General features: G+C 63.4%; 57 protein-coding genes. 35 read left to right on the top strand and 22 right to left on the bottom strand.

Translation table 11 applies throughout. The features are described from left to right. Positions 1-3 precede the first annotated feature (3 nt). Positions 4-204, bottom strand: coding sequence for a Flp family type IVb pilin (locus LB568_RS27335; protein WP_224731759.1), 201 nt, complete (start codon positions 202-204; stop codon positions 4-6). 15 nt (positions 205-219) lie between these two features. Further along, positions 220-447: a Flp family type IVb pilin gene (locus LB568_RS27330; protein WP_224731758.1), complete on the bottom strand. Its 228-nt coding sequence runs from the start codon at positions 445-447 to the stop codon at positions 220-222. Between the two features lie 424 nt (positions 448-871). Between LB568_RS27330 and LB568_RS33725 the strand changes: the two genes are divergently transcribed. The 8 genes from LB568_RS33725 (at position 872) to LB568_RS27290 (ending at position 8,787) form a co-directional block, all read left to right on the top strand. Then, positions 872-2,146 (top strand): phosphatase PAP2 family protein, encoded by a 1,275-nt coding sequence (locus tag LB568_RS33725; protein ID WP_224731757.1) that lies wholly within the window; start codon positions 872-874, stop codon positions 2,144-2,146. A gap of 179 nt (positions 2,147-2,325) precedes the next feature. Beyond that, positions 2,326-3,711, top strand: coding sequence for a CpaF family protein (locus tag LB568_RS27320; RefSeq protein ID WP_224731756.1), 1,386 nt, complete (start codon positions 2,326-2,328; stop codon positions 3,709-3,711). Then, complete coding sequence (locus LB568_RS27315) at positions 3,711-4,682, top strand: type II secretion system F family protein (protein ID WP_224731755.1); 972 nt, start codon at positions 3,711-3,713, stop codon at positions 4,680-4,682. Before LB568_RS27320 ends, LB568_RS27315 begins: the two co-directional genes overlap by 1 nt. Positions 4,683-4,700: 18 nt before the next feature. Further along, positions 4,701-5,651 carry a type II secretion system F family protein gene (locus LB568_RS27310; protein WP_224731754.1) on the top strand — a complete coding sequence of 317 codons (951 nt, stop codon included), beginning with the start codon at positions 4,701-4,703 and terminating at the stop codon, positions 5,649-5,651. 65 nt (positions 5,652-5,716) lie between these two features. After that, the gene (locus LB568_RS27305) at positions 5,717-6,265 is read left to right on the top strand and encodes a tetratricopeptide repeat protein (protein ID WP_023767807.1); all 549 of its coding nucleotides are present in this window, start codon (positions 5,717-5,719) and stop codon (positions 6,263-6,265) included. A 9-nt stretch (positions 6,266-6,274) separates the two neighbouring features. Then, positions 6,275-6,814 (top strand): prepilin peptidase, encoded by a 540-nt coding sequence (locus LB568_RS27300; protein ID WP_224731753.1) that lies wholly within the window; start codon positions 6,275-6,277, stop codon positions 6,812-6,814. 293 nt (positions 6,815-7,107) lie between these two features. Continuing rightward, positions 7,108-7,776 carry a methyltransferase family protein gene (locus tag LB568_RS27295; RefSeq protein WP_224731752.1) on the top strand — a complete coding sequence of 223 codons (669 nt, stop codon included), beginning with the start codon at positions 7,108-7,110 and terminating at the stop codon, positions 7,774-7,776. 15 nt (positions 7,777-7,791) lie between these two features. Then, positions 7,792-8,787, top strand: a complete 996-nt coding sequence (locus LB568_RS27290; RefSeq protein ID WP_224731751.1) for an acyltransferase family protein — start codon at positions 7,792-7,794, stop codon at positions 8,785-8,787. 635 nt (positions 8,788-9,422) lie between these two features. On the opposite strand, the gene LB568_RS27285 is transcribed toward LB568_RS27290, so the two are convergent. The 4 genes from LB568_RS27285 to LB568_RS27270 form a co-directional block, all read right to left on the bottom strand. After that, positions 9,423-9,623, bottom strand: a complete 201-nt coding sequence (locus LB568_RS27285; protein ID WP_224688865.1) for a KTSC domain-containing protein — start codon at positions 9,621-9,623, stop codon at positions 9,423-9,425. Positions 9,624-9,722: 99 nt separating this feature from the next. After that, complete coding sequence (locus LB568_RS27280; protein WP_224731750.1) at positions 9,723-10,835, bottom strand: mannonate dehydratase; 1,113 nt, start codon at positions 10,833-10,835, stop codon at positions 9,723-9,725. A gap of 3 nt (positions 10,836-10,838) precedes the next feature. Continuing rightward, the gene (locus LB568_RS27275) at positions 10,839-11,624 is read right to left on the bottom strand and encodes an SDR family NAD(P)-dependent oxidoreductase (RefSeq protein WP_224731749.1); all 786 of its coding nucleotides are present in this window, start codon (positions 11,622-11,624) and stop codon (positions 10,839-10,841) included. After that, positions 11,617-12,381, bottom strand: a complete 765-nt coding sequence (locus LB568_RS27270; protein ID WP_224731748.1) for a FadR/GntR family transcriptional regulator — start codon at positions 12,379-12,381, stop codon at positions 11,617-11,619. The genes LB568_RS27275 and LB568_RS27270 overlap by 8 nt, the downstream gene beginning before the upstream one ends. Before the next feature lie 166 nt (positions 12,382-12,547). Here LB568_RS27270 and uxuA point away from each other — a divergent pair, with 166 nt between their 5' ends. The 13 genes from uxuA to LB568_RS27205 all read left to right on the top strand — a co-directional run bounded on the left by uxuA (position 12,548) and on the right by LB568_RS27205 (position 27,101). Then, on the top strand, positions 12,548-13,732 hold the full coding sequence (gene uxuA / locus LB568_RS27265; protein ID WP_140780397.1) for a mannonate dehydratase: 1,185 nt from the start codon (positions 12,548-12,550) through the stop codon (positions 13,730-13,732). Between the two features lie 122 nt (positions 13,733-13,854). Beyond that, the gene (locus LB568_RS27260; RefSeq protein WP_140780398.1) at positions 13,855-15,003 is read left to right on the top strand and encodes an ABC transporter substrate-binding protein; all 1,149 of its coding nucleotides are present in this window, start codon (positions 13,855-13,857) and stop codon (positions 15,001-15,003) included. Next, positions 15,003-15,851, top strand: coding sequence for an IclR family transcriptional regulator (locus tag LB568_RS27255; RefSeq protein ID WP_140780399.1), 849 nt, complete (start codon positions 15,003-15,005; stop codon positions 15,849-15,851). The genes LB568_RS27260 and LB568_RS27255 overlap by 1 nt, the downstream gene beginning before the upstream one ends. Before the next feature lie 28 nt (positions 15,852-15,879). Further along, entirely contained in the window at positions 15,880-16,911 is a 1,032-nt protein-coding gene (locus LB568_RS27250) for a sugar ABC transporter substrate-binding protein (RefSeq protein WP_013893838.1), read from the top strand. A gap of 169 nt (positions 16,912-17,080) precedes the next feature. Then, entirely contained in the window at positions 17,081-18,064 is a 984-nt protein-coding gene (locus LB568_RS27245; RefSeq protein WP_031258215.1) for an ABC transporter permease, read from the top strand. Next, positions 18,054-19,586, top strand: coding sequence for a sugar ABC transporter ATP-binding protein (locus LB568_RS27240; RefSeq protein ID WP_224731747.1), 1,533 nt, complete (start codon positions 18,054-18,056; stop codon positions 19,584-19,586). The genes LB568_RS27245 and LB568_RS27240 overlap by 11 nt, the downstream gene beginning before the upstream one ends. A 54-nt stretch (positions 19,587-19,640) precedes the next feature. Further along, positions 19,641-20,636, top strand: a complete 996-nt coding sequence (locus tag LB568_RS27235; protein ID WP_140780401.1) for an ABC transporter permease — start codon at positions 19,641-19,643, stop codon at positions 20,634-20,636. Position 20,637: 1 nt separating this feature from the next. Continuing rightward, the gene (locus tag LB568_RS27230) at positions 20,638-21,423 is read left to right on the top strand and encodes an SDR family NAD(P)-dependent oxidoreductase (RefSeq protein ID WP_140780402.1); all 786 of its coding nucleotides are present in this window, start codon (positions 20,638-20,640) and stop codon (positions 21,421-21,423) included. 22 nt (positions 21,424-21,445) lie between these two features. Continuing rightward, positions 21,446-22,651: a CaiB/BaiF CoA transferase family protein gene (locus LB568_RS27225; RefSeq protein ID WP_140780403.1), complete on the top strand. Its 1,206-nt coding sequence runs from the start codon at positions 21,446-21,448 to the stop codon at positions 22,649-22,651. Positions 22,652-22,653: 2 nt separating this feature from the next. After that, positions 22,654-23,442 carry an enoyl-CoA hydratase/isomerase family protein gene (locus LB568_RS27220; RefSeq protein ID WP_140780404.1) on the top strand — a complete coding sequence of 263 codons (789 nt, stop codon included), beginning with the start codon at positions 22,654-22,656 and terminating at the stop codon, positions 23,440-23,442. Beyond that, complete coding sequence (locus tag LB568_RS27215) at positions 23,439-24,455, top strand: hypothetical protein (protein ID WP_013893845.1); 1,017 nt, start codon at positions 23,439-23,441, stop codon at positions 24,453-24,455. Before LB568_RS27220 ends, LB568_RS27215 begins: the two co-directional genes overlap by 4 nt. Further along, complete coding sequence (locus tag LB568_RS27210; RefSeq protein ID WP_224731746.1) at positions 24,452-26,239, top strand: CoA-transferase; 1,788 nt, start codon at positions 24,452-24,454, stop codon at positions 26,237-26,239. The genes LB568_RS27215 and LB568_RS27210 overlap by 4 nt, the downstream gene beginning before the upstream one ends. A 7-nt stretch (positions 26,240-26,246) precedes the next feature. Next, the gene (locus LB568_RS27205) at positions 26,247-27,101 is read left to right on the top strand and encodes an SMP-30/gluconolactonase/LRE family protein (protein ID WP_224731745.1); all 855 of its coding nucleotides are present in this window, start codon (positions 26,247-26,249) and stop codon (positions 27,099-27,101) included. 121 nt (positions 27,102-27,222) lie between these two features. Here the strand turns inward: LB568_RS27205 and LB568_RS27200 are convergent, their stop codons facing one another. From LB568_RS27200 to LB568_RS27180, 5 genes are read right to left on the bottom strand one after another with little or no spacing between them, the layout of a single operon-like run. Then, positions 27,223-28,539 (bottom strand): aspartate aminotransferase family protein, encoded by a 1,317-nt coding sequence (locus LB568_RS27200; protein ID WP_224731744.1) that lies wholly within the window; start codon positions 28,537-28,539, stop codon positions 27,223-27,225. Continuing rightward, complete coding sequence (locus LB568_RS27195; protein ID WP_140574574.1) at positions 28,536-29,318, bottom strand: N-formylglutamate amidohydrolase; 783 nt, start codon at positions 29,316-29,318, stop codon at positions 28,536-28,538. The genes LB568_RS27200 and LB568_RS27195 overlap by 4 nt, the downstream gene beginning before the upstream one ends. Continuing rightward, positions 29,318-30,640, bottom strand: a complete 1,323-nt coding sequence (locus LB568_RS27190) for a glutamine synthetase (RefSeq protein WP_140574576.1) — start codon at positions 30,638-30,640, stop codon at positions 29,318-29,320. The genes LB568_RS27195 and LB568_RS27190 overlap by 1 nt, the downstream gene beginning before the upstream one ends. After that, entirely contained in the window at positions 30,637-31,284 is a 648-nt protein-coding gene (locus tag LB568_RS27185; RefSeq protein ID WP_013893851.1) for a cysteine hydrolase family protein, read from the bottom strand. The genes LB568_RS27190 and LB568_RS27185 overlap by 4 nt, the downstream gene beginning before the upstream one ends. Then, positions 31,281-32,216, bottom strand: coding sequence for a MurR/RpiR family transcriptional regulator (locus LB568_RS27180; protein ID WP_013893852.1), 936 nt, complete (start codon positions 32,214-32,216; stop codon positions 31,281-31,283). The genes LB568_RS27185 and LB568_RS27180 overlap by 4 nt, the downstream gene beginning before the upstream one ends. A 145-nt stretch (positions 32,217-32,361) precedes the next feature. Between LB568_RS27180 and LB568_RS27175 the strand changes: the two genes are divergently transcribed. From LB568_RS27175 to LB568_RS27145, 7 genes are all read left to right on the top strand, one after another. Next, complete coding sequence (locus LB568_RS27175; protein ID WP_224731743.1) at positions 32,362-33,528, top strand: NAD(P)/FAD-dependent oxidoreductase; 1,167 nt, start codon at positions 32,362-32,364, stop codon at positions 33,526-33,528. Next, positions 33,528-35,390 (top strand): branched-chain amino acid ABC transporter ATP-binding protein/permease, encoded by a 1,863-nt coding sequence (locus LB568_RS27170; RefSeq protein ID WP_224731742.1) that lies wholly within the window; start codon positions 33,528-33,530, stop codon positions 35,388-35,390. Before LB568_RS27175 ends, LB568_RS27170 begins: the two co-directional genes overlap by 1 nt. Positions 35,391-35,438: 48 nt before the next feature. Further along, positions 35,439-36,605 (top strand): ABC transporter substrate-binding protein, encoded by a 1,167-nt coding sequence (locus LB568_RS27165; protein ID WP_224731741.1) that lies wholly within the window; start codon positions 35,439-35,441, stop codon positions 36,603-36,605. A 4-nt stretch (positions 36,606-36,609) separates the two neighbouring features. Next, the gene (locus LB568_RS27160) at positions 36,610-37,314 is read left to right on the top strand and encodes an ABC transporter ATP-binding protein (RefSeq protein WP_140574584.1); all 705 of its coding nucleotides are present in this window, start codon (positions 36,610-36,612) and stop codon (positions 37,312-37,314) included. A gap of 5 nt (positions 37,315-37,319) precedes the next feature. Beyond that, positions 37,320-38,201 (top strand): branched-chain amino acid ABC transporter permease, encoded by an 882-nt coding sequence (locus LB568_RS27155; RefSeq protein ID WP_013893857.1) that lies wholly within the window; start codon positions 37,320-37,322, stop codon positions 38,199-38,201. Between the two features lie 4 nt (positions 38,202-38,205). Next, a complete protein-coding gene (locus tag LB568_RS27150; protein ID WP_224731740.1) occupies positions 38,206-38,835 on the top strand; it encodes an FMN-binding negative transcriptional regulator in 630 nt (209 codons plus the stop codon). Between the two features lie 289 nt (positions 38,836-39,124). Then, on the top strand, positions 39,125-40,144 hold the full coding sequence (locus tag LB568_RS27145; protein ID WP_224731739.1) for an isopenicillin N synthase family dioxygenase: 1,020 nt from the start codon (positions 39,125-39,127) through the stop codon (positions 40,142-40,144). A gap of 3 nt (positions 40,145-40,147) precedes the next feature. On the opposite strand, the gene LB568_RS27140 is transcribed toward LB568_RS27145, so the two are convergent. Continuing rightward, complete coding sequence (locus LB568_RS27140) at positions 40,148-40,363, bottom strand: hypothetical protein (RefSeq protein ID WP_224731738.1); 216 nt, start codon at positions 40,361-40,363, stop codon at positions 40,148-40,150. A 68-nt stretch (positions 40,364-40,431) separates the two neighbouring features. Here LB568_RS27140 and LB568_RS27135 point away from each other — a divergent pair, with 68 nt between their 5' ends. From LB568_RS27135 to LB568_RS27125, 3 genes are all read left to right on the top strand, one after another. Next, on the top strand, positions 40,432-41,121 hold the full coding sequence (locus LB568_RS27135) for an SDR family NAD(P)-dependent oxidoreductase (protein ID WP_224731737.1): 690 nt from the start codon (positions 40,432-40,434) through the stop codon (positions 41,119-41,121). Positions 41,122-41,248: 127 nt separating this feature from the next. Beyond that, positions 41,249-41,569, top strand: a complete 321-nt coding sequence (locus LB568_RS27130) for a hypothetical protein (RefSeq protein WP_224731736.1) — start codon at positions 41,249-41,251, stop codon at positions 41,567-41,569. Beyond that, positions 41,566-41,817, top strand: coding sequence for a DUF768 domain-containing protein (locus LB568_RS27125; RefSeq protein WP_013893861.1), 252 nt, complete (start codon positions 41,566-41,568; stop codon positions 41,815-41,817). Before LB568_RS27130 ends, LB568_RS27125 begins: the two co-directional genes overlap by 4 nt. 54 nt (positions 41,818-41,871) lie before the next feature. Here the strand turns inward: LB568_RS27125 and LB568_RS27120 are convergent, their stop codons facing one another. The 3 genes from LB568_RS27120 to LB568_RS27110 all read right to left on the bottom strand — a co-directional run bounded on the left by LB568_RS27120 (position 41,872) and on the right by LB568_RS27110 (position 45,682). After that, entirely contained in the window at positions 41,872-42,990 is a 1,119-nt protein-coding gene (locus tag LB568_RS27120) for a P1 family peptidase (protein ID WP_224731735.1), read from the bottom strand. 4 nt (positions 42,991-42,994) lie between these two features. Further along, a complete protein-coding gene (xseA, locus tag LB568_RS27115; RefSeq protein WP_224731734.1) occupies positions 42,995-44,641 on the bottom strand; it encodes an exodeoxyribonuclease VII large subunit in 1,647 nt (548 codons plus the stop codon). Positions 44,642-44,725: 84 nt separating this feature from the next. Beyond that, positions 44,726-45,682, bottom strand: coding sequence for a LysR substrate-binding domain-containing protein (locus tag LB568_RS27110; protein ID WP_224731733.1), 957 nt, complete (start codon positions 45,680-45,682; stop codon positions 44,726-44,728). Positions 45,683-45,859: 177 nt separating this feature from the next. On the opposite strand from LB568_RS27110, the gene LB568_RS27105 reads away from it, so the two are divergent. Next, a complete protein-coding gene (locus LB568_RS27105) occupies positions 45,860-46,150 on the top strand; it encodes a DUF1127 domain-containing protein (RefSeq protein WP_224731732.1) in 291 nt (96 codons plus the stop codon). Between the two features lie 156 nt (positions 46,151-46,306). Here LB568_RS27105 and LB568_RS27100 read toward each other — a convergent pair whose 3' ends face one another. From LB568_RS27100 to LB568_RS27085, 4 genes are all read right to left on the bottom strand, one after another. Next, positions 46,307-47,350 carry a DUF937 domain-containing protein gene (locus LB568_RS27100; protein WP_224731731.1) on the bottom strand — a complete coding sequence of 348 codons (1,044 nt, stop codon included), beginning with the start codon at positions 47,348-47,350 and terminating at the stop codon, positions 46,307-46,309. A gap of 90 nt (positions 47,351-47,440) precedes the next feature. Beyond that, entirely contained in the window at positions 47,441-48,814 is a 1,374-nt protein-coding gene (locus LB568_RS27095) for a glutamate--cysteine ligase (protein ID WP_224731730.1), read from the bottom strand. A 249-nt stretch (positions 48,815-49,063) separates the two neighbouring features. Then, a complete protein-coding gene (locus tag LB568_RS27090) occupies positions 49,064-49,798 on the bottom strand; it encodes a 16S rRNA (uracil(1498)-N(3))-methyltransferase (RefSeq protein WP_140780474.1) in 735 nt (244 codons plus the stop codon). 31 nt (positions 49,799-49,829) lie between these two features. After that, positions 49,830-50,492, bottom strand: coding sequence for a hypothetical protein (locus LB568_RS27085; protein ID WP_224731729.1), 663 nt, complete (start codon positions 50,490-50,492; stop codon positions 49,830-49,832). An 88-nt stretch (positions 50,493-50,580) separates the two neighbouring features. Between LB568_RS27085 and LB568_RS27080 the strand changes: the two genes are divergently transcribed. Both LB568_RS27080 and LB568_RS33595 read left to right on the top strand, forming a co-directional pair. Beyond that, positions 50,581-51,279 (top strand): type 1 glutamine amidotransferase, encoded by a 699-nt coding sequence (locus LB568_RS27080; RefSeq protein ID WP_224731728.1) that lies wholly within the window; start codon positions 50,581-50,583, stop codon positions 51,277-51,279. Between the two features lie 295 nt (positions 51,280-51,574). Further along, positions 51,575-51,706 (top strand): hypothetical protein, encoded by a 132-nt coding sequence (locus LB568_RS33595; RefSeq protein ID WP_013893872.1) that lies wholly within the window; start codon positions 51,575-51,577, stop codon positions 51,704-51,706. A 35-nt stretch (positions 51,707-51,741) separates the two neighbouring features. Here the strand turns inward: LB568_RS33595 and LB568_RS27075 are convergent, their stop codons facing one another. From LB568_RS27075 to LB568_RS27065, 3 genes are read right to left on the bottom strand one after another with little or no spacing between them, the layout of a single operon-like run. After that, positions 51,742-52,509, bottom strand: coding sequence for a metallophosphoesterase family protein (locus LB568_RS27075; RefSeq protein WP_224731727.1), 768 nt, complete (start codon positions 52,507-52,509; stop codon positions 51,742-51,744). Positions 52,510-52,546: 37 nt separating this feature from the next. After that, complete coding sequence (locus LB568_RS27070; RefSeq protein WP_013893874.1) at positions 52,547-53,683, bottom strand: alpha-hydroxy acid oxidase; 1,137 nt, start codon at positions 53,681-53,683, stop codon at positions 52,547-52,549. A gap of 25 nt (positions 53,684-53,708) precedes the next feature. Then, on the bottom strand, positions 53,709-54,512 hold the full coding sequence (locus LB568_RS27065; protein ID WP_023767447.1) for a FadR/GntR family transcriptional regulator: 804 nt from the start codon (positions 54,510-54,512) through the stop codon (positions 53,709-53,711). Between the two features lie 223 nt (positions 54,513-54,735). On the opposite strand from LB568_RS27065, the gene LB568_RS27060 reads away from it, so the two are divergent. Then, complete coding sequence (locus LB568_RS27060) at positions 54,736-56,058, top strand: DUF3422 family protein (RefSeq protein WP_224731726.1); 1,323 nt, start codon at positions 54,736-54,738, stop codon at positions 56,056-56,058. The last annotated feature ends 94 nt before the right edge of the window (positions 56,059-56,152 follow it).

The following is a 56,152-nucleotide window of genomic DNA, read 5'->3' as shown; positions in this document are numbered from 1 at the left end:
TTTCTAGCAAGTACTCCCGGGAGCACCATTAGTGCCAAGCTTGACGCAAAGACCGGTGAACTGGCTGCCGACCCATCCGCCGATGGCAATAATCGCAACAATCGATGCCGCTGCGATGATGCCGATCAGGATCGAGTATTCCACCATGGCAGCGCCGGTCTCATCGTCGTGGAACTGCCTGGCTATGTCGATAAGCCGCTTCATGGCGATCTTTCCTGATCAACCAGTCGTGCTGCAACTGCCAGTGGTAGTGCCATCAGAGCTGAGACCCTTCGAGTTCAGCTTCGTGCACAGGCCGCTGAACTGGCTGCCGACCCATCCGCCGATAGCGATGACCGCAACGATCGATGCCGCGGCAATGATGCCGATCAGGATAGAGTATTCGACCATAGCAGCGCCGTTTTCATCGTCGCGGAACTGCCGGGTCATCGTCATGAGCTTCTTCATGTCAATTTCTCCCTTTGGAGGTTTGAACCCGACGAGACAGAGCCAAGGATGTACCCCATACCCAGCATCCCCCGTCATCTCGATCCTAGGTCCCGAGAAATTGCCGAGTCAAACGGGATTAACGGTTCCTTAACTTTCCAATACATGAACTGGCGAGTTTAAAACGGCCTTAAATTTTACCAAGAGCTTGATTCGGCTAATTTTTCAAGCGCTCTTAACCATTCGTTCACAATTATGTCCACCAGCTAATTGAGGGGCAGCTATTTTAGCAATATGGCATATTCCTTTATATCTAAGGGGTTATGCCAATTGCAGGAACGGATTCCTGGGGCGCGGCACGTAGGGTACCCAGGCGCACTAAAGCGTAATGTGCGCTACCCGTGTTTGACGGCGTGCAGACCTGAAATAAAAACGATATTTTTCGGTGCCGCTTCTTAACTATGTTGAAAGTATTGGTCCTTTCCCAGCCCGAGGGCGCTTGTCCCACACGTGGTTAACCGTTACTTTAGGTCTTGCGAATTTAGAGGAAGATAACGTGATGGGGCCGCCGATGCCTGGACGGGCGGAAAGCGAAGGACGGGCATTCTCGTACTCGTCGCTTCCGTCGGGCGACCCGACCGATCCGGTGGCGGCCACATCATCTATCCGCAGGCCGTTCGGATGGACCCGATGGGACACGGCAGAATTTGGAAACGGTCGGCTTGTTGCCTTTATTTCAGCCTTGTTGGCCGGAGCTGTGGTGACAAATCTGATCTGGTTGCCGTTCTCGACCGTATATCTCAATAGATCTATCTGGTTCGATGTGGCGATGGCGATGCCCATGGCCTTGCTGTGGGTGCTCCTTGGAACGATGCGCCTTCAACTTCGCAAAACGCCTTTTGGCTATCGCGACATGTTAAGTGAGTTCGCTGGCAGGATACAGGCGCTGGCTATGGCGTTGACTGTTATAACCCTGTTTTGCCTAGTGCTTCTGCTCGTTACCTATTTGGCGGCCGCGACAAGCCGTCCACTGCTGGACAGCTATCTGGCTGCGGGCGACGCAAGCTTGGGCTTCGACTGGGTCGCCTATGTAACGCTGCTCAACGACTACCCATCGATCGATCATGTGCTTTCGATGGCCTACAACAGTTTGAGCGTACAGTTATTGCTGCTGCCGGCCATCCTCGCGTTGACCGCCCGATCGGACCGGCTGGAGGAATTTGTAGCGCATTACGGAGTGGCCGGCTGTTTGATGTGCCTGGTCACGATGGCAGTGCCGGCGGCAGGGGCCTTTGAGTTTTACCATCCGTCGCCGGATATTTTGAGTTCCTTTGATCCCGGCGCCTCAACGCGGCACCTTGGGCAGCTTCATGCTCTGCGGACACTGAAACCATTCCTGCTGGAACATCCCGAAGGTCTTGTCTCGTTCCCTTCCTTCCACTCCACCCTGGCTGTGATCTTCGCCTATTCGATGCGTGGCATCCGCTATATCTCGCTTCCCGTGTACGTTCTCAACGCGATGCTGGTCCTCGCGACATTTCCCGAGGGCGGACACTATCTCGTCGACGTGCTGGCCGGATTGGCAGTCGCGGCCGTTGCAATTCAATTTGTCCGCTGGATTGCCAAAGGCTGGCCGTCCCTGCAGCCAAATTCGGACGTCGCTCAACGCTCGCCCGGCCGACAACTGGATCGCGGCACGCAAGGAACACGGGCGCACTAAGCTTAGTGTGCGCCAGCCGTGTTTGGCGTCGCGGAGACCTGAAATAAATAAGATATTTTCGGGCGCCGCTTCTTAACTATGTTGAAAGTATTGGCCCCGCGTGGGGCGCCGTGGCGCTTGTGCGCCGCTTGGTTAACGTTTAGTTTCCGCTAATATGCGTCGGAGGGGTATAAGGGATTATGCTGGGGCGATTCATCAAGGGTGGCGAGTCTCGCATCGAGCCAAGGGCTGACTCGATCGCGGTTCTTCCCGTTGCGCCGGCGCCGGTGCCTGCCGCCGACCTCGGATCGGATGGCGACAATTTCCTGACGCTCAAGGTCGAGCTTCATCGCCATTTGATCGATCGGTTCAATCTGACTGCGCTTGAAAGTGCCTCCAAGGATGAGATCCTGAATGAAATCCTTCCGATCGTTCGCGAATTCGTTCGAAGCAGAAACGTGCCGCTGAACGCGCGCGAACTCGACCAAATTACCAGCGAAACCGCCGACGAGATGCTCGGGCTCGGGCCGATCGAACCGCTGCTCAAGGACGACACGATCACCGACATAATGATCAACACCCACAAGCGCGTTTTTATCGAACGGCGCGGCATCGTCGAAGAGACGGCCATCCGGTTTCGCGACGAGGCGCATCTGCTGCGGGTCATCAACAAGATCGTCTCGAACATCGGCAGGCGCGTCGATGAGTCCTCGCCGATGGTCGATGCCCGGCTGGATGACGGCTCACGCGTCAATATCGCGGTACGACCGATTTCAGTCGACGGCCCGCTGGTCTCGATCCGCAAATTCTCGAAAAATCCCTATTCGCTCGAGCGTTTGATGGCATTCAATTCGATCCGGCCGCCGATGATCGAACTGCTGCGCATCGCCGTCCAGGCACGCAAGTCGATCCTGGTTTCCGGCGGCACCGGCAGCGGCAAGACGACGTTGCTCAATGCGCTGTCGAGCTACATCCCCTCGAGGGAACGCCTGATCACCATCGAGGATGCGGCGGAGCTGCAATTGCAGCAGCCGCATGTCGGTCGGCTCGAGACACGCCCGCCCAACGTCGAGGGCAAGGGCGAGGTTCGCCAGCGAGAGCTGCTCAAGAACGCACTGCGCATGCGGCCCGACCGCATCATCGTCGGCGAGGTGCGCGGCGAGGAAGCCTTCGACATGCTGCAGGCCATGAACACCGGCCACGAGGGGTCGATGACCACCATCCACGCCAACACGCCCCGCGACGCGATCTCGCGGCTGGAGCAGATGGTCGGCATGGCCGGCATGCCGATGACCCACGAGTCCATTCGGGCGCAGATCGCTTCGGCCATCGACATCATCGTGCAGACCCAACGCCTGTCGGACGGCGGCAGGCGCGTGACGTCCATATCCGAACTGACCGGCATGGAAGGCAATATCGTACAGCTCCAGGAGATCTATAGCTTCGTGCGGCGCGAGGTGACCTCGGACGGCAAGGTAATCGGAGAGTTCCGCGCCACCGGCGTTCGTCCGCGTTTTGCGCCGGAGGCAGCGACGCTCGGGCATCATTTTGCCAAGGATGCCTTCAACCCGCAGGTTGCCCTCTGATGCCGACCGGCCAGGCATTGCTGTACTTTATCTATATGCTGGCGGCGGCTTCGGTCATTCTCGCCGGGGAAGCCCTGTATCTTTCCTTTGCCGGGCGCCGATCCCGGATTGGGGTGATCAACCACCGGCTGAGGCGGCTGGCGGACGAAGCGCCAGCGGAACAGACCCTGCAGGGATTGCTGCGCGAACGTGGACTGACGGAATCAGGCGACTTTCTATTCGGCATGATCTGGCTGAACAGGCTTTACACCCAGTCCGGCATCACCGGAAACCCAATGGTTTTCGCCGCGACGTATCTCAGCGCTGGATTGGCGATCGCATTGCTGATGTCGGTCCTGTTGCATTTCTCCACCTTGGCGTCGCTCATTGCTTTTCTGGTGATCGGAGTTGGGCTGCCGCTTCTCGTTCTCCGCCGCGCCCGCAACAAGCGCATTCTGAAATTTGCAAAACAGCTCCCGGATGCGCTCGACATGATCGTCCGTTCGCTGCGCGCCGGACATCCGGCTTCGGTCGCGGTCGCACTCGTAGCGCGCGAAATGCCTGATCCGCTCGGTACCGAATTCGGCATTGTTTCCGACGAAATCACGTTTGGTCTCAGCATCGAGCAAGCAGTGCGGAAGCTGTCGCAACGCGTTGGCTTCGAAGGCCTCCACCTGCTGTCGATCTCGCTGTCGATCCAGGCCAAGACCGGCGGCAATCTTACCGGGATCCTGTCCAATCTTTCCGTGGTGCTGCGCGAAAGGCAGAAACTCAGGATGAAGATCAGGGCACTTTCGGGAGAGGGCCGCGTGTCCGCGTGGATCATCTCGCTGTTCCCCGTTGTCATGTTCCTGATCCTTCTGCTGCTTGCCCCGTCCTACTACGGCTCCGTCTGGGGCAATCCGCTGATCTTGCCGGTGTTCACGATTTTCGGGCTGTGGGCGCTATTGGGTGACTTCATCATGTACCGCATGGTCAATTTCGATTTCTGACGGGGGCGAAGCATAAACTTGTTTTCGATCATCCAGGATCTGAGCTTTTTGATCTCCGCTGCCGTCTTCGTGGCGGCGGTTGCGCTGTTTCTGTTCGGCGCGCTTGTGTTTCTCCCGGCGCTGCAGACGCGGACGCTGGTCGCGCAAAGCCTGAAGACGGAAGGTATTGCCGATCGCCGCTCGCTCGCTGGACAGGAACTGCTCGCGAAGATATCCGCGCAGCGGCCGGTCGACGCCTATTTCCGGTCGATGGAGAAGGAACGGGACGAACCAAATGCGCTCGAGGCGAAGCTGTTTCGAGCCGGCTTCTATCAGACCAGCGCTCCGCTCATTTACACCTTGTCACGGCTTGCTGCCGCCTGTGCTGGTTTTCTGGCTGCCTATGCGCTCTTGTCGCGAGTTCTCCCGCCTCAAATGCCCGGCTTCATAGGCTTTGCCGGTTCTGCTCTTTTCGGGCTCGCATGCATCGTGGTGCCCAGCATTCTGCTCGATCGCTTCGAGAGTGCGCAGAAGGAAGTCTATCGCCGCGCCTTTCCCGATTTCATGGACATGATGATCACCTGCGCGGACGCGGGCATGAGCCTGGAGGCGGCGGTGGAGCGTGTCAGCAGCGAGCTGGCTGGCACCCATAAATGGCTCGGCATCCAGCTTTCGATCATGAATCTGCAATTGCGTGCCGGAAAGCCGTTGCGCGAGGCGCTGCGCGATCTCGCCGACCGAATCGGCCTTGACGAGGCGCGGGCGCTGGCCGTGCTGTTTCGGCAGTCGGAAGAGCTCGGCACCAGCCTGACCGACGCTTTGCGGGTCTACAGTGAAGAGATGCGCAGCCAGAGAATTCTTCATGCCGAAGAACGCGCCAACTCGTTGCCCGTCAAAATGATGATTCCATTGGGGCTGTGCATCTTCCCGGTGGTGATGATGGTGATCATGTTGCCGGTGATCATCCGCATGAAGGGCATTTTCTTCTGAAACGGTATATGCTTAGATTCTAAAACAGAGTCGCAGGACTCTCGGGGGACAAAATGACAGGGCCAATGCGCCTCTCAGTCGCAGCCGCAGCCAGTCTGTTGATGATGGCGCTTGTCGGCTGCCAGACGAACGGCGCGGACACCACGGGTGGTGTCGTCCGCACCAACGAGCCGTCGAAAGGCGACGTAACGTCGTTCGGCGATGCCTTCGATGGGTTGAAGACGGTCAGCGACGTCGAATATTATGCGTCGGACCAGGCCGTAGCGGAAGCCAAGAACCAGTTTCGCGCCGAGAATTACGGCAATGCCGGCGCCCTGTTCTTCAAGGCGACGCAGCTGGCCCCCAATGACGGCGGCGCCTGGATGGGGCTGGCCGCCTGTACCGACCGGATCCACCGTTTCGATCTTTCCGACAGGGCCTATGGCCGAGCCTTCAAGCTAATGGGTGCGTCGCCCGAATATTATAACAATGTCGGCTATTCCTATCTGCTGCGCGGCAAGCTGCAGGACGCACGCGCAAATTTCCTCAAGGCCTATGAACTGGCGCCCAACGACCCTACAGTAGCCAACAATCTGAAGCTTCTGTCGTCCAGCGTGCAGAATATAGAACGGTAGGCAATCCCAATGCTGCTCGCCGTCGCGCTTCTGTTCAAAGCCTTCGCCATTCTGCTCCTTGCAAAGATCGCCTGGACGGATTTCAGCGTGCAGAAGATCACCAACCGCGACGTATTGCTGTTGCTCTGCTTGGGACTTGCCGCGCTGCAACTGCATTCGCTGCAGACCGGCTCATGGCTGGAGATGGGCATCAGTGCGATTGGCGGCTCCATCCTGTTCGTCGCACTCTTTCCATTCTGGCTGTTACGCAAGATTGGAGCCGGTGATGTGAAGCTGATGAGCGTCACCCCCTTTCTCATCGGCGGAAGCAACCTTGCCGTCTTTTCCATGCTGCTGATGGTCTTTGCGATCGCCACGGCCGCACTGGTCAAGAATCCCTTTTTGCTGCCGGCAGGATTATTTCGCCATTATGTCGAGCACATGGATCGCAAAGGCGTCGTACCCTTTGGCGTGCCTATATCGGCAGCTGCCATATGCGCGATGGTTACGCAGATATATTCGGCGCTGGTGGTCGCCACCAGTTCGGGAATTCTGGATCAGCTTAACTGACGATAGTCCGCTCCGCCATGCGAAGCGCGGGCCATCCAGCCGCATTCAGCGGCAACGCCAACCAAAACGCAAACATCGCGCTGTGAGGGCTGAGTGCAATCGTCGCAATGGCTGAAATCAGAATTGAGATCGGCGCCAGGACGCGAAGCAGGGTAAGAACGTTGGGCATTTGGCTAGGGTAGGTCCGATAGATTAATCAAAAGTTTAAAGGGCACACCGTTAACTATTTGCGAACCATATTCTTGCGGGAGCGCAGAAGAGATGCTTAGGTGATTACTTAGGTAGGGGGTGAGATGTTGAACGAAGATTTTCTTGGCCGCATTGCTATTATCTTTGCCATGATGGTCTTGGCGACGTCCAGCGCGACACCCCTGTTCCTCTATTTCCGTCAGGACACCTCGGAAATTTCGCTCGCAATCGTCACTCAAGTGGCGTCAACCGTGTTTCTGTTGCTGCAGCTCGTGATGACCATCGCCCGCCTTCCGCCGAAGGGAACCGCGCAGGGGATTGAACCGCGGATTACCGCGGTAGCTGGAACCTTCATGATCCTGCTCGCATTGAACCTGGCCCCGGCATTGCAAAATGAGGCGGCGCAAGTGACGGCGCTGTGCCTGGTTTTCATCGGTACGGCCAGTTCGATTTTTTGTCTCTATTGGCTGGGCCGTTCCTTCTCTCTCATGGCGACGGCTCGTCGCCTGGTCACCACTGGCCCGTACTCGATTGTGCGGCATCCGCTTTACATCTGCGAGGCGGTATTCGTTCTCGGGATGGTGCTTTCGCATTTTTCAATGCTGATGGTGGCACTGAGCGCATTTCAATTTCTTTTGCAGTATAGGCGCGCGAGAAATGAGGAGGCTATCCTTCGGCAAACCTTCCCGGAATACGGCGACTACGCTCGGCGTGTCCCCATGCTCTTGCCGCGGTTCCTTGGTGGGGCCATACCAAACCCTGGCGGCCAATAGTCAGGGCCCGCCCGGTTGATCTGGTCCTTGCAAGTACTTCGCTTCGTCGCCGCGCTGATGGTCGTCTATGTCCACGCAGCCCAGACTGCCGTTACGGCCACCGGATCCAATGGCCTGTTGCCTCACGATTTTCAGGTTGCCGGCTTTGCGGGCGTAGACATCTTCTTTGTCATATCGGGAGTGATCATTGCCAGGACGGCACCTGGTCTGACCTGGCGATCTTTCGCCTGGAGACGGTTCCGGCGCATTGTTCCGCTCTACCTGCTGATCAGCATCCCCTATGCGATCGTCGCCTACAGAACCGGCTTCGGCTGGCGGGACGCGTTGGCGACGCTCTTGCTATGGCCGGCTACCGATCAAATGACCGCGCCAGCACTGCCTGCGGCCTGGACGCTGTGCTTCGAAATGCTTTTCTACGCCGCCGCGACCATCGTCCTCATAGACCGGCGACTGCTGGTCGGACTCGTCGGTATTTTCGGCCTCGCAATGATGTTTCGCTCGGCGGGTCCGGTCCCGCAGTTTCTTGGCAACCCGCTGATCATCGAGTTCGGTTTCGGCGTCGGTCTCGCCTACATGCCCAGGTGGAAACCGGCGGTTTGGTGCCTGCCGATCGGCGCCGCGGCGATGATAGCCGCCGGCTTCATCGGGATAGCGCCGGGAGGGGGGACGATGGAGTTTCTCGCCGGCGATAACGGCTTCCAGCGCGTGCTTGTCTACGGTCTCCCGGCGGCGATGATCGTCTTCGGCACGATGCAGATCGACGCGAAACCGAGCGTGTGGACTGCTCTCGGCGATGCCTCCTATATGCTCTATCTAATCCACACTCTGCCGATAACGCTGCTTCTGATGGTGTGGACCGCTTTTCCGATTCCTCCGGACCTTGTCATCGTGATCGGCACAGCCACATCAGTTCTTTTCGCTTGGCGGATGTACATCAGGTTCGAGCTGCCGCTGCGCAAATTCCTGCGCCGGCATGATCCCGAGCTGGAAACTGGCTTCCGTCCCGCGTAAGGGGTCGATGGCTGTTGCCTTTAGGCAATCCCAGGCTCCCAGCAGCATTCCTCGACAAAATCAGCTGTGTTTATTCGCGAATGGCCCTGTATCTTTATATTCGCAAGTGCTAATAAATGATGGTTCGCGGTACCGACGACCCCCCAGTACCCCCAAACACCGCGATCGTCGAGCGTCGGCGAACCAAGCCCTCCAACCCCGGTTTGCCGACGCTCATTCGGGCTTCGACGGCAAGAATGTTTGCCATTCCACGGCAATCGATCGCGTCCGCGGTCGCGCTGTCGGCAAAACCCTGAGATGCCTGTCGCGAGACGCGATGAAATGCGATCCGAGGGCCTTCAGGCTCCCGTCAGATGTACCCGCGCCAGGAGTTGCCGTGGTGATCAAGGTTGGAAGAAAACTCCTGGTGTTGGGTCTGTTGCTGGCGATAAGCGGCTGCCAAAGCGGTCACCGCTATCGGTCAGGTCCGAAGCCCCACGTCAGCCACGCCGGCCGCACATGCAGCCCGAGCGGCTTCGGGCAGATGGCGCATTGCTTCTAGAAGCAATTCCAGGAAAAGTGTGAAGCGGTTTTCCGTCCGGAATTGCGTCAAAACAAAGAGTTGGAACCTTGCCAGGAAAAGCGCGTAGCGCCTGTCATGCCACGCGGCGGTAGCTGTAGCGATCCCGGATGAATTCGTTGAAGAAGCGGCCTTTCGAGGAAGCCTTCCTGAAAGCGGCATAGGTCGCCGGGGCAACGTCCAGATAGTCATACCGATTGCCGCTCGGCACGAACCAGACGGAGAGGGTCCTGGTGGCGGGATCGTATTGTGTGTTCCGGATCGCGGTCGATGGCATATCGGCACCTGACTGCCCAGCCGGATTAACCCGCCAGGCCTGGTCCGGTTCCGTGCCGCGCCGTGGCCCCCACGGCGCTCATGCCGTCGCCAATGGTCATCAGGCTTGCATCCGGATGCTGGTGGATTGGGTGCGCGAAGGCCCGAGTGCGGCGGCATTCTGGACCAGCGCGCGCATGTAGCCCAACGCAAATGCCTTTCCGGCGTGCCATGGCGCGTCGCAGGACATTTCCGGCGTATGGTCGGGGATCATCACGCCGTCATAGTTTTCATCGCGCAGGATGCGCACGATCTCGGCCATGTCGATGTCGCCATCGTCGACGAAGGTCTCGTGATATCTGGGCACCTTGCCGCGCACGTTGCGGAAGTGGATGTAGCCGATGTGTTTGGTCCGGGCGAAGCGCCGGACATGTTCGTAGATCTCGTCCGAGCCCGGCATTTCCTGCAGCGAGCCGAGGCAGAGTTCCAGCCCATTGGATGGCGAGTCGACGATGCCCATCAGCCGGTCGTATTTCTGTGGCCGGTTGACCAGCCGCGCGGCACCACGCAGCGCCTCCGCCGGCGGATCGTCGGGGTGCGCCGCCAGCAACACGCCGGCCTCCTCGGCCACAGGAACGAGTTCCTGCAGGAAGCCGCCGAGCCGCTGCCAGAGTTCCTCGCTGCTGACCGACACCGGTTCGGCATTCGGCCGGCCGGCGCGGTAGCGCATGTTCCAGACGACACCGTCGGGCAGCGGCAGGTCGGGGTCGATGGCGGCGAGATCGAGACCCACCGACATCGCCTCGCCGCGCGCGAACGGCCCGCGCGACCAGCCCCAGACACCGGCGATCGAGAAATTGTAGCCAATGCAGGGAATGCCGGCACGCCCGGCATCGCGGACAAGCCGCTTCAAGCCTTCGATCTGCCTGGCCCTGTCGGGACCGCCGAGCAGCACGTCGGACCAGAAGCGCGGCGAGAAATTCTCGATCGCGGCGATTTCCAGACCATTGTCGCGCACGGTCTTCACCAGGCCGGCGAAATCCTCGTAGTTCCAAAGTTCGTCGGTGGAGCAGTCGCCCCAGCCTTCCTTCTCGCTGCCGGCGGACAGCGAAGGATCGCGGCCGCGAAAATAGTTGGTGAGGTGGGCGACGATATGAGTGGCGCCCGCCTGACGGGCGAAGCGGAAATTCTCCGGTGTAAGCGACTCCCGGTAAAGGCCAAGACCGATCTTCATGGTCTATTTCACGCCGATGCCGGCGGTCAGGCCGCCGTCTATTTTGTAGTCGGCGCCGGTGCAGAAGCCGGCTTTCGCCGAACACAGGAAGGCGATGAGTTCCGCCACCTCCTCCGGTTCGCCGACACGGCCAAGCGGATGCGCCGCCCCGAAGCGCCTGTAGGCCTCTTCGACATCGGCGTCGCTGCCGCCTTCGCCACGCGCGGCCTTCTCCAGGATCGGCGTGCGGATCGAGCCCGGGCTGACGGAATTGACCCGGATGCCGGATGCCGCGTAATCGAGCGCCAGCGAGCGCGTCAGCGTATGGATGGTGCCCTTGGTCGTGGCATAGGCGGCCACGTTCTGCTGGCAGGCGAAGCCCTGCACCGAAGCGACGTTGACGATGGCGCCGCCGCCGCGCTTGACCATCTCCGGAATGCCGAAATGCGCGGTCAGGTAGATCGATCCGACATTGACGGTCATTGCTCTGTTCCACGTTTCCCAGTCGGTCGTCGTCGCGGTTCCATAAGGGTGGACCGCCGCGGAATTGACGATGATGTCGATGCCGCCGAACCGCTCGACGCCGGCCGCGACCGCGTCACGAACCTGGTCGGAAACCGAGACATCCACTGTCTGCACCAGCGCCTTGGCTCCGGCCTTGACGAGGCCTTCCTGCATGGCGGCATTGGCCGCCCGGTCGATGCCGCAGGCTATGACGGCGGCACCGCCCTGCGCCAGCCGCCTTGCGGTGGCGAGTGCTATTCCGGTCGTGCCGGTGATCAGCGCGACCTTGTTCTTAAAATCAGACATGGTGCAAATCCTTGAAAGAAATCGGGGTCCGTACGTTTTCGAGGTCGTCGGGAACGAAGCGCAAGCCGAAATCGAGATGCCGGCTCATCAGGTAGCTATAGGCGATACGGTCCCGCGCGCGCAGCGCCGCGATGATCTCGCCATGGGCGCGGCGTGTTTCGCTGAGGATCGGCCGGATGGATTTGCCGACCGTCATGATGTGCAGGATGACCGGCGACAGGAACTGATAGGTCTGCACCAGCATGCGGTTGCCGGCGAGCTTCACCAGCGCGAGGTGGAAATCGAAATCGCGCTGCGCGGCCTCCTGCACATCCTTGCTGGTCTCGATCAGGCCGTTGACCTCGTCAAGGGCGTCGATTTCGGTGGCGCTGGCATTGAGGATGACGTGGTCGCCGATGCTCACTTCGATGATGCGGCGAAACCCCTGGATGTCGTGAAAGGAGGTCTTCGAAATGTCCATCTGGGCGGCGAAGAAATTCTGGATCGCGACATTCTGGCGGTCGGCCAGCACGGCGCCGACACGCGGCTTGGGATCGATCAGGCCATAGGTCCGGATCGTGCGCAGCGCCTCGCGTATCGTGTTGCGGCTGGCGCCGAACAGTTCGCAAAGTTCCCGCTCGGTGGGCAGCACGTCGCCGACGGACATCGAGCGATTGCGGATGAGGTCGAGGATCTGCCGTACGGTCTGGTCGACGGCCGAACTGCTGACCCCGGCGTCGTCTGTCGCTCGAGTCAGGTCGGAATCATCTTGTTCCACGCGAATACCTCTTGCCATTTGTTGGACCAAGGCTACGGCGAACACGATGGGAAATCAACTGGAAGCGGGATGAAATGGCCAGAGGTAGCTCTTGGGAGTCATAGTCTGGCTTGTTGACAGCCTTGTGGTCCAACAATATGGTTGCCGAAAATGTCGAGGAGGCTTCATGGAACAGTGTTGGCGCTGGTATGGTCCGGATGATCCGGTGACGCTTGAGCATGTCAAGCAGGCTGGAGCGACCGGCGTGGTTTCGGCGCTTCATCACATCTATGACGGCAGGGCCTGGTCTGAGCCCGAAGTGCTCGAGCGCAAGCGGATCATCGAGGCTGCCGGCCTGACATGGTCGGTCGTCGAAAGCATCCCGGTCCACAATTCCTTCAAGATCGGCGCGCCAGAACGTGAGCGCTATGCCGGCTACTATCGCGACTCGATCCGATCGCTTGCCAAGGCCGGCATCGCGACGATCTGCTACAATTTCATGCCCGTGGTCGACTGGACCCGCACGGACCTGGCCTATCGGCTGCCGACGACGGGCTATGCCCTGCGTTTCGATGCGATCGATTTCGCAGCCTATGACCTGTTCGTGCTGAAGCGCAGGAATGCCGAGGCAAGCTATACGCCGGCTCGCATCGCGGAGGCCGAGACGCGGCTGAAGGAATTGACGCCTGAGAAGATCGACCAGGTCGAGCGCAACCTCATCGCCGGCCTGCCGGCGACCGAGCGCAGTTACAACCGCGACAGCTTTCGCGAGGCGCTGGCGGAATATGATGCGATCGGCCCGAAGGAACTGCGCGAAAACCTTGCCTGGTTCCTGCGCGAGATCATTCCGGTGGCTGAAGAGGAAGGGGTGCGCATGTGCATCCATCCCGACGATCCGCCCTTCTCGCTCTACGGCCTGCCGCGCATCGTCTCGACCGCCGAGGATGCGCGTTTCATCCTCAAAACCGTCGACAGCCCGGCCAATGGCCTGACGTTCTGCACCGGCTCCTACGGCACGCGCGCCGACAACGACATCGTCGCCATGGTCAAGGAATTCGCCGACCGCATCCACTTCGTTCATCTGCGCAACATCACCATCGAGGAAGATGGCTCCTTCTATGAGGCCGAGCATCTCGAGGGCGGCACCGACATGGCGCATGTCATTCTAGCTCTGATGCAAGAAGAGACGCGTCGCCGCGGGGAAGGCCGTGCCGACTGGCGGATCCCGATGCGTCCCGATCACGGTCACCTGCTTGCCGACGACATCGGCAAGAAGAAGATCAATCCCGGCTATTCACTGATCGGCCGGCTGAAAGGCCTCGCCGAACTGCGCGGCATCATGCGCGCCGTGGAGCGGTTCGGGCTGGCATGAGGATGGTCGGCGGGCGATAGCTTCGCCGTTTGCATATGTAAAAACTATTTGTCTAGGTGAAAATACCTGCTACTACAGCGGGCCGGGCACGCATGCCCGGTTCCAGGGAGGAATTGCCTGAAATGACAAGACTGCGCGGTCTTGCGTGGGATCATCGACGTTGCTGGGGTCCGCTCGACGCCAGTGTCGGGCCGTATTGCGCTGGCAATCCGGGCCTGGAAATCGAATGGGACCGCCGCAGCCTGTATGAATTCGGCGAGGGTGCGCTCGGCCCGGTGCTTGCCGCTTACGATCTGGTCGTATTCGACCATCCCTTCATCGGCGACATCGCGCAGGAGGAGCTGATGGTGCCCTTCGACGCCTATCTGTCGGCGGAGCAAATCCGGTTCTTCGAACGCGATTCCGTCGGTGCGTCCTGGCAATCCTACGAAAAGAACGGACGCCAGTGGGCGCTGCCCATCGATGCCGCCTGCCAGGTCGCTTCCTATCGCCCGGATATCCTGGAACGCTACGGGCCGGTGCCGCGCACGCATGACGATGTGGTCGAGCTCGGCCGGCAGGCGCGCAAGGATGGCAAGTGGCTGGGCCTGCCCTCGGTGCCAACGGATGCCATGTGCATGCTCCTGACGCTTGGCCATCCACAGGAGAACGGCGAGCACTTCATTGCCCGGGACACGATCGAACGGGCCATCGGGCAGTTACGCGAGCTTGCGGCACTGTCGCATCCGAACTCAGCGAAATGGAACCCGATCCGCTGCTACGACCACATGATCGCGCATGACGACGTGGTCTATGTGCCGTTCGCCTTCGGTTATGTGAATTACGCCGCGAAGACCGACAGGCCGTATCTGCGCTTTGCCGACGTGCCGACGCCGCGCTCCGCAGGCGCCTTGCTCGGCGGCGCCGGCATCGGCGTCAGCGCCCAGTCGAAGCACAAGCAGGAAGCGATCGACTATGCGCTGTTCCTGTGCTCGCCCGAATATCAGCGGGGCGATTATGTCAGGTCGGGCGGCCAGCCGGGATCGCTGGCGGCCTGGAAAGATGTCGAGGTCAACCATCTCTGCGGCAATTTCTTCAGTTCGACGCTTGCGACGATCGCCTCGTCCTATCTGCGCCCGACGCATCCGGGCTTCATCGCCTTCTTCCGTGAGTGCGCGCCGCATGCGGCTGCCGCCATTGCCGGAGACATGCCGGCGGCCGAACTCGCCGACCATCTGAACCGCCTCTACCGCGAAACCAGGCAGGGCCAGCCGCAACGGAGCGTCGCGTGATGTCCAGTGTCGCCGAGACTCCAGACGAAGCCGAAGGCGGCCGCAACGGTTACCGCGTGCCGGCTGTGGAGAAGGCGCTCGACGTCCTGGAGTTCATGGCCTCCAGCGCCGAGACGCTGACCCAGACCGAGATCGCGGCCGCCCTCGGCCGCTCCATCCACGAAATCTACCGCATCCTGCTTCTGCTGGAGAAGCGCGGCTACATCTTCCGCACGCAGTCCGACCGCTTCCGGCTGTCGCTGAAACTGTTCGAACTGGCGCACATGCATCCGCCGGTAAACCGGCTGGTCGAATGCGCGCTGCCTGTGATGCGCGAATTGACCGCCAATGCCGATCAGAGCTGCCATCTCGTGGTGCGCGAGGGCCGGAGCGCGCTGGTGGTGCTGCAGATCGATTCGCCGCTGCCGATGCGTTATTCGGTTGCACTCGGGTCGCATTTCCCGATCCTCGAAACCAGTTCGGGTGCCGTGCTGCTTGCTCATTCGAACCGCGCCGAGCGCGAGCGCATCATCGAGCGCATCGTGGCCGCCGGTGAAGGGCAGGGCACACGGGCCGAGATCGAGGCTCGGCTGAACGAGGCGGCAAGGCTCGGCTACGAAATGCGCGCTTCGCTCGCGGTCGAAGCCTGCACCAACATCTCCATGCCGGTGCGCGATCATACCGGCGCCGTCATCGCCGCGCTCACCGTCCCGCTGCTGCCGCAGAAGGCGGCGCGGTTTGACCAGCAAACCGTCTTCGAGCGTACCCGGGCCGCCGCCGAGAAGATATCGGCGGCACTTGGCTGGGGCGAATCCAACTCTTCGTTACGTGCCGACCCGGAACGGCGGGATTACCCGTTCAGCGACTAACAAAAGCGATAAAACCTGGGAGAAGAAAATGCACCGGTCCAAATCAATCCTGTTCGCATCCGCGGCCCTGCTGGCCCTGGGCGCCGCGGCGGCGCATGCCGAGAACATGCCCAAGCGCATCGGCTATGTCACCAACTACGCCACCCATGAGTGGTACCAGAACGTCATCAAGGGCATGAAGGCTCACGGCAAGGAACTCGGAATCGAGGTCGAGGTCCAGGACGCCAATCTCGACATATCCAAGCAGGTCGCCGCGGCCGAGGATTTCATCGCCAAAGGCGTCGACGTGCTGATCATCACCCCGGTGAATGAAGAAGGCGTGGTGCCGCTGCTGCGTCAGGCCAAGGCCGCCAACATTCCCGTGGTGCTCGAAGGCAACCCCGTCAAGGGCATGACCACGATGGTCGCCATCTGCGACTACGACACCGGCTACATGTCCGGCGTGGAAGCCGGCAAATACGCCAAGGACAAGCTCGGCGGTGTCGCCAAGGTGATGAATGTCGGCCTTCCCCTGCTTTCCGCCACGGTGCTGCGCTCGCACGGCTTCATGGACGGGCTGAAGACCATCATCCCCGACGCGGTCATGGTCCACGACCTTGATGGCGGCGGCAATCCGGACCGCGCGCTCGAAGTGTCTTCGGCCGCGCTCGCCAAGAACGCCGACATCAACATCATCTATGGCATCAACGACTCGTCCTCGCTGGGTGGCCTGCAGGCCTGGAAGGCGGCCGGCAAGTCGCAGGATGGCTTGCTGACCGTCGGCACCGGCGGCGAGGGCCTTGCCTTCATCAACGCCATGCAGAACGAGCCGTCCTACCGCATCGAGGCAGCGATGTTCCCTGAAAAGGAAGGCTTCACCGCCATCGACGCTGCGGTCAAGCTCTTCAACAACGAGGAAGTGCCGGAGCACATCGTCAGCCCCACCGCGCCGATGAACGGCGAGGACTGGAAGAAATACTACGACTATGACGGCACCACCCGCACCATCAAATGGGATGCCGTCAACGCACTGCAGCCGCCGGCAAAATGCATGAAGACCTCGGCTGACCTGAAAAAGTAAGGCTGCCGACATTACCCTTCCCGCATCGCGGGAAAGGCGCCTCAGAGCAATTCCAGGAAAAGTGTGAAGCGGTTTTCCCATAGGAATTGCATCAAAGAAAGAGCTGGAGCGGCTCTGCGTTTCCATGAAACGATGAGCCGCTCTAGCAAACGGCCCGGAATGGACTGACATGAGCGAGCTTACACACGCCTCCGCGCCGAAGCGCTTTATGGGCGGCCAGCTGCTGGGCAGCAGCCAGCTTGTGCTGGGCGTCATCCTGGCGGTGCTGTGCATCGCCATCTCGATCGCGGCGCCGCAATTCTATTCGGAGGCCAACATCATAGCCATCCTGCGCCAATGCGCGCTGGTGCTGATCGTCGCCTCGGGCATGACCATGCTCATCATCACTGCCGAGGTCGACCTCTCGGTCGGTGCTTCGCTCGCCTTCGTCGGCTGCATCGGCATGGCGGTGCTGAATTCAACCCACAGCCTCACACTCGGCATGTTGGCAGCGCTCGCGTTTGCCGGCGGCGTCGGACTGTTCAACGGCCTGGTCGTTACCCGGCTGAGGGTCAATTCGCTGATCGCCACCATCGGCACGATGATGATGCTGCAGGGTGGCGTTTATCTGTTCACCCGCGAGGCGGTGCAGAACCACAATCAGCTCGCAAGCTTCACCGATCTTGGCGCCGGCTATGTCGGCGCGGCGCCGGTTCCCGTCATCCTGGCGGCGCTGATCTTCGTCGTCGCCTATGTGACGCTGCGCTTCACCACGCTCGGCCGCTACCTCTATGCGGTCGGCGCCAATGAAAAGGCGGTGCGCCTGTCCGGCCTGCGCTCGGAGCGCCTCAAGCTGTTCGCCTTCGTCGTCACCGGGCTCTGCGTCGGCATTGCCGGCATGATCCTGTCGTCGCTGATGAATGCCGGCCAGCCGACCGCCGGCCGTGGCTTCGAACTGACCGTCATCGCCGCCGTCATTCTCGGTGGCACCAGCCTGCTCGGCGGCCGTGGATCGCTGTTCGGCACCTTGCTCGGCGTACTGGTGCTGAAAGTGATCGACAACGGCATCATCATCCTCGGCTGGAACCAGGACCTGCAGATGGTGGTACCGGGCGTCGTCATCATCCTCGCGACCTATCTCGACATCATCCGGAACAGAGCCAATGTCCGTTGATTTCCTGCACCCCGGCGAAGCCGCGGCCATCGACACCAACGTGCCGGCGCTGGAATTGCGCGGCATCGACAAGCGCTTCCCGGGCGTCGTGGCGCTGGACAATGTCGACTTCACGCTGGAGCCCGGCAAGATCCATGCCTTGATGGGCGAGAACGGCGCCGGCAAGTCGACGCTGATCAAGATCATGGCCGGCGTCTACGGCAAGGATGCCGGGACCATCCGCATGCGCGGACGCGAGGTCGACATCAAGTCGCCGCGCGACAGCCTGAAGGAAGGCATCAAGGTCGTGTTCCAGGAGATCGCTCTGATCTCCGAATTCACCGTCGCCGAGAACATCTTCCTCGAAGGCTATCCGACCGGCAAGATGGGCTCGATCGACTGGAAGAAGATCCGCGCCGATTCGGCAGCGCTCTTCAACCGCATCGGCTTCAATGTGGACCCGGCGGCGCGCACCGGATCGCTGCCGGTCAGCCAGCAGCAGATGGTCGAGATTGCCCGCGCGCTCGCTCATGAAGCGCGCGTCGTGGTTATGGACGAGCCGACCTCCTCGCTGACGCCAAATGAAGTCTCGCTGCTGTTCACCGTCATCCGCCGGTTGGCCGCCCTCGGCATTGCGGTGGTCTATGTCAGCCACAAGCTCGACGAGGTGTTCGAGATCGCCGACACGGTGACGGTGCTGCGCGATGGCAAACACATCTCGACCAGGCCGATCGGCGAGCACACTAATGACACGCTGATCCAGGACATGATCGGCCGGCGCATCGACAATCTGTTTCCCCGCCAGCGCGGCGCGGCAGGCAGCAAGATTGCTCTGTCCGTGGAAGGACTGAGCACGGCGAAGAAGCTGCATGACGTATCCTTCGAGGCCCGCGCCGGCGAGGTTCTCGGCTTCTTCGGATTGATGGGCGCCGGCCGCACCGAACTCGCCAAGGCAATCGTCGGTTATGACCCGATCACATCGGGGACGATCACGGTTGATGGCGGTCGCCTCGCGCCGCACGATACGCGCACCGGCGTCAGGCTTGGCATCGGCCTGCTCACCGAGGATCGCAAGAGCGAAGGGCTGATGGCCGAACTGCCTGTCTACCAGAATGCCAGCCTGGCCTCGCTTGGCGCCTTCGCCCGCCTGGGGTTCGTCGACAAGGCCAGGGAGCACCAGGCGGTGCAGGATTATGTCGACCGCTTCCGCATCAAGACCCCCAGCCTGTTCCAGCAGGTGAAGAACCTGTCGGGCGGCAATCAGCAGAAGGTGCTGATCTCGCGCTGGCTGATGCGGGGCCTGAAGGTGATCGTCGTCGACGAGCCGACACGCGGCATCGATGTCGGTGCCAAGTCCGAAATCTTCGCGCTCATCGACCGGCTCGCCGGCGAAGGTTTGGCGGTGGTCATGATGACGTCCGAGATGCCGGAACTGCTCGGTCTCGCCGACCGGATCGCGGTGATGTGCGAAGGCCGCCTCACCGTGATCATGTCGCGCGAAGAGGCTACGCAGGAAAAAATCCTCAATGCGGCGATCGGGTGAGACCATGATGGCTCGCGGCCTACCCCATGGTCCGTTCTTGAAAAGGAGCAAGCGATGAGCCTTGCAAGCACGGCTTCCGCAAAAACCCAGCCTTCGATACTGGCGCGGCTTTTTGCCCGGCAGGAACTGGCGCTGCTGGTCTGCTTCATCCTGGTGTTGGCGTTCTTTTCCTTCACAGTCGAGAATTTCTTTTCCGTGCGCAACCTGACCAACGTGCTCGGCCAGGCGTCGTTGCCGCTGATCGCCGGCATCGGCTGCGCCGTCGTCTTCATTTCCGGCGAGGTCGACATTTCGATCGGCTCGCTGCTCGCGACCATCGCGTTGCCGCTGATCATCATCATGAACGACACCAACTCGCTGTTGCTCGGAATCGGCGGCGCGCTGCTGTTCGGGCTGATCATCGGCGTGGTGAACGGCTATCTCACCGCCTATGCCGGCATCAACTCGCTGATCGTGACGCTGGGCACGATGTTCATCATGCGGGGCGGCGTCTATCTCTACACCGGCCAGCGCGCGATCCCGGACGACGCCAGTCTCGATAGTTTCATTGCGCTGTCGGATGGCCGCCTGTTCAACATCATCCCCTATTCGGCCGTCATCGCCATCGTCCTGCTCGCCGCCTTCGCCTACATGATGCAGCACCGGCCGTTCGGACGGCAGATCTATGCCGTCGGTGGCAACCAGGAAGTGGCGCGGCTGGCGGGTTATGATGTGCGGCGTGTCAAGTTCATCTGCTTCATCATCAGCGCGCTGCTGGCGACTGTCGCCGGCATCATCCTGGCCGCGCGCGTCGGCTCGGCGCAGCACACGGCGGGGCTGAATTTCGAATTCCAGGTGGTTGCCGCGACGGTGCTCGGCGGCGTCAGCCTTGCAGGCGGCATCGGCAGCCTGACCGGCATGGCGCTCGGCGTGCTGATCCTGCAGTTCCTGTCCAATGGCCTGCGCGGACTTGGCCTGCCGACCGAATGGCAGCTGGTCATTACCGGCATGATCATCATTGCCGCCGTCGCCTTCGACGAAGCGAAACGCCGGCGCGCGAACGGAGGCTGACATGGCTCGTCTTGAAGGGAAAACCGCAATCATTACCGGTGCCGCCGACGGCATCGGCCATGCGATCGCGCAGGCGATGGCGCGCGAAGGCGCGCATGTCTTCCTCGGCGATATCGCCGACAGTGCGGGCGAGGATTTCGCGGCCGCCCTTCGCGCGGTCGGCCACCGTGCCGACTATATCCATTGCGACGTCTCGCAGGAAGCTGACATCGCCGGCCTCATCGATAGTGCCATCGACAAGACCGGGCACCTCGACATCCTGGTCAACAATGCCGCCATCGCCATTGGCGGCATGCCGGTGCACGAGATGACCGACGAGCAGTGGCACCGGCTGATATCGGTCAACCTGACCAGCGTATTTCGCGGCTGCAAATACGCGCTGCCGCACATGATCGCGCAAAAGTCGGGCTCGATCATCAACATGGCCTCGGCGCAGGGCCATATCGGCCTCGACGGCTGGACCGCCTATGCCGGCGCCAAGGGCGCGGTGATGGCGATGACGCGCCAGATGGCGGTCGAGTTCGGCCCGATGAACGTCCGCGTCAATTCGATCTCGCCGGGCACCATCAACACGCCGATGAACGACAGGCTGATCAAGGAGATCGGCGGCAATCTGGCGAAAGCCTGGGTCAAGATGCATCCGCTCGGCCGCATCGGCGAGCCTTCCGAAGTGGCGGAGGCCGCCGTCTATCTGGCGTCGGACGCCGCCGGCTTCACGACCGGCACCGACCTTCGCGTCGACGGCGGGCTGACCGCAGCCCCGCGCTACGTTCCCGAACTGCTTTGAAAACTTTGAAACGAGATTTGAAATGAACAAGGCCCTCGAAGGCGTCCGCATCCTCGATTTCAGCCATCTGCTGCAAGGACCGTTCGCCACCCAGTTGCTCGGCGACATGGGCGCCGATGTCATCAAGATCGAGCGTGCCGGCGCCGGCGACATGTTCCGTGGCATGACCTTTTTCGCCAAATGGGTGGGCGGCTCCGAGAGCCCGAATTTCCTCGCCTGGAACCGCAACAAGCGTTCGATCGCGCTCAATCTGAAGAGCCGCAAGGTGCATGCCATCCTCATGGAGATGGCCAGGAGCGCCGACGTCGTGGTGCAGAATTTCCGCCCCGGCGTGCTGGCCAAGCTCGGCTATGGCTACGAGGACTTCAAGGCCGTCAATCCGCGTATCATCTACTGCTCGGGTTCGGGCTATGGCGAGGAGGGTCCCTATGTCGAGCGCCCCGGCCAGGACATGCTGATCCAGGGGCTGGCCGGGCTGATTGCCAACACCGGCCGCGGCGACCAGGCGCCGGTTCCCGCCGGCGCCGGTCTTGCCGACCAGATCGGCGCCATGAACATGGTCTACGGCATCCTGTCGGCGCTCTACTATCGCGAGAAGACCGGCAAGGGCCAGAAGATCGAGGTCAACCTGCTGGCTGGCCTGCTGGCACATCTCAACCAGGAATATGTCGCCGTGCTCAACCTCGGCGAGGATTTCGTGCGGCCCAATTCCGGCATCGGCCATCCTGGCATGCAGGCGCCGTTCGGCATCTACGAAACCAAGGACGGCGGTTACGTTTCGATCGCAATGAGTCCGTTCAAGACGCTGTACGAGGTGCTGGAGGCGCCGCAGCTTGCCGTCTACGACGACCTGAAAACCTTGTTCGACAAGCGCGACGAGGTGTTCGACAAGGTCAATGCCGAGACCAAGAAGTTCGGCACGCAGGATCTGCTGGAACGCCTGCTCTCGGTCGACATCTGGTGCGCCGAGGTGAAGGACATCCGCCGCGCGGCCGAGGATCCGCAGGTCACGCATATGGGCATGATCACCAGCTACGATCATCCACGTGGCGGCACCGTGCGGGTGGTGGCTCCGGCGGTCAAGATGAGCGAGACGCCGGCGACCATCGACCGTCCGGCGCCGCTGGTCGGCCAGCACGGCCGTGAGATCCTGGCCGAGTTCGGCCTGTCGAAGGACGAGATCGCCGCTCTCGAGGCATCCGGCGACATGACCGTGGACGCGGCCTGACGATGCGCGCCTACAAGACACTTACGGTCGAAATGTCGGGCCGCGTCGCGATCGTCACCTTCCGGCGCGCCGACCAGCTCAACGCCATGAACAGGCTGATGCAAGGTGAGATCACCGAGGTGTTCGAGGCGCTGTCTCAGGATGCGAGTGTCGGCGCGATCGTGGTGACCGGCGAGGGACGCGGCTTCATGGCCGGCGCCGACATCAAGGAATATGCCGCGCAGACCGGCCCTGAATTCGACCTGTTCCAGGCCGCCGGCACGCGCATGTACGCGGCCATCGAAAACAACCGCAAGCCGGTGATCGCGGCGGTCAACGGTTTCGCCTTGGGCGGCGGCATGGAGCTGGTGCTGTGCTGCGACATCGTCGTCGCCAACCAGTTCGCCAAACTCGGCCTACCGGAGATCAAGCTCGGGCTGATCCCCGGTGGTGGTGGTACGCAACGCAGCGTCGCCAGGCTCGGCCGCAACCGCGCCAATCTTCTGCTGATGACCGGCGCCATCGTGCCGGCCTCCGAATTCGTTGCCGCCGGCCTGGTCAACGAGATCGTCGATGTCGACCGGCTGATGCCGCACGCACTGGAACTGGCTGCGATAATCGCCGCCGAACCGGCCGCGGCGATCGAAGGCCTGAAGGCGCTGACGGCACATGCGATGTCGGGCGATCTGGCTGAAGGCCTCGCGAGGGAACGCGACATATTGGGCGACCTCTATCGCAGCGAGATCGGCCAGCGGCGTGTCAGGGAGTTCGCCGAGCGGAGCACGACAAAGGCGAAGAAGGCCGGACCGTGAAGACCAATGACGCCTATCGCGGGTTGGGCTGGGCGCACGGCGCCCTGACCGTCCAGCGGCTCGGCGCGATGCTGGCGCCGGTGACCTTCGTCCTGGACAATGGCCGGCAGGTCTCGCCGATGCACATCGCACCCTGGTCGGACGAGCCGGAGGCGGAAACGCTGCCGGGTATTCTGCGCAAATTGCGCGGCGAATGGCCTTGCGTCCCCTTCGGCTATTCGGTGCCCGCCGACGGTTGGCCGGACGACTGGGCAGGCGTGATGGGGCCGCCGGAGCGCGACGAAGAAGTCCATGGCCACAGCTCCAACCATGACTGGACATGGCGCGACAGCGACGGCGCATCCTTGTCGCTGGGGCTCGCCTATCCCGAGGGAAGTCCGGTCGAGCGCGTTGAGCGGACGATCACACCTGATCCGTCGGCGCCGGCCATCGACATTGAATTCAGGATCGTCGTTCGCCGTGCCTGCCGCCTGCCGATCGGTCTTCATCCAGTGTTCCGACTGCCGTTAGAGACGGGTGCCGCCACGCTGGAATTCGGCGGCTTCGATGAAGGCCGCACCTATCCACACGATGTCGAACCCGGCGCCGCGCTGTTCGCCCGAAACAGATCCTTCACGGAGCTGACCAGCGTACCGGCGCGAGCCGGCGGCACGACGGATGCCTCGCGGCTCCCGCTGGCCGCCGATACCGAAGAACTGCTGCAGATCGACGGTCTCGACGGCACGGTGGCGCTTGCCAACCATGAAAGCGGCTACCGGGTAAAACTCTCCTGGCAGAAAGAGCATTTCCCAAGCCTTCTGCTCTGGTACTCCAATCGCGGTCGCAAGGCGGCACCATGGAATGGGCGTCATGTCGCCATCGGCATCGAGCCGATCTGCTCGCCCTTCGGGCTCGGTCCGGCAACTGCGCTGGCCGACAATCCGATCGCGCAATCTGGTATCGCGACAGCGCTGGAATTCTCGCCCGAAAAGCCTTTCGTGACCCGCTACCGCATCGAGGCATCCGCGCTGTGACGAACCGTGCCGCAATGTCGCTGGTCAAGCCGAACCGGCCGCGCTTCACCGATATCGAGGGGCTGGCCGCGATGGTCGGCCAAGGCGATGCACTCGGCGTCGGCGGCCACCATTTCGCCCGGCTGCCGATCGCCTTGCTGCGTGCGATAGCCGGCTCAGGCGTCAAGGAGTTGCGTTACATCTGCTGGGCAGGCGGCTTGCCGCTCGAGCTGCTGCTCGAAGCGGGCGCGGTGGCTGAAATCGACCTCTGTTTTTCCAGCCTCGACATTTTCGGCCTGCCGCCCCGGTTCCGCGCCGCGGCCGAAAGCGGCGCAATACCGGTTCGTGATTGGACGGCGCTGGCCATGATCCAGGCGCTGCGGGCGGCACAGCAGAATCTGCCATCGATGCCATTCCAGCTTCCCGAGGGATCGGACATGCTCGCGCGGATACCGGGGGCAAGCGCCAGGCCCGATCCGATTGCGGGGACCACTACGGGATTCATTCCGCCATTGCGGCTCGATACTTTCATCGTCCACGCGCAGCGCGCCGATGAAAGCGGCAATGTGCAGATCATCGGCCCACGCGCGCTCGACTTCGCCATGGCGGGGGCGGCGCGCAAGGTGCTGGTCACCGTCGAGGAAATCGTCCCGGTCGGGGCGCTGCGGAAGGACGGGCGCCAGAGCATCCTGACCCGCAACCAGGTGTCGGCCATAGCCCTGGCGCCGGGCGGTGCCTGGCCGGCCTCCTGCCTGCCGCTTTACGCCACCGATTATCAGGCATTGTCTGAGGCATTCGCGGCCAGGGAAAAGCCCCTGGCGGACAATCTGCGCCTGCCGTCCGAAGGCGTGCCGGCATGGCTTCGAGAGGCTGCGAAGGTCCGCCCCGAGACGGTCCTTGCCATGCCGGCGCTCGCGCGGAGCGAAGAAAAAGCATCTGTCGACGAGATCATCGCTGCCCGCATCGCCGCCGAACTCGACAATGAGAGCTTTACCAGTGCTGGCGCGGTGTCGCCGCTGGCCAATGTCGCCTACCGGTTGGCCAAGGCAACGCACGCGCCCGACATGATCATCGCGACGATGAGCTGCGGCCATCTCGACATCGCGCCGAGCCCGATGATCCTGTCGCTGATCGAAAGCCTGGATTGCGAGACGGCGGTGGCGCATGCCGGCGGCGACGACACCTATTCGGCCTACTATCAGGCCGGTGCCGTGACGCATGAGATCGTCGGCGCGGCACAAGTCGACCGGCACGGCCGTGTCAACACCATCGCGCTGCGCAAACCAAGCGGCGGCCTGATCCGGCTGCCCGGGCAAGGCGGGATGGCCGATGTCGCCAACATGCATCGCGACTATCTGCTCTACATCCCCCGTCATTCGGCCCAGTCGCTGGTGGATGAGGTCGAGATCGTCAGCTCCGCCCGTGGACTGCTGACGCCGGCCGAGCGCGAACCGATCGGCTATCGCACCGGCGAGGCGCTGGTCTTCACCGATCTCTGCGTCTTCAGGCTCGACCCGACATCCAGGGAATTGACCGTCATGGAAATCATGCCTGGCGTCACGCGGCAACAGATCCGTGACGCTACCGGCTTTGCGGTGAGCTTCGACGCCGATTGCCTGGAGGTCCCGCTGCCTTCCGGCGATACGCTCGCTGTTTTGCGAAATCGCATCGACCCGCTCGGTCTGCGTCGCCTGGAATTCGTCAGCGCCAAGGAACGCGGCGCGCTGATCGCCGAGATCCTTGCCGCCGATCGCGGCATGATCGAGCGCTGCATCGCCGCACAGGGATCGTACATCGCAAGCTGAGGAACCCATGGCAAAGCCGCTGCTCGATATGTCCGCCGCGCGCGTCTTCTTCGACGGCATCTTCACCAATCCGCGCGTCGCGCATCCGGAAGGCGTGGCCGTCCACAGCGATGGGTCGATCTGGTGCGGCACCGAGACCGGTGACCTGCTGCGCCTGGCCGCCGACGGCGGTTCGGTCGAGCGCATGGGCTCCACGGACGGTTTTCTGCTCGGCATTGCCTTCGACAGCGCTGGCAATTGTTTTGCCTGCGATCTGAGGCATGCCGCGATCTTTCGCTGGGATGCCGCGACAGGTCATATGGAGCGCTTCGCCTCGTCCGGCATCCGTGTGCCAAATTATCCAATCGTCGACGAGGCGCGGGGCTGGCTCTACGTGTCGGACAGCGTCGGCGAGGACAATCGCTCGGGCATCTTCCGCTACGACCTCGAGACGGGCGAGGGCGGCCTGTGGTGCCGGGAGGCGATGTCCTTCGCCAACGGCATGGCCATGGCGCCTGGTGGCAATGGGCTCTACGTTGTCGAAAGCGATGCGCCCTGCATCAGCCATGTGCCGATCCTCGCCGACGGCACGGCAGGGTCGCGAGAAGTGGTCGTCGAAGGCGTGCACAATGTACCCGATGGCGTTGCCTTCGCGCCCGACGGCTCGCTGTTCATCTCCTGCTACGAGCCAAGCCGCATCTATCGCTGGTGCAAGGATAGAGGCCTCGAAGTGCTGATCGAGGATCCGGCCGCGACCACGCTGGCGCATCCCACCAACATCGCCTTCAAGGGCGACAAACTCTACACCGCAAATCTTGGCCGCTGGCACATCACCGAGATCGATCTGGCGGCGCTACCTAAAGCAATTCCAGGAAAAGTGTGACACGGTTTTCTGTCCGGAATTGCGTAAAAACAAAAAGATAGAGCGGTTCGCCGTTTCCGTGAAACGGTGAATTGCTCTAGGTTGGACGGCGACTGTGTTTCCCCGCAGGCGCGCCCGCCCGTCACCACATCATGAAGGACGCGACATCCGCATCTGACACCTTGCCGGCATTCACGTCGGCGATCGCCTGGTCGACGATCGCCACGCCCTCGGCCACTTCGTCTTCGGTCAGCGTCAGCGGCGGCATGAATTCGAGCACATTTGCCTTCAGCCCGACATAGGTGAAGGCCGCGCCCAGTTCGTAGCCGCGATAGATGATTTTGGCCGTGGTCGTGGCAGGCACCGGCTCGCGCGTCGCGCGGTCCCTGACCAGGTCGACGCCGATGGCGAGGCCACGCCCGCGCACATCGCCGATGATCTCGTGTTTTGCACCGAGCGCCCGCAGTGCATCGGCGAAGAGTTTGCCGATCCGCGCCGAGCGTTCGACCAGGCCTTCGCTCTCGATCGTCTTCAGCACCGCGTTGCCGGCCGATGTCGCCACCGGATTGCCGGCGGTCGTCTGCAAGGCGAAGGCCGGTGCATGATCCATGATCTCCTTCGGCCCGACCACGGCCGACAGAGGCAGCCCGCCGCCGATGCCCTTGCCGAACACGACGAGGTCCGGCGTCAGCCCTTCATGCTGGAAGCAGTGCATCATGCCGCTACGCGCCAGCCCGACCTTGACCTCGTCGAGCACGATCTTGATGCCGTGCTTGCGGCAGCGCTCCTGCAGCGCTTTCAGGAAGCCCGGCGGCGGCAAGATCAGCCCACCATCCGACATCAGCGGCTCGATGAACACAGCCGCGACCTGATGCGGCGGACAGGTCGTCTCGAACTGGTAATCGAGCAGGGCAAGCACATCCTCGGCGCTGAAGATCGGCCTGTAAGGATCGGGATAGGGCAGCAGGACCACGCCTGGCCGTGGCAATGTGTGCGTCATGGCGGTGTGGCCGCTGATGCCCATCGAGCCGGACAGGTTGCCGTGATAGGAGCCGATGAACGAGATGAAGCGCGAGCGGCCGGTGGCCGCCTGCAGCACGCGCACCGCGCAGTCATTGGCGTCCGACCCGGAATGGCCGAACCAGACGCGCCGTTCGCCTTCTCCAGGCGTAACCGCGAGCAAGCGTTCGGCCAGCGAGACCGCTGGTTCGTTCGGGTAGAGCAGCAGGCTGGCGCCCGCCATGTTGCGGATCGAGGACTCGACCGCCTCGACAACAGCCGGATGGCCGTAGCCGAGCACCGCTGGGCCGGCCGATCCCGACAGGTCGAGCAGCGACCGGCCGCCTTCCTCGATCAGCCGGTTGCCTTGGCCACCAATCACGCTCAGCGGCGAGAACCGCAGCTTGCCGATCTGCGCGATGGTCGCGGCGTCGCGCTCGCGCAGGCTGAGATTGCTCAAGGGATCGCCTCCGTCTGGGCGGGCAGCGCCGCAGCCAGCCGATCAGCCCATTCTTCGATGCCGTGCCTTGTCGACAAAAGGTCCTGCCGGATTTCGACGAGGACGGCGGGGATGCCGCGGTCGTCACCATGGATGGGCACGGCGTAATCGGCGTCGCGGCTGATCACATAAGGCACGTTGGCCGCGACGTTTAGTGTCGCATCGGTGCGCAGGGCTGAAAGAATTGTTTCGGCGAGATCGATTCCATTCGCATGCAGTACGCCCGCATGCCAAGGCCTGACGACACCGAGGAAGACGGGCGTGAAGGAGTGGATCGTCACGATCCGCGTCGGCCGGCCTTCAGCTACCCGGCGATCGAGATGCGCGGCCACACGCTCATGGAACGGCGAAAACATGATTTTGGCGCGCCGGTCCCGTTCCGCCTTGTCGAGGCCGACATTGCCGGGAATGCCGGTGTCCTCAGACACCATCGGAATGCTGCCCGGCGTGCCCAGCGGCCGGTTGAGGTCGATCAGCAGCCGCGAATAGCCGCTGAGGAAGGCCGGCGCATCGAGCCGTGCCGACAACAGGCGCGTCACCTCCGCGGCGCCGATATCCCAGGCGATGTGGCGCCGCAGATGGCTGGCATCGAGCCCGAGCTGGCGATATTCCGCCGGCATGTGATTGGAGGCGTGCTCGCACAACAGGACGATGTCCGAGAGGCCGTGCTCGTTGAGAACCTCGACGGCGTCGGGCCAGTCTTTTCGAGGAAGCAGGTCTTTTTCAGTCCGCGCAGTCATCAATAAAGCGTCCGATAGAGATCGCAGACGGCAACCGGATCGAGGCCGGCCAGGCGCTCGGCCTCGTGCCGCTTGAGTCCGACGAAGGTCTCGATGAAGACCGGAGCGAACCATCCCGTGACAGTGCTGTCGGCGAGAAGCGCGTCCAGCGCCGCCGGCAGCGTTTCAGGCAGCCGCACCAGGCCAAGCTTTGCCCGTTCCGCATCGCTCATCAGCGTCGGGTCGCCGGTGACCAGCGGCGGCGACGGCAGATCCGCCTTCAAGCCTTCCAGCCCGGCGCGGATGATCGCGGCCAGCGACAAATAGGGATTGCCGGTGGCGTCGGCTGCCCGATACTCGATATTGTACTGCCGCGCCGGATCGCGTCCGCCGATCGTCACCGTCGGACAGATGCGCAGCGACGCTTCGCGGTCGCGGTCGGCGAGCCAGGTGTAGGACGAACTCCAGCTGTGCGGCTTCAGCCGGTAGAAGGATGAGACGCTCGATGCCGTCATGGCGGTCATCCCAGGCAGATGACGCAGCACGCCGGCACAGAACGCACCGGCTTTGCCGGAGAGGCCGCCGGGCTGTGCCGCATCGTAGGTTGCCGGCTTGCCGGCCTCGTCGACGAAGCTGAAATGGATGTGCACGCCATTGCCGACGGCATCCGGGGCGGTCTTGGGCGCGAAACTGGCGCGCCAGCCGGCATTGCGCGCCACTTCGCGCGTGATCTCGCGGATGGCGACGGCGCGGTCTGCCGCGGTCAGCGCATCGGCGGGCTCGTGCGTCACTTCGAACTGCTCCGCGCCGAATTCGGCGATGACCACTTCGGGTCCGACGCCCGCTTCCTCCAGTGCCGCCATCAGATTGGGGGCGAAGGGGTCCGTCCGCCTGAGCGCGGCGAAGGACATCGAATGCGCCGGCGCGAAGCCGCCGTCGGCGATGTGGAATTCATGCTCGAAAGCGGCGATGACGGAGAGCCCGGTCGCCGCCTTCAGCTCCGCCAGCGCATCCCTGAGCATGGTTCGCGTGCAGCCGAGCCATGGGCTGCCGTCGAGCTCGACAATGTCGCCGGCCACCATGTCGAACGGTGTCGCCGATCCGGTCCGTGCGGTGCGAAAGCGCGCCTTGAGATCGGGGATCAGCCGCAGGTCGCCTGACGATCCCCAAGGATTGGGATCGACGATCGAGTTGAACGGCGTTAGCGACAGGTTGGCCTGCAGCCAGCCGACGCCGGTCGTCGCGGTCTTCTGCAACTTGCTTTCGACGACGAAGCGGCCCCGCGTGACGGCGGAGAGATCGGTGGTGACGACGGCAACGAGCGGCTCGACGATCGATGTCATGCTGCTTTTCCCAAGGCATTGAAACGAGCGACGACACTGTCGGTATCGGTGACCCAGCAATACCCGCCAAAGGCCTTGAGCGCGATGTCGTGTCGCTCCTGGGTAATGGTGGCGCAAGCATCCGCCACGCAGGTGACGAGGTAACCGCGGTCGGCTCCGTCGCGCACCGCCATGTCGACGCACTGGTCGGTGAGCACGCCGACCACGACGAGATAACGGATGCCGAGGTTCTTCAGGAGATAGTCGACATTGGTCGAGTTGAAGATGCCGGACGATGTCTTCGGCAACATGATCTCGTCGCCGACCGGCGCCAGCGAGGCGACCGGCAGGCCTTCGGGAAGGCTGGGCGCGACATGGATCGGCGTCAGCTTGTGGTCGAGCGAGCGGTCGCGGCCGTCTTCGGTCAGGCTTTGGATGATGGTGTGCAGCACCTCGACGCCGTTGGCCCGCGCCGCCGCCAGCAGTCGCTCCTGGTTGGGGATCGTCAGCGAGGATGTCTGCCGGTAAAAATAGTGGTCGGGGCCGCGCTCCGGATGCGATGGATCGGCACCCGGTTCCAGCCAGATACGCTGCATGTCGACGAGCAGCAGCGCCGTCTCGCCGGCACGGAAGGCTTCGTCTCGCTTGGGTAAGGTTTCGGTCATGCTTTGTCGTCCCGCTTTACTGATTTGGGTCCAGGTGTCCTGCGTGGCCCGGGTTGGCCTGCGCCATTCTCGTTTGGGTTGCTGTCGAGCGTCACCGCATTGGCGTGCCGTACTTTCTCGATCCTCTCGATGCGAGCCCGGGCATCATCGCCCAGCGTCGAAACGATGTGGGCGGTAAGCGCCTCCATCTGTGCGATCGCCGGTGCCAGCGTGTCATAGGGCGAGGCGACTTCGAGCGGGCTGACGATCGTGACTTCGGCGAGATCGGCGATCGGCGACAGCCATTGGTCGGTGAAAAGCAGGATGCGCACATCGAGCGCCGCCGCCTGGCTTGCATAGGCCATCACGTCGAGCTGGTAGCGGCGATAGTCGAAGACGACAAGCACGTCGCGGCGTCCGAGATCGGCCAGCGTGTCGAATGTCTGCGGAGAGAGCACGCCCAGATCGCGGACCCCGGACCGGAACTGCACGAGATATCCTGCGAGCATGCCGGCGATGTGCCGGCTGAAGCGGCCACCGAGCAGCACGATCTCGCCCTTGGCCTCCATCAAAAGGCGCGCGGCCCGCTCGTAGGTCTGCACCGGTGTCGCGGCGGTGGCTTTCTGCAGGGCCGTGGTGACGGAATCGAGATAGGCGAGCACGGCGCTGTCACTGGAGCCGCTTTGCCGCTTTGCCTCCATCATCAACAGCGGCGAATGCAGTCTCGCCTCGACCTCGGCCAACAGCTTTGCCTGGAAATCCGGAAACCCGTCATAGCCGAGCTTGACGACCAGCCTGACCACGGTCGGATCGCTGACGCCGGCGCGCCGGGCGAGCGAGGAAGCAGTGCCGAGGCCGGAGGTCGGATAGTCCGTCAACAGCAGCCGGACGATCTTCTCTTCCGACGGCGTCAGCGCCAGATCCCCGCGCATCAGAACATCGCGTATCGCCATTGGCCTCCCCGAAATCCGTGTTCTCTTGTTTTGTCGAGTTTATTACAGACATTTAAATCTCGGTCAAGAATGAAGAGATGTTGACATTGCTCGATCGCTGGCCTTACCTTGTCGGAAAGCAGCCAAGAGACTGTGGGGAACAGCCATGCGAAATGGAAGCGACGTCATCGTCGTCGGTGCGGGTATTGTCGGCTCGAGCACCGCCTGTCATCTGGCCAAGGCGGGTGTGAACGTCACGCTGGTCGAGCAGACGCATCCGGCTGGTGGCCCGTCCGGCAAATCGTCGGCGCTGCTGCACGCCTTCTACCTGATGCCGGAACTGTCGCAGCTCTCCATCCGTGGTCGCGAGATATTGGTGTCGCTGCCGGAGATCGCTGGCGAGGGGTCCTTTGTGACCGAAGTCGGCATGATGTGGGTCTGCGGCGCCGACAATGAGGCGAGCTGGAAAGCGGCGGCCGAACGCATCCGTGGCGAGGGCGCTCGCATCGAGACCTTGTCACCGCAAGCCTTCGCCGATGCCGCGCCCGGCTTTGCGCTCGATGATGTCGCGCTGGCGCTGTGGGAGCCGGAATACGGCTATGCCGATGCCTTCGGCGCCACCAACGCGATCGCTCGCGCCGCCCGTACCAACGGTGCGAAAATCCTGCAGAACACGCTTGTCGAAAGCCTTCGGCGGGAGGGCGACCGCATCACCGGCGTCGCCTTGACGGATGGAACGGTGCTGGAAGCCGAGACGGTCGTGCTCGCCGCCGGGCCATGGACGCGCCGCCTGTTGGAGACGGTGGGGCTGGACCTGCCGTTGCATGTCGAACGCCATCCGATGGCCGTTCTCGATGCCGCCGGCAAGGCTAGGCATGTGATGCCCTTCGCCTGGTGCGATGACATTTCCTGCAACTACGCGCGGCCGGACAATGACGGCGTCATCCTGGCCGGCACTTGGGCCGGCGGCGGCACCGGCCTGCGCCACGAACATGCCGGCCGCCCGCGTTTCGTCGAGAATCCCGACACCTACATGGAAGGTGTCGAGGAGTCCGAATCGGTCGAGATCCTGGAGACCTTCGCCTCTCGCGTGCCCGCCATGGCCGAGCTCGGCATACGGCCCGGTTATGCCGGGCTCTACGACATGAGCCCCGACGATCTGCCTGTCATCGGACCCATGCCGGGTGTCGAAGGGCTGGTCGTCTCGGCGGGGTCGTCCGGCCATGGGTTCAAGACTGGACCAGCCGTCGGCGAGGCGGTGGCAAGGCTGGTCACCGAGGGGGCGCAACGGATCCTTGCGCCGTTCTCGCCCAGCCGCTTCAAGGCCGCGTGATGGCGTCGGCGACAATCAGCGAGAGCAAGCCGCGCGGTTTCATGCCGGCAGCGTTCCGCAACGCCACGGCCGATGCCTTGTGCATGGTGGTGGTGCTGCTGCTTATGGCGCTTGCCGCCTTTGTCTTCGGTGGCGCCGCCATGCAGCGCGTCGTTACCTATGCCGCGATCATGCTGACCGCGGTGCTCGGCCTGCAGATATTCTCCGGCAACAGCGGCATCGTCTCTTTCGGCCAGGCCGCCTTTGTCGGCCTCGGCGCCTACGCCACTGGCATTCTCACCATGCCGACGGCGCTGCAGCGAACGGCGCTGCGCGACCTGCCGGAATTCCTCGCCGGCTATCAGCTCTCCTTCTTCGCGGCGCTGGCCGTGGTGCTGGTGCTGGCTGTCGTCATCGGCCTGTTGACCGGCACGCCACTGCTCCGGCTGACCGGGTCGAGTGCCTCGATCGCCACGCTCGCCATGCTGATCATCGTCTACACGCTGTTGGTCGCCGGGCGCGAGATCACCCGCGGCAGCCAGCCCTTCTACGGCGTACCGCGCGAGGTAGGGCTGTGGACCGCCGCGGCGGTCGCTTCCGTGGCGCTGGTGGCGGCAAGGCTGTTTCGCGAAACCTCTTTCGGTCTCGCCAGCCGCGCCGCCGCCAATGACGAGCGCGGCGCCGCCGCCGTCGGCGTCGACCAGCGCACGGCGCGGCTTGCCGCCTGGGTGGCGGGCGTGGTCGCGGCGATGGCTGCCGGCGCCATGATGGCGCAGTTCCTCGGTGCGTTTTCGCCGCGCGATTTCTATTTCGACCTCGGCTTCACCATGCTCGCCATGCTGATCGTCGGCGGCATGACCTCGTCGCTCGGTGCTTTTGCCGGCGTCATCGTCACCATCGTGGTGATCGAGGTGGTGCGCCGCTTCGAAGGCGGCGGTGAGGTGCTCGGCCTGCATCTGCCAGTCTTGTTCGGCCTCACCCAGGGTGTGCTCGCCATCGCCATGATCCTCGTCATCTGGCAGCGGCCGACCGGCCTTTTCGGCGAGCGCGAGCTCAACCTTCTGCGGCGGCCCGGACGCCCGGCGGAGACGGCTTCGGCCGCGCCGCCGCTTAAGGTCGGCGCGGACCGGCTGGTGGCCGACCATCTGTCGCGCCGCTACGCCGGTGTCGTGGCGGTGGACGACGTCAGCCTGAGCTTCGAGACCGACAGCATCACCGGCATCATCGGTCCCAATGGCGCCGGCAAGACGACGCTGCTCAACATGCTGGCTGGCGATGTCGAGCCAAGTGCCGGCAGCGTATCCGTCGGTGGCGTGGCGCGGCAGGCCTCGGCCTTCCGCTTTGCCCGATCGGGCATCGCCCGCACCTTCCAGAACATCCGCGTCTTCCCGCACATGACCGTGCTGGAAAATGTCGTCGTCGCCGCACGCCAGGTCGAACCCGGTCTCGGCCAAGCCGAGGCGGCCGCCATGCGCGAGCTGTCTCGCATGGGCCTGGAGAAATTTGCCGATCAGCCCGCCGCCAGGCTTGCCTATGGCCAGCGTCGCCGGCTGGAAGTGGCCCGCGCGCTGGCACTGAAGCCGCGCTTCCTGCTGCTCGATGAGCCGGCCGCCGGCATGAATGCGGTCGAGACCGCCGAGCTTGTCTCCATCCTGTCGGCGGTTCGCGCCGAGCGCCGCATCGGCGTCGTGCTGATCGAGCACGATATGCGGCTGGTGATGAACCTCTGCGAGCGCATCGTCGTCATCGATCATGGTCGGGTCATCGCCGACGGCACGCCCGGCGAGGTGCAGAAGAATCCGGCCGTCATCGCCGCCTATCTCGGCAGCCGCACCGCCCGCGCCAAGACAGCGCAGGCAACAGCCGAAAACCAGACCGCATAGACCGCAACGACAACAGCCAACGATAACAAATCCAGAAGGAGAACCGACATGCCAAGCCTCTATCGCCTCCACCGCGCAGCTTTGTGCGCGGCGGCGTTCGGCATCGCCGCCATGTCCACGGCCAGCGCCGAGGAGATCATCATCGGTGCGGCGACCGCGCAGACCGGCGGCCTTGCCCCATACGACCAGCCGGCCCTTGCCGGCCTGCGCATGTCGCTCGACGAACTCAACGCCAAGGGCGGGCTCGGCGGCAAATACACCGTCAAGCTGATGATCAAGGACACACGCTCCGACACCGCGCAGACCGCCACCGTTGCCCAGGAACTGATCGACGCCGGCGCCAAGATCATGATCACGCCGTGCGATGCCGATCCGTCGATTTCGGCAGGACAGCTCACGCAGCCGCTCGGCATCCCGACATTGACGCTGTGCGGCTCGGCACCCGTGCTCACCGGCGCGGTCGGCGACGTCATGTTCGGCACCTATCCGGCCGACAACGTCCAGGCGACGGCGGTCGCCGATTTCGCCGTCTCCGAAGGCAAGAAGAAGGTGTTCCTGCTGACCTCGCCGGATTCCACCTACACCGCCAACCTGCCGGAATATTTCGGCAAGGTGTTCGAGAAGAAGGGCGGGGCTGTCGTCGGCCGTGGCACCTTCACCATGGGCCAGCCGGACTTCTCCGCCGAGATCACCAACATCAAGGGGCTGGCCGACAAGCCGGACCTGATCATGACGGCGGCCTACGAGCCGGACTTCCCGGCCTTCATCCAGCAATTGCGCGGCGCCGGCGTCACCATCCCGGTCTATGGCGCCGACGCCATCGGCACGCCGACCATCAAGGCCCTGGGCAAGCTGGTCGAAGGCGTCGTCTACACCGCGGCCGGCTATGCCGAGCCGGGCAGCAAGCTCGAGGCCTTCAATGCCGCCTTCACCAAATATGCCGGCCATGCCCCGGAATCGACCTATGAGGTCAATGGCTATGAGATCGGCCTGATCCTCGACCAGGCGGTGAAGACCGCCGGCTCCGACGATCCGAAGGCAATCCGCGACGCCATCGCCAACCTCAGGGATTTCGACGGCATCACCGGCAAGATCACCTATGCCGGCACCGACCGCATGCCGCTGCGGCCGGTGGCCTTGATGCGCTACGAGGGCGGCGAGGGCAAGCATGTCCAGACGCTGATCCCCGACGCCTCCGACGTTCCCGCGCCGTGATATCATGCTGAGCGTCGAAGCCCTCAAGATACGCTACGGCGAAGTCGAGGCGGTGCGCCGCGTCGACCTCACCGTCGACAGCGGCGAGATCATCGCGCTGGTCGGCGCCAATGGCGCCGGCAAGAGCTCGACGCTCGGCGCCGTCGCCGGGCTGGTACCGGCAGCGTCCGGCAAGGTGGTGTTCGACGGTGTCGACATTACCGGCCTGGCGCCGGAGGCGATCGCCCGCAAGGGCGTCGCGCTGGTTCCCGAAGGCCGCCGCATCTTTGCCAGCCTGACGGTGGCCGACAATCTGCGTCTGGGCGGCGCGGTGCATCAGCCCGCGGCCGAGGCACGGGTGCGCGAGGAGGAGATGCTGGAGCTGTTCCCGATCCTGCGCCGCTACCATCGCGTCAAGGGCGGCAATCTGTCGGGCGGCGAACAGCAGATGCTGGCCATCGCCCGCGCCCTGATGGGCAAGCCGCGCATGGTGCTGCTCGACGAGCCTTCGCTCGGCCTCGCCCCGCAATTGATCGACACCGTCTTCGACCTGATCGCCGAACTGCGCCGCAAGGGCCTGACCATCCTTCTGGTCGAGCAGAATGTGGCTCTGGCGCTCGAAATCGCCGACCGCGCCGTCGTGCTCGCCAATGGCGAGGTGGTCTTGTCGGGCACCGCAAAGGAACTCGCCTCCTCGGACCTCGTCCGCCAGGCCTATCTGGGAGCTTGAGAAGCATGATCGCGCAGCAGATCATCAATGCGGTCAGCCTCGGCGGCGTCTACGCGCTGCTGGCGCTCGGGCTGGCGATCGTCTTTTCCATCGTCGGGCTGATCAACTTTGCCCATGGCGAACTGATGACATTGTCGGGCTATGCGCTCCTGGCCTCGCTGGTCTTCGGCCTTCCTTTTCCCGTGGCCGTGCTTGTCGCCGTGTCCTGCGGCGCGCTCGCCGCCGTCGCCATGGAGCGCGTCGCCTTCAGGCCGATGCGAGGCGCCAGCGTCACCAGCCTCTTGCTGACCAGCTTCGCGGTTTCCAGCCTGCTGAAGGTCGTCTTCCAGAACGGCATCTCGGCCCGGCCGCAAGCTGTCGCCATGCCCGGCTGGATGACCGGCGCCTTCTCCTTCGGCGACTTCACCATCGGCGTTGGCCCCAGCATCTCCATCGTCGTCTCGGCGCTGGCGTTGGTTGCACTGGAAGTCTTCCTGCGCCGCTCGGTGACTGGCACGGCGATGCGCGCCGCGGCCGAGGATTTCGACGTCGTGCGCCTGATGGGCATTCCGGCCAGCCGCATCATCGCCACCGCCTTCCTGCTCTCCGGCCTGCTGGCCGGGCTCGCGGCAATGCTGTGGGTGGCGCAGCGCGCTTCCGTCGATCCGCTGATGGGTTTCACGCCGGTGCTCAAAGCCTTCATCGCCGCTGTCGTCGGTGGTCTCGGCAGCTTGCCGGGCGCGGTCGCCGGCGGCTTTCTGCTCGGCATCATCGAGGTGCTGCTGCAGGCGACGCTGCCGGGGGCGATCGCGCCCTATCGCGACGCCATCGTGCTGTCGGGGGTCATCGCCGTGCTGCTGCTGCGCCCGCAAGGCCTGATCCCGGCGGTCCGCGTCCAGCGCAGTTGATGTCATGTACAGCAAGCCAGAATTCGCGCCGCTGTCGCGCGACGATGTCTTCGGCCTGATCGAGGCGGCCGTCTTTGCCACTGTGGTGACATCGGGACCGCAAGGGCTCGTCGTCTCGCACCTGCCCTTCATGCTCGACCGCACGCGCGGCGCAAACGGCACGCTGGTCTCACACCTCGCCAGGGCCAATCCGCACAGCGCACTGATTGCCGAGGGCAGGGCGGCCGTCGCTGTCTTCCAGGGTCCGCACGGCTACATTTCGCCATCCTGGTATCCGCGCAACCCGGTGCGCGACAGCGCGCCGACCTGGAACTTTGCCGTCGTCCATTGCCATGGCCAGCCGATGACGCTCGACGACCACGGTACCGCCCGGCATCTCCTGCAGCTTGTCGACGAGCTGGAAAAAGGTCGCGACGACCGCTGGCGCATGCGCGAACTCGGTCCCGGCGGCATGGAGAGGCGCATGCCCAGCATCATCGGCTTCGACATGCCGATCGAGCGCCTCGAAGCCAAGTTCAAGATGGGCCAGGATGAGCGCCTCTACGACACGGACGGGGCCATCGGCGCGCTGGAGCAAAGCGATCCGGCGCTGGCGGCCATGATGAAGACGCACAACGCGCATCGCCGGGACTGACCCGCGAAAAAGTCTGCCGGCCGATTGGCTTTCAACAGGCCACTCCACTTGCCTGCTCTCGGTCTTCTGCTCGCCCGCGACCTTCTGCTCGCATCCGTGCGTGGAAAAATCGTTCGCCTTGGCGGCCTCCAAGGGCCGATCGTTTCTTTCCCGGCAATAGGAAGTCGATGAGACTTGCAAGCACTGATGGCGACTCCGGTCGCGGAAAAGTGCCTGCATGTTCAACCGGCTGGGTTTTCCAAGTGGAAGTTCATGCCACGTCCCGAAAGACCAGGGGAAGGAGCCTGATATGCCAAGAATAGTGCCTGTGCTCGATCTGAGCCGTCTTGAGCAAGGTGCGTCGGAGCGCCGGACATTTCTGGCGGACTTGCGTTCCGCTTCGCGCGACATCGGCTTCTTCTATCTGGCCGGACATGGCATCTCCTGGGCCGAGATCAGCGAGGTGCTCACCGCATCGCGCCATTTCTTCACCTTGCCGGAGGCCGACAAGCTTGCAATCGAGATGGTCAGGTCCGCGCAATTCCGCGGCTACACGCGCGCCGGCGGCGAACTGACCAAGGGCAAGGAGGACTGGCGCGAACAGCTCGACATCGGCGTCGAACGCCAGCCCATTGCGCAAGGACCGGGAATTCCCGCCTGGACGCGGCTGCAAGGCCCGAACCAGTGGCCCGCCGCACTGCCGGAGCTCAAGCCGGCGTTGCTTGCCTGGCAGAGCAAGGCGACGGCGGTGGCGATCCGGCTGTTGAAAGCCTTCGCACTGTCGCTCGATCAACCCGAGGACGCCTTCGACCCTATCTATGAAGGGGAGCCCAATCACCGCATGAAGATCGTGCGCTACCCCGGCCGCGATGCAACCGGCGGCGACCAGGGTGTCGGCGCGCACAAGGATGGCGGCTTCCTGACGCTGCTGCTCCAGGACGACAGCAAAGGGCTGCAGGTCGATTATGATGGAAGCTGGGTGGATGTGGACCCCATTCCCGGAACGCTCGTCGTCAACATCGGCGAACTGCTTGAACTGGCCTCGAACGGCTATTTGCGCGCAACGGTGCACCGCGTGGTGACGCCGCCCGCCGGCGTCGAGCGGATTTCGGTGCCGTTCTTCTTCAGCGCAAGGCTCGACGCAACGATACCGCTGCTTGGTCTTTCCGAGGAATTGGCGGCGCAGGCACGCGGGCCGGCCAGCGATCCGGACAATCCGCTGTTTGCCGATGTCGGAACCAATGTGCTGAAAAGCCGGCTGCGTTCGCATACCGACGTCGCGCGCCGCCACTATGCGGATCTGCTGGAACCGGAAATCCGGGCCGGCTGAGCTTCATAGGCTCGACAGGACAGGATTTTCGCAATTCATGCCGATTTTTAGAAAATCATTCGTCGTATCTGGGCGGAAATTGGCCCAAAAAGAAAAAATCCGTTCAGCGTTTTCCTCCCATTTCGTTGAACGGTGTTCCCCTCTGAAGGTTTTGACCTTCTTTTTGGCCGGGCCGCTTTCGCGCCCGGCCATTTTTCTTCCTGAGATGCGCGTTGCCATGGCCACGCCGATCCGGCAGGTTTCGTCTGGAGTGATCGGCCGCAATCAATGGAAAGAAGGAGGGTCTCATGACATCCAATGTCGCCGTCATCGCCGGCGCGGGCTCCGGATTGAGCGCCTCGCTGGCGCGCCTGCTCGCCGGCGAGGGCTTTCGCGTCGTCCTGGCCGCCCGCAATATCGAGAAACTCGGCGCCTTGCAGGCACAAATCGGCGCGCAGGCCGTGGCAACGGATGTCTCCGATCCCGCATCGGTCGAGCGTTTGTTCGATGTCGCCGACAAGGCCGGTCCGCTTTCGATCGTGATTTTCAATGCCAGCGGACGCGCCCGCGGCCCGATAACCGAGCTCGATCCCGAGGCGGTCCGGCAGGCATTGCTGGTCGGCGCCTATGGCGGGTTCCTGGTCGGTCAGCAAGCGGCCCGGCGGCTCCTCGCTCGAGGGGCGGGCTCGATCTTCTTCACCGGCGCGACGGCAAGCGTGAAAGGGTTCGCCGGCTCCGCCGGTTTTGCCATGCCGAAATTCGGCTTGCGCGGACTGGCGCAATCCATGGCCCGCGAACTGGCCCCGAAGAACATCCACGTCGCGCACTTCATCATCGATGGCGCCATCGCTTCGGCCATGTCCGGTCAGGAGTCCGAGCCGCAGGATCGCCGGCTGTCACCGGATGCGATTGCCGAGGCCTATCTCTCCATCCATCGCCAGCAGCGCAGCGCCTGGACCTGGGAAATGGAGCTCAGGCCTTGGGTGGAGACATTCTGACGGGGCTGGCTGACGGGGCTGGCTGACGGGGCTGGCAAAAGGTGCGACTTTCCGCGTCTTGCGGGCAAAATCGAGAGGAGTCGACATTGAACGGGGATATCACTATATAGCGGCGGCTTCGTAACGCATGCCTAAGGGCTGCGCCACGGAAGCGACTGTAAATGTGCTAGGTATTGCGCCATCTTTTGTGACGAAAATCGGCTCGAAAACCGGAAAAAAGCAAATAGAAACAGTGGCGCACAGCCGGGTCGATCCGGCTAAACGGTACCAGCCCCTCCAGAATCAGAAAATGTTCTTCAAACCTCGATTTCCTACGGCTCTGTGGACCTTGGACGGCATCGGCTTGCCGGGGCGTTACGACTCGGTTGGAATGGGGACAGGCATCCTTTGCGGGATGCCGGCGTTTATGATTACCAACCGGCTTTGCCGCCAGGGAACAGCAGTATGAGTGAACACGCGATCGAGTTCTTGCAGGGATGGATCGGCGAAAAGGTCCATTGCCAGTCCCACGCCAGGATCGAGAAGCAGGCCGAGACTCTGGCCAAGGAATGCGCTGCCAAGGCAGCGGAGGTCGGCATTCCGTTGGAAGACATCCAGGAAGAAGTCGGCGACATCAAGGAACTCATCGCATCCCGGCTCGAGGAAGCAGCCGAGGCGGACGGGAACCAGCAGGCGTCCAGCAAAGCCGCCGAATAGATTTTAGGCGCGACCCTGTCTGAATGCGCGGGCCCTTCGGCCCGCGTTTTCGTCTCAGCCGACCTTTTCTCTTAGCCAAGCCTTCGGCAGTGCCGGCACGAAATTGCCGTCGCGCCCGGTCATATCGTCATTGGCGGTCAGCGCGTTGAGGATCGCCTCCTCCACGGCCTGGATCACCGCGTCGAAGAACGGGTCGATGTCGCTATCCGGGATGAAATCGGCATTGGCGATCCGGCCCGACGGCGCCAGCGCCGCGGCGGGATTGGCTGTCGAGAAGGCGAGAAAGATGTCGCCCGAGCTGTGATAGCCGAAGCCGCCGGTCATGGCGACGCCGAGTGGCACGCGGCGGGCCAGCCGTTTCATCTGGTGCGGCAGGAAGGGCGCGTCGGTGGCGATGACGGCGATGATCGAGCCTTTTTCGGCGCGCGGCGTGCCCTCGCGGACCGCCGGCTCCACGAGTTCCGGCCCGGCACGCAGGCCGCGAAGGGTAAAATTGCGCCGCTTGCCGAAATTCGACTGCACGAAGGCGCCGACCGTATAGGCGCGGCCTTGCCATTCGACCATGCGCGACGCAGTACCGGAACCGGCTTTGAAGCCGAAGGCGATCATGCCGGTGCCGCCGCCGACGCTGCCTTCCTCGATCGGGCCGCCGGCGGCACCGTCGAGGGCCTCGCCAACATGATCCGATGTCAGATGGTGGCCGTTGATGTCGTTGAGAAACCCGTCATAGGTCTCCGCCGCCACCGGCAGGCCCCAGCCGCTGTCGAGTGCGGCCGGCAGCACATGATGCATCCAGCGCAGCGTGCCATCGCGTGAAACACCGCAGGAATGCGTGTTGGTGATGGTGATCGGGAAGTTGAAGGCGCCGGTTTCCTCGATGATGTGCGAGCCGGTCAGTTCGCCATTGCCGTTCTGGCTGAAAATGCCGGCAAAGACCGGTGTGGCCAGCTCGGCGCGCGGTCTGGGCAGGATCGCGGTGACGCCGGTGCGTACCGGCCCCTTGCCGACGACAAGCGCGCCGTCGCCCGATATCAGCGTCGCATAGCCGACCGCGACGCCCGGCACGTCGGTGACCGCGTTGAACGGCCCTGGCGTTCCGTCGAAGCCGATGCCGAAGCTTCGCGCGCGCGGCTTGCCGGATGGCGTTGCCAGATGGTGCGGATTGTCGGTCATGGTCTTAGAACAGCGATCCCTGATTGCCGGGTTCCCTAGTCTTGGCAACCGGGGTCTTGGCGGATGGCTTGGCAGCCGGCTTCGGCCGGGCCGCACCGCTGGTCGCCACCGCATCAGCAATGCCGTCGGCGAACTCCAAGGAAAGCGCCATTCCCGACGCCACGTCGGCGGCCTGCTTGATGACGGCGCCGTCGGCATCCTTCACCAGCGCGAAGCCACGCGCCAGCACGGCCTTGTGCGAAAGCGTCGCCAACAACCGGTCTGCTTGGACGACGCGCCCGCGCAACCGCTCCAGCCGGATCAGCATCGCCTGGCCGCCGCGTCGCACCAGAGCCGTCAGAAAATCCCTTTGCACGCGCTGGCGCCGCGCTGTCGGCTCGATCGTGATGCGGCCTTGCAGCAAGGCCAGCTCCTGCCTGTGTCGTTGCAGCGATGCCCTCGCGCATTTGGGCAACTGGTCCGCTGCCCGATTTAGCTCCGCACGCCGGGCTCTCGCCAGCGCGCGCAGCGCTCCTTGCGCCCGCAAGAGATTGCGTTCGTTGGTGCGCCGCGCCTCGGCAATTCGCTGCGACAGCATCGTCGGCGTCAGCTTCACGGCAACATATCGTGCCCGCTTCCGTTCGGTGGAAACCATCAGGCCGCGGCCGAGCCGGCTTGTCGCCTCGTCGAGGCGACGACGCGGCAGCGCGAGCAATTGATCGGGCGAGGGCAGGGCACGGGCCGCCGCACGGGCGGCCTGCCGCTTGCGTTCGAAGTTGCGCAGAACCGCCGCCTTGAGCCGCGCGCCCAGGCTGGCAAGCGTCGCTTCGAGGTCGGCCTTCACCGGCACGGCGATTTCGGCCGCGCCCGTCGGTGTCGGCGCCCGCACATCGGCGACGAGGTCGATCAGCGTCCAGTCCGTTTCATGGCCGACGGCCGAGATCACTGGAATGCCGGAGGCGGCAACAGCGCGCGCCAGCGCCTCGTCGTTAAAACCCCACAGATCCTCGAGGCTGCCGCCGCCGCGCGCCACGATCAAGAGATCGGGGCGCTGGATGGCGCCGTCCCATGCCAGGGCGTTGAAGCCGGCGACGGCATTGGTCACTTCGACGCCTGACGTCTCGCCCTGCACGCGGACCGGCCAAACCAGCACGTGCAACGGAAAGCGGTCCTTGATGCGGTGGATGATGTCACGGATGACGGATCCGGTCGGCGAGGTGACGACACCGATGACGCGCGGCATGAACGGCAGCCGGCGCTTGCGGCCGGCATCGAAAAGCCCTTCTCCCTGCAGCCGGCGCTTGCGCTCTTCCAGCAGCGCCATCAGCGCTCCGGCGCCGGCCGGCTCCAGATTGTCGATTACGATCTGGTAGTTGGACTTGCCGGGATAGGTGGTGAGCTTGCCGGTGGCGATCACCTCCATCCCTTCCTCGGGACGGAATTTCAGCCGGCTCATCGTGCCCTTCCACACCACGGCGTCGAGCCGGGCGCGGTCGTCCTTCAGCGCGAAATAGGCATGGCCGGAGGAGTGCGGCCCGCGATAGCCGGAGATTTCCCCGCGCACCCGCACATTGCCGAAGACGTCCTCGACCGTGCGCTTCAGCGCGCCAGAAATCTCGCTCACCGTGTATTCGGTGGCGTTGGTGCGTGATTCGGATGCTGCGTCGCTCATCGCTCGATTGGGGGCCGGTTGGCGTTCCGCGTCAAGGCGCAGTGTCGATCCAGGCACTCATGGTCCGCATATGCCTGATCCCTCCTACCAGCCCGGGAGGATCTGGTTCGGCTTGCTCCGCTTCATCTTGGCGAAGGCGAGTGCCGCGAAGTCGAACGTTCCCGTCTCCTCGCCAAGCGGCACGGAAATATTGTCCAGGCTTTCCGAAATATGGCGGGCGAGCGCGTCGACAATCTCCGGCCGCGATGTCTGGCCGCGCATGATGCCGATGCGGCAATCGGGCAGGGCGCCAAAGCCATCGGCTTCACCCAGCACCCGCATGCCGGGCCTGAGCGCGCATTCCGGCAGCACCGAGATCGCCAGGCCCGAAAGCACCGCGGCGGTGATCACGGTCGCCGAGAAGCTGGTGAACAGGATGCGATAGTCGCGGTTCTGCTGGTCCAGCACGTCGACGGCGGCGCGCCGCCAGATGCAGTTCGGCCGACCAAAGGCCATAGGCAGCGTTACCTGTTCATGCGTCGCATGGTTGGCGGAGGTGACCCACAGCAGCGGCTCGCGCCGCACCACCTCCGACTGGCCGCGGACATCGTTGTGCGTCACCAGCGCCAGATCGAGATTGCCGCGCTTGATGTGCTCGACCAGCCCCGGCGTCGGCTCGCAGATGACGGTCAGCTCGACACGCGGGTTGGAGCGCGTGAAGCGGGCCATGATCTCAGGCAGGAAACGGTCGGCATAGTCGTCCGGCGTGCCGATGCGGATCGTGCCTTCGAGGCGCTGGTCGTCGAAGGCGGCGAGCGTTTCGCGGTTGAGATAGAGCAGCCGTCTTGCATAGGAAAGCAGCTTGTCGCCTTCCTCCGTCAGCCTGTTGGTGCGCCCCTCCTTCTCGAACAGCGGCTTGCCGATCCGCTCCTCCAGCCGGCGCATCTGCATGGACACCGCCGACTGGGTGCGGTGAACCTCCTCCGCCGCGCGGGTAAAACTGCCGGTATCGGCGATCGAGATGAAGGTCTGCAACTGATCGAGATCGAGTGGCGCTTTCATCGGTCCAATCCATCATTGTTGTTGATGTCTATGATTAGAAACATTCGTTGGATTAATCAATTGGCTGATGGCAAATTGGCATTGTCCACATGAAGGCATGTGAATCGAAGCCGAAACGGCCGCTGTCGCCAGCGCCGATCGCTTGGCTTTGTTCGCTCGACTCCGAAGGAAACTGCTATGACCACGATCGATTTCGCCACCGAGACCTCGCGCATCACCTCGCGTCCGGCCGTTGCGACGCGCGTGGCAAACACCGTCTCCAACGCCTATCGCGCCTGGAAAAATCGCCGCGCCTTCTACCGCCTCGGCGAGATGTCGGACGCCGAGCTCGCCGACATCGGCCTGACGCGCGCCGACCTGCATGTCGCCATCGACGTGCCGTTTGGCCGCGATCCAACGGCGATGTTGCGGGAAATCGCCAGCGATCGTGTGGAAACGATCGAGGACATCGCCCGCAAGGTGGCTTGATCGCTGAGCGGTGAACCTATTCACGGTTCAGCGCGACCAAAGGTTCTGCAGGCTCCCCACTCCCTGCCGGTCCCCCCGCCGGCCTGCCTGCACGTTGCCCGGTCCTCCCAGGACCGGGCTTTTCTTTTGTGGCTTGCCGGGAAATTGGCTTGACGCCTACCGCCGGTCCATGTCCCGCTTGAATTGGTCGAAGATCGTTTCCACGCCCTTCTGGTACTCGTCGCGCTGCTGGGCGCCGGTCTCGAACATCTTGCCGAACAAATCGTCGAACGGGTTCCTCGCCCTACCGCTCGGATTGGTCTCTGGCTGCGGCGCCTGTCGTTGCTGCGGCCGTTGCGACGCCTGAGGTTGTGGCGCCGGCTGTCCGCCAGGCAAGCCGCCACCTCCTTGCCGTAGCATCTCCTCGAAGATTTTCCCGAGCGGATTGTCGCCATAGGGACTCTGGGTCTGCTGCGGCTGCGGCTGCGGCTGCGGCTGGGGCCGGCCTTGCGGCTGCGGCGTGCCACCGCCGAACATGTCCTGCAGCACCTTGCCGAGCGGGTTGTCGCCATAGGGATTGGGTGCCGGTTGCGGCTGGCTTTGCGGTTGCGGCGTACCGCCGCCGAACATGTCCTGCAAGACTTTGCCAAGCGGGTTGTCCATCGGGTTCTGAGATGGCGGTGCCTGGCGTGGCTGTGGAGCCGGCGCTTGCATGCCGCCGCCTTGCCGCATCATCTGCTCGATGATCTCGCCCAGCGGATTGTTGCCGCCACCGCCGAAACCGCCGGCGGCCTGCATCTGGTTGGTCGTCTGCTTGAACAGCCCGCCCATCACCATCGAGGCGATCGCCGGCAGCATCTGCTGCAAGATCTGCTGGCTGACGCCGCTGGCTTGCGCCGCCTGGCTGGCGACCGCGCGCGACAGGTCCTTGGAGCCGAACAGATGCCCCAGAATGCCGTTGCCTTCATCGACCCCTTGCGGCGAGAAAGCTCGGGTCGCATCCTCGAAATATTTGGCGTGCTGGCCGCTTGCCATCGCCGTCATGAAGGCGCCGAGCCCATAGGGGTCGGCGGTGTTGCGTTGCAGCCCCTGCGAAAAGGCCGGCAGCAGTGCTGCGACCGCCGCCTGTGTCTGTTGCATCGAAAGCCCATATTGTTGGGCAAGCGCCTGCATGCCATTGCCGTTCTGGGCCTGGGTCAGCATGTCGAACAAGGTAGGCATCGGCTTCTCCTCCGGGAAATCCTGGGCGGAGAGCCTAATTCGTTTCAACGCCCGATTGAAGCAGCTTTTGTCGCTCGTTATGGCTCGCGGTTAATAGGCATATTCCATGAACACCGGCTCGATCGAACCGCCCCAGCGCGTGTGATAAGCCGAAAGCATCTCCTCGGCGCTGGTGGTGCCGCGCGCAACCACTTCGTCCAATGTGTTGAGGAACGAGGTCTCGTCGTAGCCGTCACGGTTCTTCTTGCCGCGGTTCTTCAGCCCCGTGCGCGAAATGGCCAGCACGTCGCGCGCGATCTCGCGCAGCGTGGTGTTGCGGAAAGGCGCGGAAATGCCGAGTTCAGGCACCGCATTGCGCATGGCCAGTGTTTCTTCATATGTCCAGCTCGAGGTCAATGCCTCCGCCGCGTCGAGCGCGGCCTCGTCGTAGAGCAGTCCGACCCAGAAGGCCGGCAGCGCGCAGATACGCCGCCACGGCCCGCCATCGGCGCCGCGCATCTCGAGGAACCGCTTCAGGCGCACGTCCGGGAATAGCGTCGACAGATGGTTGGCCCAGTCGCCCATCGTCGGCAGCCCGTCGGGCACTTCATTGCGCGCCGCACCGGCCATGAACTGGCGGAAGGTGATATGGGTCATGTCATGATAGCGGCCGTCGCGAATGACGAAATACATCGGCACGTCGAGCGCCCATTCGACATAATCGGCGAACCCGAAATCCGGTGAGAAGCAGAATTCGAGCAGGCCCGAGCGCTGGTTGTCGGTATCGCGCCAGATGTCGCCGCGCCAGCTCTGCAGGCCGTTCGGCCGGCTCTCGGTGAAGGGCGAATTGGCGAACAGCGCCGTCGACAGCGGCTGCAGCTTCAGCGACACCTGCATCTTGCGGCGCATGTCGGCCTCGCTCTCGAAGTCGAGGTTAACCTGGATCGTGCAGGTGCGGTACATCATGTCGAGGCCCTTGGTGCCGACCTTGGGCATGTAGCGTGTCATGATCTCATAGCGCGACTTCGGCATTTTCGGCGTCTCGGCCAGCGACCATTTCGGGCTGCCGCCAAGGCCAAGGAAGCGGATTCCCATCGGCTCGGCGATCTCGCGCACCTGGGCCAGATGCGCATTGCCCTCACGGCAGGTCTGATGGATGGTTTCCAGCGGCGCGCCGGAAAGCTCGAACTGGCCGCCAGGCTCGAGCGAAATCGCACCTTGGCCGGTCGGCTCGACCAGGCCGATGATGCGGCCGTCATCCATGATCGGATCCCAGCCGAGCTTTGACTGCATGCCTTCGAGGATGGCGCGGATGCCGCGCTCGCCGCCATAGGGCACTGGCTCGTTGCCATCGACATAGAAGGGGAATTTCTCGTGCTCGGTGCCGATGCGCCACTTGTCGCGCGCCTTGTTGCCTTCGGCCAGGTGCTCGACGAGTTCGTCGACGCCTTCGATCGGCCGGAAATCGGTTGTGTCGCGCGCCATGATCTTAGCCCTCAGCAGATGACCCCGAAAATCGACTTTCGATTTTCGGAAAGGATCATGTGCCCCAATCGAATGCTACAGCGTCCTTTGCGCGTCCGAAAGGACGCGCGGCGCTGTAGAGCGGCCGGACGACCGCCGGCGCTAGATGGACGAAATGTCAGTAGCCGATCAAGCGAAAAATCCTGAGCCACAGGTCAAGAGGAATTGAAGGCTACGGCCCCAGGGCCGCCCCTTGCAAGAAATCATGTCCTACCAGTCTCCGACACTTGCCTGGATCACCGCAAGCGCGGCCACGGCCGCCGTGTCGGCGCGCAGGATGCGCGGCCCGAGCGGAATGGCGCTCACGAAGGGCAGGGCGCGCAGCATCTTGCGCTCCTCATCGGAAAAGCCGCCCTCCGGCCCGACCAGCAGCCCGAGCTTCTTTTCCTTTATCGCCTGCAAGGCCGGCAGCGGATTGTTGGTCGAGGCGTCTTCGTCGCAGAAGATCAAACGCCGTTCCTTGTCCCAGCCGGTCAGCAGGCGTTCGAATTTTTCCGCCTCGCGAACCTCCGGCACCGCAAGGATGCCGCATTGCTCGGCGGCTTCGACGACATTGGCGCGCAGTCGGTCGATGGAGGGCTTTGCCACTTGCGTATGCTGGGTGATGACGGGCTGCAGGATGCCGGCGCCCATCTCGACCGCCTTCTGCACGAGATAGTCGAGCCGCCCCTGTTTGAGGGGCGCGAAACAATAGATCAGGTCGGGCAGCGGCGGCTGCGGCCGCTGCAGCGCCAGCACCTTCAGCCGCACCGCCCTTTTTGTCTTCGCGGCGATGGCCGCCGACCACTCGCCGTCGCGGCCATTGAAGACAAGGATCTCGGCCCCTTCGCCGAGCCGCAGCACGTGCATGAGATAATGGCTTTGCTGCTGGCCGGCATCGAACTCGGCATCCCCTGCGAGATCGTCGGGCACGAACAGCCGTTGCATCTTGTAGTTGGCGCGCATGGCCGAGGAATGGGCGAGCCGGCCGCCGGCGTCAAGCCTCGGCCGACGGATGCCACACCGGCCGAAAGCCATGACGCAGGACGGCAAGCGTCGTCTCCGGGGTCAGCAGGACAAGCGCCTTGCCTTCGAACTGGTCAAGGTCGATGGGCGGGCCATATCCGGCAAAGGACCACGGCAACGCCTTGCCGTTGCGCAAGGCATATGCGCAGCCGTTGGCCGCGATCACCGCACCGTCGGGCAGGGCGGCAAGCTCGGCTGTTGCCACATCCGGCCTTTTGCCGCCCGAAGCCAGCCGCTCCTTGTGCAGTCGCTTGTCGACCTGCGGCGCCCGCGGCTCGGCAATGCCGAACGCTTCACCGAAATGGCCGACAAAATCCTTGGCCCGTGCGCGCTGGCAGAAGAAGCAGGGACGATGCCCCGCCGCCAGTGCCGTCACCTCGTCGAGGAAGAACAATTCCGTCCAGCCGGCCTTGCCGCCCAGATGGTCGTCGCTCTTGCGGTTGCGGCCCATAGGCTGGCGCCGCACATTGCGGAATTGGCATACGCAGATGATCCAGGCCTGAAGCGCCCAGCGTTTCCTGAGCAGCGTCCTGGTCTCGGGGTCGTGGATGATACCGCGATTGCCGGTGAACAGCCCGCGCTCGGGCACGGCGTGGATGGCGCCGAACGGATCGACCCGGTTCTGCAGTGGCATAGTTCTCTCCTGGGATACGCATCTTGGCTGCAATGCTGGCGGCATGATATCGCTCGTCGCATCTTTTTCATGTCAGCAGGGTTTTGCGATGCGGGTGCTGGTGGTCCAGAACTACGACAATACCGGCCTGGGCCAGGTCGGAGCCGCACTTGCGGAAGCGGGTGCCGATCTCGATGTGCGCCTCCCCTACAAGGGCGACCCCCTGCCCGAAGATGCGGCCGGGCACGATGCCATGGTGGTGCTCGGCGGCGGCCAGAATGCGCTGGCCGACGATGAATATCCCTATTTTCCGGCGCTGCTCGAACTGACCCGCGATTTCGCCGGCAAGGATCGCGCCGTGCTCGGCATCTGTCTTGGCAGCCAGCTGGTCGCCCGCGCCTTCGGTGGCGAGAACCGCATCGGCGGCGCCAACGAATTCGGCTGGCGCGGCGTGTCGCTGACGCCGGACGCCAAGGCCGATCCGGTGCTGGGCGCACTGCCGGAAAAGTTCCCGATCTTCCAGTGGCACGACGACACGTTCGAGCTGCCGCGAAACGCCGTACGGCTCGCCGGCAACGATGTTGCCCAAAATCAGGCGTTTCGCGTCGGCCGCGCCGTCTATGGCTTCCAGTTCCACTTCGAGGCAGACCGGCCGATGGTCAAGGACTGGAGTTCCTCCTTCGCGCCGATCATTGCCGCGCGCCATCCAGACTGGGCCGGCGAGCTCGATGGCGAAATGGCGCGCAACGGCCCCGACGCCGACGCCGCTGGCCTCGCCATTGCCCGCGCCTGGGTGGCGACTATCTGAGCCTCCGCCCTTTGGGGCGCTCTGCTGCGTGACATAATTGGCACGCAGCCGTGAATCCTTCCGGGAAAACCCCTTTCTTCCTTGGCTTGTGTCCGCCCGCCATCCTAGAAGGCGCGCGCTTTGCATCGGCTGTGCAACCGCGATGAACCTTTTGTGTGACCCGTGCGACACACCGCCGATACAGAACATGCCTAGAAGCGCGAAATCGTCGAAATTTTGAAGCGATTTTTCCGTTTCAACGCATTGGTAACCGCCTCGTGCACAGATGCAGAAAGCTCAACAAGAGATGACTTCCGTGAAAGCAGCGCTTCTGTCCTTTGCCATGCTCTCCGCCATCGTGCTTTGCGGTCTGGGTATCTATGCCGCCGACGCGGCAAACAACCACAATGCGGTCGACGGCTACGGCGTCACCGCTTCCCTGCGCTAAAGCCGCAACGTCTTCGCGTCCCCGGACGCGGGCGCTCAAGCTTCCTTTATCGTGATTTCCAGGATGCGTTTGTCCGCGCCGTCCACGACGAGCGCGGTCAGCATGCCTGATTGCCAGGCAAGCGTGTCGACATTGACGCGGTTGGCCATCACTTCCGCTTCCGGCACCGGCGTGTGGCCGTGCACCACGATCTTCGGGAAGAGGCCGGTGTAGTCGTGGAAAACGTCGCGGATCCAGATCAGGTCCTGCGGGTTCTGTTTCTCCAGGGGGATGCCCGGCCTGATACCGGCATGGCAGAAGAAGAAGTCATCGAACGTTGCCGAGAACGGCAGCGACCGCAGGAAATCGACATGGCTGGATGGCATTGCCTCAAGCAGCGCCGCGTGTCTTCGTCTCATCGTTTCCGTCTTGCCGAACCAGCTGGCATCGGCGGTGAGTGACACACCATAGGACAGCGCCGTCTGCACGCCGCCATAGCGCATGAAAAGCCCTTCCGGGTCAGGGGTTCCCAGAAAATCGAGAAAGCCGATATCGTGGTTGCCGGCGAGCATCAGATTTCGCGGATCGCGTTCGCGCGCCTCGATCAGAAAATCGATGACGCCCTTGGAGTCCGGCCCGCGGTCGACATAGTCGCCGAGGTGGATCACCCGCCAGTCGCGAACCGGTTCCCACTGCAGCTCGCTCTCGATCCGCCGGTGCATGGCGGCCAGCAGGTCGAGCCGGCCATGCACATCGCCGATCGCGTAGAGCCGCATGCCGTCCGGCCCATGCGCGTCGAGAAAATGGATGCCCGGTTCCGCCAACTCTCGCTGTTCTCCGTGGTCAGGTCGTCACCCGAAGCTAGCGCCTGAGCTGGTCCTTGCCCATGTCGGTGACCAGACGCTTTCCGCACAGCGCCAGCGTGATGTCCATCTCCTTGCGGATGATTTCCAAGGCTTTGGTAACCCCTTCCTTGCCGAGCGCACCCAAGCCGTAGAGAAATGGCCGGCCGATATAGGTGCCCTTGGCGCCGAGGCAGAGCGCTTTCAACACGTCCTGGCCGGAGCGGATGCCGCCATCCATATGCACCTCTATTCTGTCACCGACCGCGTCCGCAATCTCCTCCAGCGCCATGATCGAGGACGACGCGCCGTCGAGCTGGCGTCCGCCATGGTTGGAAACGATGATCGCGTCGGCGCCGGTCTTGGCCGCCATCAGCGCGTCTTCCTTGTCGAGGATGCCTTTCAGGATCAGCTTGCCACCCCAGCGTTCCTTGATCCAGGCGACATCCTTCCACGACAGCTGCGGATCGAACTGCTCCGTCGTCCATGACGACAGCGAGGCCACGTCGCCGACGCCCTTGGCGTGGCCGACGATGTTGCGGAAAGTGCGGCGCTTGGTGCCGGCCATGCCCAGGCACCAGCGCGGCCGGATGGCCATGTCGATGATGTTGGTCAACGTCATGCGGGGCGGCGCGGTCAACCCGTTGCGGACATCCTTGTGGCGCTGGCCGAGGATCTGCAGGTCGAGCGTCAGCACCAGCGCCGAGCATTTCGCCGCCTTCGCCCGGTCGATCAAATTGAGCACGAAATCCTTGTCGCGCAGGACATAGAGCTGGAACCAGAAAGGCTTTTTCGTCACCGAGGCGACATCCTCGATCGAACAGATGCTCATCGTCGAGAGCGTGAACGGCACGCCGAATTCCTCGGCCGCCTGCGCCGCCAGCATCTCGCCATCGGCGTGCTGCATGCCGGTCAGGCCGGTCGGCGCCAAGGCCACCGGCATCGCCACCTTCTGGCCGATCATGGTCGATTCCAGCGAGCGGTTGCTCATGTCGACCAGCACGCGCTGGCGGAACTTGATCTTCTGGAAGTCTTCCTCGTTTGCCCGATAGGTGCTCTCGGTCCAGGCGCCCGAATCGGCATAGTCGAAGAACATCTTGGGCACGCGCCGGCGCGCGAGATCCTTGAGGTCCGCGATGGTGAGAATGTCGCTCATGATAGTCCCCGCTTGATCGAATTGATTAGGTGCGTCCGCGTGCTGGTTCGGTGTCGCCGGCTTCCGAGCGCTGCCGCAGCCGCAGCCGCGACACGCGTTGCCAGTCGCCGCTGCGCTCCGCCTCGGCCATCGACCGTTCGACATAGGTGATGTGATCCATCGCCGCCTGGCGGGCGCCGGCCGGGTCGCCGGCCTTCACCGCGGCGTGGATCGCCCGGTGTTGTGCAAGCAAGGCCTCGCGTGCGCCAGGTACGGTGAAGACCAGCAGCCGGTTCTGGAACACGCCTTCCGACAGCAGCCGATAGCAGGATCGCAGCGTGTGCAGCAGCAGGATGTTGTGCGCGCATTCGCAGATCGCCTGATGGAATTCGACGTCGATTTCGGCCTCGTCGTCGAAATCGCCGGTGCGATCCGCCTGGTCCATGCGTGCCATGATGCGGTCGAGCAGCGCGAGATCCTCCGGCGTGGCGCGCCGCGCGGCATATTCGGCGGCTATGCCTTCGATCTCGCGGCGGTATTCCAGATAGTCGGTGACCGCCTTGCGATGCATCGAAATCAGGTCCGCCACCGGTTTGGTGAACAGCTGGCCGATGATGTCTGCGACATGCGTGCCGCCGCCGGCCTTGGTCGTCAAAAGCCCGCGCCCTTCGAGCGCCTTCAGGGCATCACGCAGGATCGGCCGCGATACGTCGAACTGGCGTGCCAGTTCGCGCTCGCCCGGCAGCCGGTCGCCGGTGCGCAGCACGCCTTCGAGGATGAGGCTTTCGATCTGCTGCACGACCTCGTCGGCGGTGCGCGAATGCTCGATCCTGGAAAAAATATCGCTCAACAGAATGCCTGGAAGGTGAAAACGGTGTCGCGCAGGATAAAGCCTGCGTCGCCAACTGGTCAAATTATTTATCCAATTGGTCGAGGCGGGTCGGTTTTGCCGCGCGGCGTCATATCGTCTTCGGCTAAACTTTGCTGTTTGCGTCACCAGCCTATTGGTCCTAGACGGACGCGACTGCCAAAAGGTCAAAGAAAGACGGTTCAGAGAAACCGGGGAACTAGCCGTGTCAGACGACCCGTCCAATCTCGAGTTCCAGCCGCGCGCCCAAGGCAGCGTCATGGGCTTTCCGGCGCATGAAGGCCGACCCGGCGCGCTGGGTGAGGTGCATGCCCGGCCGCATCCGCTGATCCAAAAGCCGCGCGTCCTGATCCAGCTTGCCTTCATGACCGAGGGCGGCTCCAGCGTCGATCATGCCGTCCTTTCCGAACTGTCGCGGCGGCTCGGCATCGCCGCGCCCGACCGCCAGGCCCGCCATCATGCCATGAAGTCGGGCAAGGGCTCGCTGCGTTGGGAACGGCACACGGAATTCTCGACCTATCTGTGGGAGGGGCCGCTTTCCGAAAACGGCAGGACGCAGGAGGACTCGCCCTTCGGCAATGGCTTTTCGCCGCCGGGAACCGTCATCTCGGGCATCCGCCTGGAAATTCGCAAGTGGACGCAGGCGAGCGAGCGGCTGATCGCCGCTTTCGACCCGACCAGTCTGTGCTACTCGCTGGTCGAACGCGGCAATGCGGCCATAGTCACCGATTTCCGCCAGGACGGCGACGGCATGACGCGCATGCTGGTGCTCGATCGCGGTCTGACGCCTGCACGCACCGGAGCGCTGTCGCAGCGGCTGATCGACATCGAGACCTACCGCACGCTCGCCATGCTCGGCCTGCCGCTGGCGCTTACCCTGTCCGGCCGCGCCCGCCGCATCGAGGACAGGCTTGCCCAGACCACGCTGGAAATGAAGGTCGCCGAGACCCGCGACAGCCAGACGCTGCTCGCCGACCTGACCGAATTGGCCGCGGAACTGGAAGCGGACGCGGCATCGAGCCTTTACCGCTTCGGCGCCAGCCGCGCCTATGACGGCATCGTCGTCGAGCGACTGGAGGCGCTCGAGGAAGAAGCCGTGCCCGGCTACGACACCTGGGGCGGGTTCCTGCAGCGGCGCGTGGCACCGGCCATGCGCACCTGCCGGTCGGTCGAGGAGCGGCAAGCCAATCTGTCGCGCAAGCTGACACGCGCCACGACGCTGCTGCGCACCTGGGTCGATGTCGAGGTCGAGAAGCAGAACCGCGACCTGCTCGCCTCGATGAACAACCGCGCCCGCCTGCAACTGCGCCTGCAGCAGACCGTCGAAGGCCTGTCGGTCGCCGCCGTCTCCTACTACGTGGTCGGCCTCATCGGCTATGTCGCCAAGGGCGCCTCGATTTTCGGCCATGCCTTCGCGCCCGAAATCGTCACCGCCGCGTCGGTGCCGGTCGCCATCCTGCTGGTCTGGTGGGGCGTGCGCCGCGTGCGCCAGATGCATTCCGAGCCCGGCAAGCATCCCGGCGAATAGCGACAGCCCTTACCCTCCCCCTTGTGGGGAGGGTCGCGAACGAAGTGAGCGGGGTGGGGGTCAGCGCGGCGCTCTATGAGGACCCCCCCCCCCC

Origin of the sequence: Mesorhizobium sp. B263B2A (genome assembly GCF_020165775.1) — a bacterium.
GTDB classification, from domain to species: domain Bacteria; phylum Pseudomonadota; class Alphaproteobacteria; order Rhizobiales; family Rhizobiaceae; genus Mesorhizobium; species Mesorhizobium opportunistum.
The sequence above is the reverse complement of the archived record's forward strand: the minus strand, read 5'-3'. Positions and strand labels throughout refer to the sequence as shown.

What these genes read in the sequence shown, in the direction of transcription:
- LB568_RS27335 (WP_224731759.1), bottom strand. Translation starts at nt 204, where the DNA reads ATGAAGCGGCTTATCGACATAGCCAGGCAGTTCCACGACGATGAGACC.
- LB568_RS27330 (WP_224731758.1), bottom strand. Translation starts at nt 447, where the DNA reads ATGAAGAAGCTCATGACGATGACCCGGCAGTTCCGCGACGATGAAAAC.
- LB568_RS27320 (WP_224731756.1), top strand. Translation starts at nt 2,326, where the DNA reads ATGCTGGGGCGATTCATCAAGGGTGGCGAGTCTCGCATCGAGCCAAGG.
- LB568_RS27315 (WP_224731755.1), top strand. Translation starts at nt 3,711, where the DNA reads ATGCCGACCGGCCAGGCATTGCTGTACTTTATCTATATGCTGGCGGCG.
- LB568_RS27305 (WP_023767807.1), top strand. Translation starts at nt 5,717, where the DNA reads ATGCGCCTCTCAGTCGCAGCCGCAGCCAGTCTGTTGATGATGGCGCTT.
- LB568_RS27300 (WP_224731753.1), top strand. Translation starts at nt 6,275, where the DNA reads ATGCTGCTCGCCGTCGCGCTTCTGTTCAAAGCCTTCGCCATTCTGCTC.
- LB568_RS27295 (WP_224731752.1), top strand. Translation starts at nt 7,108, where the DNA reads ATGTTGAACGAAGATTTTCTTGGCCGCATTGCTATTATCTTTGCCATG.
- LB568_RS27285 (WP_224688865.1), bottom strand. Translation starts at nt 9,623, where the DNA reads ATGCCATCGACCGCGATCCGGAACACACAATACGATCCCGCCACCAGG.
- LB568_RS27280 (WP_224731750.1), bottom strand. Translation starts at nt 10,835, where the DNA reads ATGAAGATCGGTCTTGGCCTTTACCGGGAGTCGCTTACACCGGAGAAT.
- LB568_RS27275 (WP_224731749.1), bottom strand. Translation starts at nt 11,624, where the DNA reads ATGTCTGATTTTAAGAACAAGGTCGCGCTGATCACCGGCACGACCGGA.
- uxuA (WP_140780397.1), top strand. Translation starts at nt 12,548, where the DNA reads ATGGAACAGTGTTGGCGCTGGTATGGTCCGGATGATCCGGTGACGCTT.
- LB568_RS27260 (WP_140780398.1), top strand. Translation starts at nt 13,855, where the DNA reads ATGACAAGACTGCGCGGTCTTGCGTGGGATCATCGACGTTGCTGGGGT.
- LB568_RS27255 (WP_140780399.1), top strand. Translation starts at nt 15,003, where the DNA reads ATGTCCAGTGTCGCCGAGACTCCAGACGAAGCCGAAGGCGGCCGCAAC.
- LB568_RS27250 (WP_013893838.1), top strand. Translation starts at nt 15,880, where the DNA reads ATGCACCGGTCCAAATCAATCCTGTTCGCATCCGCGGCCCTGCTGGCC.
- LB568_RS27245 (WP_031258215.1), top strand. Translation starts at nt 17,081, where the DNA reads ATGAGCGAGCTTACACACGCCTCCGCGCCGAAGCGCTTTATGGGCGGC.
- LB568_RS27240 (WP_224731747.1), top strand. Translation starts at nt 18,054, where the DNA reads ATGTCCGTTGATTTCCTGCACCCCGGCGAAGCCGCGGCCATCGACACC.
- LB568_RS27235 (WP_140780401.1), top strand. Translation starts at nt 19,641, where the DNA reads ATGAGCCTTGCAAGCACGGCTTCCGCAAAAACCCAGCCTTCGATACTG.
- LB568_RS27230 (WP_140780402.1), top strand. Translation starts at nt 20,638, where the DNA reads ATGGCTCGTCTTGAAGGGAAAACCGCAATCATTACCGGTGCCGCCGAC.
- LB568_RS27225 (WP_140780403.1), top strand. Translation starts at nt 21,446, where the DNA reads ATGAACAAGGCCCTCGAAGGCGTCCGCATCCTCGATTTCAGCCATCTG.
- LB568_RS27220 (WP_140780404.1), top strand. Translation starts at nt 22,654, where the DNA reads ATGCGCGCCTACAAGACACTTACGGTCGAAATGTCGGGCCGCGTCGCG.
- LB568_RS27205 (WP_224731745.1), top strand. Translation starts at nt 26,247, where the DNA reads ATGGCAAAGCCGCTGCTCGATATGTCCGCCGCGCGCGTCTTCTTCGAC.
- LB568_RS27195 (WP_140574574.1), bottom strand. Translation starts at nt 29,318, where the DNA reads ATGACTGCGCGGACTGAAAAAGACCTGCTTCCTCGAAAAGACTGGCCC.
- LB568_RS27190 (WP_140574576.1), bottom strand. Translation starts at nt 30,640, where the DNA reads ATGACATCGATCGTCGAGCCGCTCGTTGCCGTCGTCACCACCGATCTC.
- LB568_RS27185 (WP_013893851.1), bottom strand. Translation starts at nt 31,284, where the DNA reads ATGACCGAAACCTTACCCAAGCGAGACGAAGCCTTCCGTGCCGGCGAG.
- LB568_RS27180 (WP_013893852.1), bottom strand. Translation starts at nt 32,216, where the DNA reads ATGGCGATACGCGATGTTCTGATGCGCGGGGATCTGGCGCTGACGCCG.
- LB568_RS27175 (WP_224731743.1), top strand. Translation starts at nt 32,362, where the DNA reads ATGCGAAATGGAAGCGACGTCATCGTCGTCGGTGCGGGTATTGTCGGC.
- LB568_RS27170 (WP_224731742.1), top strand. Translation starts at nt 33,528, where the DNA reads ATGGCGTCGGCGACAATCAGCGAGAGCAAGCCGCGCGGTTTCATGCCG.
- LB568_RS27165 (WP_224731741.1), top strand. Translation starts at nt 35,439, where the DNA reads ATGCCAAGCCTCTATCGCCTCCACCGCGCAGCTTTGTGCGCGGCGGCG.
- LB568_RS27160 (WP_140574584.1), top strand. Translation starts at nt 36,610, where the DNA reads ATGCTGAGCGTCGAAGCCCTCAAGATACGCTACGGCGAAGTCGAGGCG.
- LB568_RS27155 (WP_013893857.1), top strand. Translation starts at nt 37,320, where the DNA reads ATGATCGCGCAGCAGATCATCAATGCGGTCAGCCTCGGCGGCGTCTAC.
- LB568_RS27150 (WP_224731740.1), top strand. Translation starts at nt 38,206, where the DNA reads ATGTACAGCAAGCCAGAATTCGCGCCGCTGTCGCGCGACGATGTCTTC.
- LB568_RS27145 (WP_224731739.1), top strand. Translation starts at nt 39,125, where the DNA reads ATGCCAAGAATAGTGCCTGTGCTCGATCTGAGCCGTCTTGAGCAAGGT.
- LB568_RS27140 (WP_224731738.1), bottom strand. Translation starts at nt 40,363, where the DNA reads ATGGCAACGCGCATCTCAGGAAGAAAAATGGCCGGGCGCGAAAGCGGC.
- LB568_RS27135 (WP_224731737.1), top strand. Translation starts at nt 40,432, where the DNA reads ATGACATCCAATGTCGCCGTCATCGCCGGCGCGGGCTCCGGATTGAGC.
- LB568_RS27130 (WP_224731736.1), top strand. Translation starts at nt 41,249, where the DNA reads ATGCCTAAGGGCTGCGCCACGGAAGCGACTGTAAATGTGCTAGGTATT.
- LB568_RS27125 (WP_013893861.1), top strand. Translation starts at nt 41,566, where the DNA reads ATGAGTGAACACGCGATCGAGTTCTTGCAGGGATGGATCGGCGAAAAG.
- LB568_RS27120 (WP_224731735.1), bottom strand. Translation starts at nt 42,990, where the DNA reads ATGACCGACAATCCGCACCATCTGGCAACGCCATCCGGCAAGCCGCGC.
- xseA (WP_224731734.1), bottom strand. Translation starts at nt 44,641, where the DNA reads ATGAGCGACGCAGCATCCGAATCACGCACCAACGCCACCGAATACACG.
- LB568_RS27110 (WP_224731733.1), bottom strand. Translation starts at nt 45,682, where the DNA reads ATGAAAGCGCCACTCGATCTCGATCAGTTGCAGACCTTCATCTCGATC.
- LB568_RS27105 (WP_224731732.1), top strand. Translation starts at nt 45,860, where the DNA reads ATGACCACGATCGATTTCGCCACCGAGACCTCGCGCATCACCTCGCGT.
- LB568_RS27100 (WP_224731731.1), bottom strand. Translation starts at nt 47,350, where the DNA reads ATGCCTACCTTGTTCGACATGCTGACCCAGGCCCAGAACGGCAATGGC.
- LB568_RS27095 (WP_224731730.1), bottom strand. Translation starts at nt 48,814, where the DNA reads ATGGCGCGCGACACAACCGATTTCCGGCCGATCGAAGGCGTCGACGAA.
- LB568_RS27090 (WP_140780474.1), bottom strand. Translation starts at nt 49,798, where the DNA reads ATGCGCGCCAACTACAAGATGCAACGGCTGTTCGTGCCCGACGATCTC.
- LB568_RS27085 (WP_224731729.1), bottom strand. Translation starts at nt 50,492, where the DNA reads ATGCCACTGCAGAACCGGGTCGATCCGTTCGGCGCCATCCACGCCGTG.
- LB568_RS27080 (WP_224731728.1), top strand. Translation starts at nt 50,581, where the DNA reads ATGCGGGTGCTGGTGGTCCAGAACTACGACAATACCGGCCTGGGCCAG.
- LB568_RS27070 (WP_013893874.1), bottom strand. Translation starts at nt 53,683, where the DNA reads ATGAGCGACATTCTCACCATCGCGGACCTCAAGGATCTCGCGCGCCGG.